The organism is Agrobacterium sp. ST15.13.013 (genome assembly GCF_027956525.1).
GTDB classification, from domain to species: Bacteria; Pseudomonadota; Alphaproteobacteria; order Rhizobiales; family Rhizobiaceae; genus Agrobacterium; species Agrobacterium salinitolerans.
Genome location: NZ_JAQKGP010000009.1, coordinates 57672 through 115111, shown reverse-complemented (window position 1 = coordinate 115111; position 57440 = coordinate 57672). Strand labels below are relative to the sequence as shown.

The following is a 57440-nucleotide window of genomic DNA, read 5'->3' as shown; positions in this document are numbered from 1 at the left end:
GCATTTTCATCTGATGGTCCTTTCCCTCTTTTTCTGAGTTCCTGCGGCCCCGTCCGGGGGCCTACCTCTTCTGGTCAGCAGCGACGCGGGAGCCCCATGTCGCCGTTCGGTCCTTTGCCTCCCAACCAATTACCCGGCGACCGGCTGAAACAACCGGTCGAGGTTCTTCTCCGGCGGGCAGAACCAGCGCGGTCCCGCCTCCGTCATATAGGCTATGTCTTCGAGACGGACGCCGCATTCGCCATAAACGCACAGCATCGGCTCGATGGAAAAACACATGCCCGGCTTAAGCGCCGTGGTGTTTCCTGCAACGATATAGGGTTCTTCGTGAATATCCAGCCCAAGCCCGTGGCCGGTGCGGTGCGGCAGGCCGGGAAGCTGATAATCCGGGCCGAAACCGGCCGCTTTCAGGCTCTCGCGCGCGGCCCTGTCCACATCCGAACAGGCAGCGCCGACTTGGGCTGCGGCAAATGCCGCCGCCTGCGCGTCGCGCTCGGCGTTCCAGAGGAAACGCTGCCGTTCCGTCGGTTTGCCGAAGACATAGGTGCGGGTGATATCGGAACGATAACCGTGAAGAATGCCGCCGAGATCGACCAGCACCATATCGCCTTCGCTGAGCGTCTGCGCATGGGGCACGCCATGCGGATAGGCCGTCGCCTCGCCGAACTGGACGGCCACGAATAGCGGCTTCAGGCCAAGGGCAATATGCGCCGCGTTGACGAAATCGGCGACTTCCGTGGTGGAAACGCCGGGACGCAGCCCTTCGAAAACGGCCTTCTGCACGCGGTAGCTCGCGTCCATCGCCGTCTGGATGATGGCGATCTCGGCTGCGGATTTGACCTGCCGCTGGGCGACGATCATCGGCTGGGCGGAAATGATGCGGCCTTCCAGACGTTGCATGAGGGCCGATGCGAAGACAAAGGGGGTGGCGGGATCGATGGCAACAAGATGACCGGGACAGGCCAGCGCCTCAATGCGCCTTGCCATCAGGTCGAAGGGGCTTTCATCCTCTTCCCAGACGGCAACCTCACCCGGAATGCGGATGAGCGTCTGAAGCTTCGGCTCCTCGAAGGTCGGACTGACATAGACCGGAGGGCCTTCCGCCGGCACCAGGGCGCCATGAATGCGCTCGGAAAGACCAAGCGACAGGCCGGTATAATAGGTCAGCGACGATGATGCATCGAGCCAGACCGCCTTGATATTTTGCTGGATCATTCGCGCCTGCAGGCCGCGTAGCCGCAACCCGAGCTCGTCTTCAGCGATCGATGAAACCGCGATCAGCTGAAACCGCTTCAGCGTCTCTTGAAAGTCTGCCATTCTCTCCCCGCCGCTTTCGGGCCGCAGACACAGGCGTGCCGGCAACCTCCCAAGCGTTCTTTTGCACATGCTTAAACACAGGGCGGGGGCTAAGCAATGGCCCGGCCGGGCGCACCACGACAAAACTGTGCAAATTTATCTAGACATAACGGAAATGTGATCGACGCACGCCTGATTTCAACACGCGTTGCCTTGACGGAGAAACTCAAAATCCCCTGGAAATCCAAGGGCGATCACGGCTCGCCCTCGGCACTGAGCCAGCGCGCAGGAAGCCGTCAGCCAAAAATATTCAAGGAAAACACGCCCAAAAAGGAAAAAGCCTGCCGCGGGAGGAGGTGCGGCAGGCTTCAAACTTGATCGGCGATTGGGAGGAGGAGTACCACCGATCCACATCGAGCGACGCTGGGAGGAGGAGTGCGTCGCTTCGATGATTTGAATATAGCGGTATCCGTGATTTTTAACAGAGCAAGTCTCGCAATGCAGCATTGCATTTCTGCATAGCTCGACAATTCCTGCCCGGTTTTTCAGCACTCCCCGGAATCGTGGGAAAATCAGCTTTCCCGATAGACCTGGAAACCGGCGAAGGACTGGTTGACCGGCATGAGTTCGAGGCTGTTGATGTTGATGTGCTTGGGCTGCGAGGCGACCCAGTGAATGGTGTTGGCAATATCGTCCGCCGTGATCGGATTGACGCCTTTGTAGAGATTGTCCGAGGCTTCCTGATTGCCGCCGGTGCGCACCAGCGTAAATTCCGTTTCGCACATGCCGGGCTCGATGGACGTCACCCGCACGCCCTTGCCATGCAGGTCGGAACGCAGGCCAAGCGAAAACTGCCGCAGGAACGCTTTGGTGCCGCCATACACATTGCCGCCCGTATAGGGGTAATGTGCCGCCACTGACGAGAGGTTGACGACAATACCCTTGCGCCCGATCAGCGTCGGCAACAGATGATGGGTGATGTTGAGGAGACCGGTGATGTTGGTGTCCACCATGGTCTGCCAGTCTTTCAAGGGCACCTGCGGTGCGGGCGCGGTGCCGAGTGCCAGACCGGCGTTGTTGACGAGAACGTCGATATCCCGAAAGCCCTCCGGCAACCCGGACAGCGCCTTTCCAGTCGCCTCCTCGTCGGTGATATCGAAGGCGAGGCCATGAAAGGCGGAGCCGAGTTCAGCGGAAAGCGCCTCCAGCCGCTCCGCCCGCCGACCCGTACCGATGACCTTCCAGCCCTCCTTGACGAAGCGCCGCGCCGTGGCCTGTCCGAAGCCGGATGTCGCGCCGGTGATGAGGATGGTTCCGCTCATGATGATGCCTCCACTCTATTCGTTTTTTCAGGGTCAATCGGTGTTAGTAACTTTTCGGCCGCCGCCGCGAGACAGCGCCTGTAGGCCTCGAGATCCGTATACAAGGCCTCTTCGGGAGCATCGCCAATGATGATGACGCCGCCGCGCCGCAAAATCCCGCCATGCAGCATGAGATTGTCGACCATGTCGAAATTCTCGATCGACAGCCCGTCCGGCCCGCGATAACGGCCCGTTTCATCCAGGGTGGCGACGCCGCCATAATGCGCTTTGATGCGGGTGAAGTGATTGGCCGCAACATTGGTATAGGCAAAGACCGGCTTGCCCAGCGCGCACATGAAGCCCAGTTCATAGCTGGTTCCCGTATCGGCCGCGATGCCGCGAAACGGCGTGAGATTGGCGATCACCGCATCCGCCTCCAGCATCATCCGCTCATCGACGGCATTGATGTTGCAGCCGTGACCGACCCTGGTATCCGCCGGCGGAATTTGCAGATCGCCCGGCGAAAGCGGCGTGAAACCGGCTTCCCGCGCCAGCGAGGCCTTGAGATCGAGCATTTCGCGCGCGTTCGGCAGGAAGACTTCCGGTCCGGCGAGATAGATTTTCTTTGTCATCAGGAATTCATGCGATTTGTCAGGAAAGAATGTCTGACCCTAACCCGGGGACTTTCGCAAAGGCAAGTACCAAGGGCGGTGGAGCGCGATGCGCTGGGCGAGCCGATAAAACGGTATCGTCCCGCCGCTCTTTCCGTTATAGCCGGAGCAGGAAACTGGAATTTCTGGAGCAGGACATGGCAGCACCCATCCGTTACCACGAAGGCGATATTTCCGCCGAAGATGCCGCGCGTTACAACGGCGCCATCGCAATCGATACGGAAACGCTGGGACTGGTGCCGCGCCGCGACCGCCTCTGCGTCGTTCAGCTTTCGCCGGGCGACGGCACCGCGGACGTCATTCGCATCGCCGCCGGCCAGAGGCAAGCGCCAAACCTCGTGCGGATGCTTGCCGACCCCGCCCGCCAGAAGATCTTTCACTATGGCCGTTTCGATATCGCTGTTTTGTTCCACACCTTCGGCGTGACGACCACGCCGGTCTTCTGCACCAAGATCGCCTCGCGGCTGACCCGCACCTATACCGACCGGCACGGGCTGAAGGATAATCTCAAGGAAATGCTGGAAGTCGATATTTCGAAGGCCCAGCAATCTTCCGACTGGGCTGCCGAGACCCTGTCGCCGGCCCAGCTCGAATATGCAGCCTCCGACGTGCTGCACCTGCACGCGCTGCGCGACAAACTGACGGGGCGTCTCGTGCGTGACGGCCGCCTCGACCATGCCGACGCCTGTTTCGCCTTTCTGCCGACCCGTGCGAAGCTCGATCTCCTCGGCTGGGAAGAAACCGATATTTTCGCCCATAGCTGAGCCTTCTGCCGCTTCGTTTAAGCACTGATTTACCAGAATTGCCTATTCTCGGCCGCAACTTTGGGCGGCCGGGGATTTTCCAGATGATTACTCCGTTACAGCGGACGGCGGGCATTGCAGTCAGCGACCTCATGCGCTCGATGGTTGAAACCATCGAAGAACGCCAGCGCGAAGAGCAGGAAAAGGCCAACGGCACCAAAAAGAACGATGCGGTCAAGACAAACCCGCTCCCGGACGAAAGCCAGCGCGCCGCCAACGAGAAGATAAGCGCCTATCTCTTCGGCGCCATGAAACTCGATCCTGACGCTTTCTTGTCCCTCATCTCCCGGTTTGTTTCTGCGCTTGGCGTCACGCAGGAAGCAAACGAATCGAGCTTTGCCTTCGCAAGCCGGCTCCAGGACGCGCTTACGCTGACCCAGTTCGAAAAATCCGACGCACTGGGAAATGCCAGGAAAATTTCCCTGATATCCTTTGGCGTTTCGGAAGCGCAGGTCGTGGATGTGCTGAACAACGGCGCCAACGCCAAGACCGCCCCCATGGCCGCGCTTGCCGCCCGCATTGCGAAGGGCGCAGGCCTGACCGGCACGGAAGAGGATTTCGGCGAGCAGATGTCGAATGCCATCATGGCGGCGCGCGCGACCCTGCCGAAAAACGTCGACGATCTGGAAGAATCGACCGGCATCAAACAACTCGGCGTCTCCGCCCGGCAGATGATCGCCGCCATCGCCAACCCCTATGGCGATGAGGCGCGCGCCGTTAAGGACGCGCTGAACCACCAGACGCAGAGCGCCAGTTTCATGACGCGTGAAACCCTGAAGGTCATCCAGCGTCTGGAAGACGTCGCCGATCCCAAAACCAAGGAAGAGTTGCAGGCCGAACGTGGTGAAGAACGCATCGGCGAAATCAACGATGCCGAAGTGAAGGCCGAAAGGAAACAGGATATTCAGGCCCGCGATGCGCAGGGCAAGCTTGACGACGTTAAAGAGCTCCAGGACGTCGTGAAGGAGCATATCGATGCTTCCGGCGACGAAAAAACGGCAGGCGACGACCCGCAGGCGCCGGCCGACACGTCATCGGAAACGACACTGATCTCCGTACTTGCAGCTGCGCCCGCTGAGCAGGCCGCCCCGGCGGAAACCGAAAATGTGCCCGCGGAGACAGACACCGGCCGCAATCGGGCCGAGACGGAAACGGACGGCCAAAAACTGCTCGATGCGCAGGCGCTTGTCGAAGACGCCCGCAGAGCCATTTTGCCGATCTCGATCGACGACAATGGCCTTTATGAACTGCTGAAGAAGAAGGCGGCATGATTGCCGCTCCCGATCATTCCCTTGAACAAAACATGATGTGAGTTCAGACATGACCGATATTTCCGGCCTGGCTGGGAGCGCCGCTTACGACACAGAACCCAATGCCGCGCAGGCGCTGCTATCCATGGCCGCCCCGCCGCTCGTCCCCGATGATGCGGCCTTCACCGCGCCCGCTGAGGAAGCCAGCCCCATCGACCCCGCGAACGCTCAACCCGAAAGAAGACTTCCCAAGGCAAGCTGGCTCGACGCCATGCCGCCGGAAGCTTTTGAGACGGCACCCAGCGATCCCGACCATATTTCCTCGGTCAATTCCGACGATAACGGCCTTTACCGGATGTTCATCGGCGTTTCTCCCTAACGGACGCCAATCCGTTGGTTAGCCAAATCTTAATATCTGCAAGCCAAGATTGAGCTTGATGATTCTGTATGCGCTGCAACCGGCATTGCGGCCAGAGGCGTATACGGCGCTCCCGCATGAGCGGGCGAGATGACACCTGTCCATCACCGGCGCGGCGATTTTTTCAACATTCAAGCCAGATGCGGATCACAGAGCCAATGGGGATTGGCCCTTTCGCCGCCAGCGGCGGTCACCGATAGAAACGGAGCGCAGCATGTTACCGCCTGTCGCGAAAATTGCGGCAACCGACGCCGCCTATGGAGCCACGGTTTCACTGACACCGCGCGAGCAGGTGAAAGAGATCGCACCGCCATTGCCGAGCACCCCCGCCCCTGAAAACAGCAGCCTTTTTGCCCGTGCGGCAATCGCCTCCCTTACCAGTGAGTTTCAGCTCTCGCGCAGCACCGCGATTCTCGCGGAAGCACTCGGCAAGCTGATGAACCTGCCCCGGCGGGATGGCGAGGCCATAGAGACCTATGTGACGCGGCTGACGGAAGCGCTCCGCACCCTGCCGGCGTCACAACGCCTGGCGTTGGAACAGCAGGTCGGCAAGGCCCTGCAGGGTCTGACCCTTTCGATGCTCGCCGAAATCCTGAAACAGCCGACCGGACCGGATGCCGCCCGCCTCGCGCTACTGGTCGAGCTTTCCCGTTACAGGGGAATGGATCTTGCGGCGAAGGCGGTGATTTCCTCCTATCAGCAGAACAATTCCTCCAATCCCGCGCCCGCGCAATCGGCCCAGCCGAAACAGCAGAACGCGCAGAGCCAGAATGCGGAAGCTCGCCCGTCTCCGGCCGCGACAGCGCAGGCGGCAAATTCCGCCACCGTCAGCCGGCTCCTGCCGCTGCTCATCGGGCCGCTCGCCCTCAGCGGCGCAGCAATGAAAGCAACGGTGGCGGCGCTAACGGCGCAACTGGACCCCCGGCCTGCGCCTTCCACTCCGCCTGCCGACACACTTGAGATGCCGACCAATGCCGCAAAGCCGGATGGAAGAGCCGAAAACGCGGCACCTCCGCTTCCGCCACAAACCGGCAGCGTGACGAAGGAAGTATCGGCCGAGGTCCGCCCGGCAAATCCGCCCCGCGCCGAAACGGGCGAAGCCCGCCCCGCCCTTCCGCATCGGGAGACGATGAAGCCGGAGCAGAAAGAAATCCGCACGGGATTTTCCCCGCCATCCGGTCCGCTCGCGGACGACGCTGAGACCGTGAACACCCTGCTGCTTGCCGCCACAGCCGGCAAGCTTCCTGCCAAGGCAGCCGGTACACAGCAGCCTCTGCCCACGCCGCAAAGTGGCGCACAGCAACCGCCCGACGACCAGGCCGCTGAAAAAACCACCGTCGCAACGGCCGCCGCCCGCCCCTCGGGTGAAGAAACGGAGACGGCGACTCATCGTCCAGAAGCCCAGCCCCTGCCGCGCGCCACACTGGACCCGGAAGCGAGAATGGCGATGCTGGAGCAATCGGCTTCGCAGTCATTGATCGCCGCCGCCCTGGTAAAAGACGGCACGCCGCTGCCGCTCATCGCCTATCCGCCGGCGGACGAAGACTATGAATCGGAAACACCGCCACGCGGAGGCGGTCCCTTTTCCGAGGATGAGGCGGAAGGTGAGGCCGAGACCGAGGCTGAAAATTCCGATGGTCAGGATGATACGGAAGAACGCATTGCTGCCAATGACCCGACCGAAGAGCAGGAAAGCACGCCTGCAGCGGCTTCCGACGACAACGCGGAAAATTATTATCTCAAGATGAGCGGCATGCTCTGACAAGCGGGGGCCATTGCCCGCCCACCGGCGCGACCTGGAAGCAACAAAAAACCCGCCGGAAAATTCCGGCGGGTTCTTCATTTCAAAGATCGGAGCGATTATTCGCCGCGGTTCTTCAGAGCCGCGCCGAGGATGTCGCCGAGCGAAGCGCCCGAGTCGGAAGAACCGAACTGTGCGACGGCTTCCTTCTCTTCAGCGATTTCCAGAGCCTTGATCGAAAGCATGACCTTGCGGTCCTTCTTCGAGAAGTTGACAACGCGGGCGTCGACAACCTGGCCAACCGAGAAGCGCTCAGGGCGCTGCTCGTCACGATCACGGGAAAGGTCCGCGCGACGGATGAACGAGGTGAGGTCTTCGTGGTTGACGAGCTTCACTTCGATGCCGCCATCGTTGACCGCGGTCACTTCAGCGGAAACGACTGCGTTCTTGCGCAGGTCGCCGGAAGAAGCGGCTTCGCCAACAGCGTCCTTGCCGAGCTGCTTGATGCCGAGCGAGATGCGTTCCTTCTCAACGTCAACGTCGAGAACGACAGCCTTAACGACGTCACCCTTGTTGTACTCTTCGATGACCTGCTCGCCCGGACGGTTCCAGTCGAGGTCCGACAGGTGAACCATGCCGTCGACATCGCCTTCGAGGCCAATGAACAGGCCGAATTCGGTCTTGTTCTTGACTTCGCCTTCGACTTCCGTGCCAGCCGGATGGCTGTAAGCGAATGCCTGCCACGGGTTTTCAAGCGTCTGCTTGAGACCGAGCGAGATACGGCGCTTGGACGGATCGACTTCGAGAACGACAACGTCAACTTCCTGGCTCGTGGACAGGATCTTGCCGGGGTGTACGTTCTTCTTGGTCCAGGACATTTCGGAAATGTGGATCAGGCCTTCGATGCCCGGCTCCAGCTCAACGAATGCACCGTAGTCGGTGATGTTCGTGACCGTACCGGAGATCTTCTTGCCAACCGGGTACTTGGCGGAGATGCCATCCCACGGATCGGACTCGAGCTGCTTCATGCCGAGCGAGATACGGTGGGTTTCCTGGTTGATGCGGATGATCTGAACCTTGACCTGCTGGCCAATGTTGAGGATTTCCGAAGGATGGTTGACGCGGCGCCATGCCATGTCGGTAACGTGCAGCAGGCCGTCGATGCCGCCGAGGTCAACGAACGCACCGTAATCGGTGATGTTCTTGACGACGCCGTCAACAACCTGGCCTTCTTCGAGGTTCTGAACGATTTCAGAACGCTGCTCGGCGCGCGACTCTTCGAGAACCGTACGACGCGAAACAACGATGTTGCCGCGACGCTTGTCCATCTTGAGGATTTCGAAGGGCTGCGGGTTGTGCATCAGCGGGGTAACGTCGCGGATCGGACGAATGTCGACCTGCGAACGCGGCAGGAACGCAACAGCGCCGTCCAGATCGACGGTGAAACCACCCTTGACCTGGTTGAAGATGACGCCTTCGACGCGCTCGCCAGCTTCGAACTTGGCTTCGAGCTTGACCCAGCTTTCTTCGCGGCGAGCCTTCTCACGCGACAGAACAGCTTCGCCGAGAGCGTTTTCGATGCGCTCGACGTAAACTTCGACTTCGTCGCCGACCTTCAGCGTGCCGTCCTTGGACTTCGCGCCGAATTCCTTGAGCGGAACGCGACCTTCGACCTTGAGACCGACGTCAACGATCGCGACGTCCTTCTCGATTGCCGTTACGATACCCTTGGCAACATAGCCTTCGGCAAGATCGTTCGAGGCAAAGGATTCTTCGAGAAGCGCTGCGAAATCGTCGCGCGTGGGGGTAGATACTGACATGAAATCTCCTGAATGCATCCGCGTGAGCGCGAATACAAAGCGCCGGTGGGCTAGTGTTGTTGATACCCGAACCCATGCCCGCCTTTTCAAAAGGCTTTCCGGCGCAAGGACATGTCTTCAGGCAATTCCGGACTAAACGCAGAGGGCGGCAAGCCGTTCCGCGAAAAACCTATCTCTTCAGGGCGGCGTCGATAATCGTGCGCGCGGCCTGAAACGCCGCCTCTATACTCATTTCCGACGTATCTAGCAAGTGCGCGTCTTCAGCCGGCTTCAACGGGCTGTCGGCGCGGCCCATATCGCGCTCGTCGCGCTGTTTCACCTCGGCGAAAATGGCATCATAATTGCCATTGCCGCCATTGGCCAGAATTTCGTCATAACGGCGCCGCGCCCGTACATCGGCAGAGGCCGTGACATAGAGCTTCACCGGCGCGTCAGGGCAGACAACCGTGCCGATATCGCGGCCGTCAAGCACCGTGCCCGGCTCTCTCAAGGCAAAAAGCTGCTGGGCCTTGACGAGCGCCCGCCTCACCGGCGTCATGACAGCGATTTTCGACGCCGCCTCGCCAATCTCGTGCCGGGAAAGAACGGCGCGGTCTAGCCCGGCAAGATCGAGTTCCAGCGCCATTTTTTCTGCGACCGCTTCATTATCGAGCGGCAGGCCGGCATCCAGAAGCGCTTTGGCCGTTGCCCTGTATGTCAGCCCGGTATCGAGATGATGAAAGCCATAGGTCTCCGCGATCTTCCGCGAAAGCGTTCCTTTGCCCGCCGCAGCCGGCCCGTCTATGGCAATCGTAAAGGTCATGAAGCGTTCCGTCCGTGCATTCGTCGTCATTATAATAAAGTGTGCAAAGCCTCTCCTATTACATCAGCATTGACGCATAGGGCTTGCGCCAGCGGAGGCCGCACCCGAAGTTTGTCTTTGACACGAAAGAGCGCAACGATTAAGGGGACCGGCTATAAATTTTACCGTCTATGCCGGTTTTACGGCGTACACACCGAAACTCATTCGACAATTTGAGGCTTAGACAGTGGCAAAAGCGGAACTTGGTACCAAGCGCACAGACCCCGATACCGGCAAGAAGTTCTACGATCTGAACCGCGATCCGGTCGTTTCTCCCTACACCGGCAAGTCCTGGCCGCTCTCCTTCTTCGAGGAAAGCACCGCCCAGGCCAAGATGGAACAGGCTGAAGAAGAGGAAGTGGCGGAAGTCGATACCGAAAACACGGAAGTCGAACTCGTCTCGCTGGAAGATGCCGACGGCGACAACAGCGGCGACGATATCCCTGATCTCGGCGATGACGACGACGTCGAAATCGATGACGACGACGACACCTTCCTCGAAACCGACGACGAAGATGATGACGACGATATGTCCGGGATCATCGGCGTACCCGGCGACGACGAAGAAGCTTGATTTTACTTGATAATTCGGCCCGACGACAAAAAAATGACGCCGGGCCGTTTTTTATGCTTGCACTCGCCGGAAAGCCGCAGTAGTAAGCCGCCACCGAACGGAACAACAACCGCTTCGGTTCCCGGAACCGGAAGAAATGCCGGAACCCTTATGGGGCTATAGCTCAGCTGGGAGAGCGCTTGCATGGCATGCAAGAGGTCAGCGGTTCGATCCCGCTTAGCTCCACCAAATCTCCAAGACGAAAATATCTCGCATTCGGCTAACCAGTTTATCGTTGTGCGGCACCGCCTGAAGCAATCGTTATTGCAACAACGCCCGCACATCCTGGCCGTTGATCCGGCACTCCACAGACCGGGGCGCACTGCCCTGCTCACCCACCTCGCGACATTCCAGATAGCGGCCGTGCAGACGCTTCTGCAGCGCCTTGAAGGCATTGAGGCCGCAGGCGTAACGGCGACCGTCGGGGCCGGTGCAGACGCGGTCGCGTTCGACCTCCTCCACACCAGCGAACTGGAATTCCTGGCCGTTGAAGGTGAAGCGGCTGCTGGAGATGACACGCAGGCGCTGGTCCGCGTGCATTTTCAGCGGATAAAGATCGGGAGGCGGCGGAATGCGCTCGTAATTTTGGCTACGCGGATCGACCCGCACCGGCGAGGTTGTCCATAGCAGTTCCGTATTGGCCGCAAGGCCCGCTGGCGCCGACGTCGCCTCACCATTGATAAGGGAGGCGATGCGGATGCCGGCTATGCCGAGGCCAATGGCCAAGACGATCTGAAACAGCAAAATTGCGATCTGCCGGACCATTCCACCGCAACATCAAAACGATGAACGAACTAAAATCGATCGGCCGCCGCCTCGCGAGGAGGTTCGCCGCTTATCACATCAATAAAACCTTGCTGGCACTGACATCCCGCACTGTGCCCATGGCCATGATCGGGATCCGATCGCCATCCAGGATCACTCTTCCCGTTGTCCGCAGCCAGCGGAAACCGCCGGATTTAAGCATAATGCGGTATTCCTGATCATAAAACACGCCGTTTGTCAGCGAATTATAAACCGCCTTGGCGACACGCTCCCGCGAGCCGCTTTCGATCTGCGCGATGAAATCTTCGACCGGGATGCCGCAGGCGGCATCTTCCGGCGAAAATTCCCGCAGGCGGGCGGCCACGGCATCAAGGTAAACCAGATTTTGCCCGACATTCCAGGTGTAGTAACCCACAAGTGTCTCTTCGAGAGATATGTTTTTCAGCATCGGCCTTCTACAGTCTGAAATGCTCGTGCGGCTCTGTACCATATCAGACGACGGACGACTAACTACAAGAATTCATCTTTTTGTCTGATGGCGTCCCGTTTTCAGTAAGGCTACTTATCGACAGCCCTTTTTGGCCGTCATGTTGGCGAAGCAACCTTCTTGTGCCAAAGAAGATTGATCTTGCGCCAACGACCAGAGGAGCCGCCGTGACCATCGGCCTTGCCCATGCCGAACTCATCGCCGTCGTCACCGCCATCACCACGGATGAGCCGCGGGTCATGACCGTTCGGGAAGGTGCAGCGCTTCCGTCGGGACCGTTCGAATTCGGGCACAGAACCCTCCAGAGCGGACTGCGGGAATGGATCCACGAACAGACCCATCACCCCGTGGGCTACCTCGAGCAGCTCTATACTTTCGCCGATCGCGACCGCAATAACGACATTTTAGGCGGCAGAACCATCTCCATCGGTTATCTCGGGCTGGTTCGCGAACAGGAAGCCTCCGGCGGCAAACGCCCGCTCTGGCACGGCTGGTACGAATATTTCCCCTGGGAGGATCACCGTCAGGGACGCCCGGACGTTCTGGAAAGCATCATCGACAAGCTGCGCGCCTGGGCGGATTCCGATCCCGCCGCGAAAAACCAGCGCCATTTGCGGGCCGATTTCACCTTCGGGCTGGATGGCGGCGGCTGGAACGAGGAATTGACCCTGCAACGTTATGAGCTGCTTTATGAGGCCGGGCTGGTCGCGGAAGCGCAGGGCGAACCGCGGATCAATTTCGGCAGGCCGATGTTTGCCGATCACCGCCGTATCCTTGCCACCGGCATCGCCCGTCTGCGGGCCAAGATCAAATATCGCCCCGTGGTGTTCGAACTGATGGCCGACGCCTTCACGCTCCTCCAGCTGCAGCGCGCCGTCGAGGCGCTGGCCGGCCTGACGCTGCACAAACAGAATTTCCGCCGGCTGATCGAACAGCAGCAGCTGGTGGAAGAAACCGGTGAGATAGCGACCGAAACCGGCGGCCGCCCGGCAAAGCTCTTCCGCTTCCGCCAGACTGTTCTCGATGAACGCGCCCTTTCCGGAACGAAACTACCACTCTCCCGCAATTGACATATGCTCACAATGAGAATATGTCTTTGCTCTAGATATACTCAATAAGAGTATAAATGGGAGAGCACCGTGAACGAGCAGATTTCCGCCGCCAGCCTTTATGATCGCGTCGCCCGCGTCATTCCCAAGGCCGAATGGATGGGCTTTCAGGAGGATGTGGAGGCGATCCTGGCGCTAAAGCGCCAGCGCAACGCCGTCATCCTCGCCCATAATTACCAGACACCGGAAATCTTCCACGGCGTCGCCGATATCGTCGGGGACAGCCTCGCCCTTGCCCGCAAGGCAATGGAGGCGGAAGCGGATGTCATCGTTCTGGCCGGCGTGCATTTCATGGCCGAGACGGCAAAGCTGCTCAATCCGGAAAAAACCGTGCTCATTCCGGATATGGCAGCCGGCTGCTCGCTCGCCGATTCCATCACGCCCGAAGACATCGCACTTCTCCGCAAGGCCTACCCCGGCGTTCCCGTCGTCACCTATGTAAACACATCAGCGGCGGTGAAGGCCGCTTCGGATATCTGCTGCACGTCGGGCAATGCCCGCCAGGTGGTGGAATCGCTCGGCGTGCCGCGCGTGCTGATGTTGCCGGATGAATATCTGGCGAAGAACGTGGCCAAGGAAACCAATGTCGAGCTGATTGCCTGGCGCGGCCATTGCGAGGTGCACGAGCTTTTCACCGCCGATGACATCAGGGAATTGAGAGAAAGCCATCCCGGCGTCGTGGTGCTGGCGCATCCGGAATGTCCGCCCGATGTCGTCGAGGCTGCGGATTTTTCCGGCTCCACCGCCGTCATGTCGGATTACGTCGGCCGCGAGCGCCCCGCCCGCGTGGTGCTTCTGACGGAATGCTCGATGAGCGACAATGTCGCCGTGCATCACCCGGATGTCGAATTTATCCGCCCCTGCAATCTCTGCCCGCATATGAAGCGCATCACGCTTGGCAATATCCGCGCGGCCCTTGAGGAAAACCGCCACGAAGTGACGGTCGATCCGGCCATCGCTGCCGCCGCCCGCCGCGCTGTGGAAAGGATGTTGGAAGTATGAGCGCATTTTCGCCGCAGCGGGACTGGACAGTCATCGTCGGCAGCGGCATTGCGGGCCTGATGGCGGCGCTAACGCTTGCGCCGCAGCCCGTGCTGCTTCTGACACGCGGCGTGCTCGGCGGCGAGACCTCCAGCGCCTGGGCTCAGGGCGGCATCGCGGCAAGTCTCGGCCCTGATGACCGCGCGACCCTGCATCTTGCCGATACGCTCGCTGCGGGCGATGGCCTTTGCGATGAAGATCTGGCCGTTGAGATTATATCCGCGGCCCCCGCCGTCATCGATGCACTGGAGGGGGCGGGCGTCAGGTTCGACCGGGACGCCTCAGGCAACTATGTCTTCGGGCTGGAAGCCGCCCATAGCCGGCGGCGCATTCTCCATGCAGAAGGCGACGGGTCGGGTGCGACGATCGTCAGGGCGCTTGCAGCCGCCGTTCTTCGCACGCCGTCCATCACCATGCTGGAAGGCACGGAAGTGCGCCGCCTGCTGACCGAGGACGGCGTCATCGTCGGTCTCGCCTGCATTGGGCCAAAGGGCTGCTTCACTTTACCGGCTACACAGGTCGTTCTCGCCACCGGAGGCCTCGGCGGGCTTTATGAGGCGACGACCAATCCCTCCGGCAACTTCGGGCAGGGCATCATGCTCGCCGCCTGCGCCGGCGCCATCCTCGCCGACATGGAATTCGTGCAATTCCACCCAACCGCGCTTTCCTCGCCCCGACGGCCGCTGGCGCTGGTGAGCGAGGCGGTGCGGGGCGAAGGCGCGCTGCTTCTCAACGAAAACGGCGAACGTTTCATGGCGGGAGTTCCGGGTGCGGAACTTGCCTCGCGCGATATTGTCGCCCGCGCCATCGACCGCGAAATATTGCGTGGCGGCAGGGTTTTTCTTGATGCCCGCAAGGCGCTCGGCACGGGCTTTTCCACCCGCTTCCCCTCCATCGACCTGCTCTGCCGCGAAGCCGGGATAGACCCCGCCCGAGAGCTCGTTCCGGTGCGCCCGGCGGTGCATTACCATATGGGTGGCGTCGCCACCGATGGCAAAGGCCGAAGCTCGGTGCCGGGTCTTTGGGTTGCCGGCGAAACCGCCTGCACGGGGCTGCATGGCGCAAACAGGCTTGCCAGCAATTCCCTGCTGGAAGCGGCCGCCATGGGCATGCACGCGGCAGAAGATATTGCTGGCAGGCGCACTTATCCTGGAAAAAAGCCAGCTGAAATCGCAACACTCCCCGCACCTGACTTCCCGGCAGTCGACCTCTCTTCCGTGCGGCCCATCGTTTCCCGCCATCTCGGCATCGTAAGACAGGCGGAAGGGCTGACGGGCGCAATCCGCGATCTTCTCCCACTGACCGAGCGGAACGGCCCGGCATCCGATCCCGCCCTTGTTGCCCTTGCCATCGCCGTCTTCGCGGCGCTGCGCACGGAATCGCGCGGCGCACATTTCCGCGATGATTTTCCCGAAAAGGATGCGACGACCACTAGGCGCAGACTGAGCCTCAGCGACGTCCTCGCCATCGCCCACGAATTTTCCTCCTCCAGCCATTCTTCGGCCAGCCTTGCGCGGAGCGCCTGACATGACCCTTTCTCCCCTGCCACGCCTCATCATCGAACCGCTCGTGCGCAACGCCCTTCTGGAAGACCTCGGCCTGGCGGGCGACATCACGTCCGCCGCCGTCATTCCCGCCGATCATCGCTCGGTCGTCGTCATGGCCGCGCGCGAACCGGGCGTTATTGCCGGTCTCGACGCGGCGGAACTGGCTTTCCAGCTCGTGGAGCCGGCCATCGTGGTGAAACGGCATGTGCAGGACGGAGCCACCGTGGCGCCCGGCGATATCATCGCAACAATCGAAGGCCCCTCGCGCGGCCTTCTGACGGCGGAGCGCACGGCGCTGAATTTCCTCGGCCATCTGTCGGGCATCGCTTCCGTCACCGCAAAAATCGTTGCCGCCATTGCCGGCACAAAAGCGTCGGTCGCCTGCACCCGCAAGACGACGCCAGGGCTACGGGCACTGGAAAAATATGCCGTGCGCGCCGGCGGCGGCATGAACCACCGTTTTGCGCTTTATGACGCGGTTCTCATCAAGGACAACCATGTCGCGGTTGCCGGCAGCGTGCGTGAAGCCATACGTCGTGCAAGGCAGGGTGTCGGACATCTCGTCAAGATCGAGGTGGAAGTCGATACGCTCATCCAGCTGCACGGGGCCATGGAAGAGGGCGTGGATGCGGTTCTTCTCGATAATATGATACCGGAACAGCTGCGTGAGGCGGTGGAGATCGTTGCCGGTCGCGCCATCACCGAAGCCTCGGGCCGTATCAATCCGCAGACAGCGGCAGCCATCGCCGCCACCGGCGTCGATCTCATCTCCATCGGCTGGATCACCCATAGTGCGCCTGTCCTCGATATCGGGCTGGACTTTGAGAGCCAAGGTTGAATTTGCGATAACGCACACGTCTTGCGGAACAAAACTTCCGCCTCTTCGTTAATAATCGCCTGGGGTCAATTCAAGGCGGGGGGACGTGCGCAAAAAATGCGGGTCCATATGCCTCTGACCTCTCTCTAGAAAGGAAAGGCCTGTTATGGAAGACGCACAAGTTGGCTGGATTGCAGCAATCATCATCGGCGGCGTAGCCGGTTGGCTCGCCGAACAGTTCATGAAAAGCAATATGGGTGTTTTCATGAACATTATCCTCGGCATTGTTGGCGCTATCGTCGCCAATTTCCTTCTGGGGCTCATCGGCGTCTCGCTCGGAGGCTGGATTGGCTATCTCATCGCCGGTTTCATCGGTGCCTGCATTCTCATCGCCGTCGGGCGCGCATTTCGCAGATAAGGGGAGGACAGAATGAGCTTTTTCAACAAGATCAAGAACGCGATTTTCGGCAAGGCTGAGGCCGCGCCGCAGACATCCGCTCCGGCCGGAACACCGCCGACTACGGCCAGCCCGACCGCAGCAAGCCCGGCAGCACCAGCCCCGACAACGGCGGCTCCGGCGCCGACCGGCAATGTCGATGTCGCGTCCATTCTGGATGAGGCTGTCAAGAAAAACGGGCAGAAGCTCGACTGGAAACATTCCATCGTCGATCTTCTCAAGGCTCTCGACCTCGACAGCAGCCTGAGCGCCAGAAAGGAGCTCGCCAGCGAGCTCGGCTATACCGGCGATACCTCGGATTCGGCGACGATGAACATCTGGCTGCACAAGGCCGTCATCAAGAAACTTTCCGAAAACGGCGGCAAGGTTCCGGCCGACCTTCTGGATTGAGATAAACGGGAGCGCCGCGATGGACGACTATTCCAGCCTTCGAGAGCAGATCGGCCAAGACCTCGACACCCTGCACCGGACCGAGAATCCGAAGTCGATCTTCGAGATCGCCGACGACTATCTTCTGGGAAATCCAAATCTCAAGAGGGCCATCGTCGAAGACATCATCAAGGAAGAAGCGGACAAGCGCGGCATCGCGATCCACTGAAGCCGCGCATCGCAGGCACGGCTGCTGTCCACAAAGGGGCGTCATCCCAACCGGATGCCGCCCCCTTTTTATGCCACGGACCTCGAAGCTTTATTTATCCAGCTTCGCTTGCGCCTTTTTCGCGTTTTCTTCCATCAGCTCATACCACATCGCGTTCATGACGGCGAAGATGGCGGCGAGAGGCAGGCCGAGCAGCCAGGCGAAATACCACATGTTCGATCTCCTTCTTTCTTGTGTCTCAATAGGCATGACCGCTGTCGTCGCGGATCGCCTTTTCATCCACCTTGCCCCACAGCACGCGATAGACCCATGATGTATAGGCGACGATGATCGGGATGAAGATGAGGGCGACGACCAGCATGATGAACAGCGTCATATGGCTGGAAGATGCATCCCACACTGTCAGGCTCGATTTCGGATCGACCGAAGACGGCAGGATGAAGGGAAACATCGTCAGCCCCACCGTTGAGATGACGCCGAAAATGGCAAGCGAGCTGGAAAGCAGCGCCAGCACTTCCCTGCGGGCCCGGAGCAAGACGAAAGCGACGAGCGGGAAGACAAGACCGAGCGCTGGCGCCAGCATCATCCAGGGATGCGCCGCATAATTGGCGAACCAGACACCGCCCGCAACCTCGACCGTCTTCGACAGGGGATTGGACGGACCGTCGGTCACGACCTCCGAGGTAAAGCGATAGCCATCGATACCGAGCCACAGAAAGACGCCGCCGAGCGCGAAAAGAACGGTGGTGGCAAGCGCCGCGATGCTGCCGAAACCGCGAGCGCGAGCGGCTACCGGACCATCCGTTTTCAGTACCAGCCATGCGGCACCGTGCATGACGAGCATGGCGACGGAAACGAGGCCGCAAAGGATGGCGTAGGGGTTCAGAAGCTCGAACAGCGTCGTGCCATCATAGAAAATCCTGAGGTCGTCATTGAGGTGGAAGGGAACGCCCTGCAGCACATTGCCGATCGCCACGCCGAAGATCAGCGCGGGAACGAAGCCGCCGATGAAGAGCGCCCAATCCCAGGCGCTGCGCCACGCGGTGCTTTCACGCTTGGAGCGATATTTGAAACCGACCGGCCGCAGGATCAGCGCAAACAGGGTGGCGAACATCGCCAGGTAAAACCCTGAAAACGACACCGCATAAAGCGGCGGCCAGGCGGCGAAGATCGCACCGCCGCCAAGGATGAGCCACACCTGATTGCCTTCCCAGACGGGGCCGATGGAATTGATGACGACACGCCGCTCGATGTCCGTTTTCGCCACGAAGGGCAGGAGCGCGCCGGTGCCGAGATCGAAACCGCCGGTCACGGCAAAACCGATCAGCACCACGCCGAGCAGCAGCCACCAGATAACGCGGAGGATTTCATAGTCGATGAGTTGGTGCAATATCATGATCGTTTACTCCGCAGCGACGAGTTTTTCAGGAACGAGCGGCGCTTCCGGCTCATGGTCAGGCTCGGGGCCCTTGCGGATCGCCTTCAGCATCAGCCCCATTTCGACGATGAACAGCACCGTGTAGATGGCGATGAAACACAGGAGCGTGATGAGGACGGTGGAGGCGCTGAGGCTGGAGACGGCGGCAGCCGTGGGCAGCACGCCCTCGATGATCCATGGCTGGCGGCCGAATTCGGCCACGATCCAGCCCATTTCCGCAGCGATCCACGGCAGCGGAATGGCAAAGACCGCCACTTTCAGCAGCAGTGGATAATGATCCAGCCGCCGGCGGGCCGAGAGATAAAAGAACGTCGCCGTCAGCAGAATGAAGAACATACCGAGGCCGACCATGATGCGGAACGACCAGAACAGCGTCGGCACATGGGGGATCGTATCGGCAGCCGCCTTGGCGATCTGCTCTTCGCTCGCCTGACGCGGATCGTCGACATAGCGTTTCAGCAGCAGGGCATAACCAAGCTCATGGCCGAGTTCCGCAAAGGTGCCGCGCACCTCTTCCGGCAGTTGCGCACCTTTGCCGGTGGCGCGTATCTGCATCAGCGCATCATAGGCCTTGATGCCGTCGCGGATGCGGCTCTTCGCCTGCTCCACCAGATCGTTGATGCCCGGAATTTGCGTGTCGAGCGAGCGGGTGCCGATGAGGCCCATCACCCACGGGATCTTCACCGCGAAATGCGTTTCGCGTGCTTCCTGATCAGGAAAACCGATGGCCGTGAAGGGGGCAGGCGCCGGCTCCGTTTCCCACATGGCCTCGATGGAGGCGAGCTTCATCTTCTGGTGTTCGGTGGAGAGATAACCGCTTTCATCCCCCAGCACGACGACCGACAGCGCGGACGCCAGACCGAAGGAAGCGGCAACCGTCATCGAACGCTTGGCGAGATCGACATGGCGGCCTTTCAGCACATACCAGGCCGAAACGCCGAGCACGAAGATGGAGGCCGTCACGTAACCCGCAGAAACCGTGTGAACGAACTTCGCCTGCGCCACCGGGTTGAACAGAACCTCGAAGAAGTCAGTCACCTCCATCCGCATGGTCTGGGGGTTGAAGGCGGAGCCCGTCGGGTTCTGCATCCAGCCATTTGCGATCAATATCCACAGCGCCGAAAAATTCGAACCGAGCGCCACGCACCATGTCGCGACGAGATGGCCGAGTTTCGACAACTTGTCCCAGCCGAAAAAGAACAGGCCGACGAAGGTGGCTTCCAGGAAGAAGGCCATCATACCCTCGATGGCCAGCGGCGCACCGAAGATATCGCCGACATAATGGCTGTAATAACTCCAGTTCATACCGAACTGGAATTCCATCACGATGCCGGTGGAAACACCCAGCACGAAATTGATGCCGAACAGCGTGCCCCAGAATTTCGTCATCTGCCGCCAGACCGTGCGGCCGGTCATGACATAGACCGTTTCCATGATGGCGATCACCACCGACAGCCCAATCGTCAGGGGAACGAACAGAAAGTGATATAAAGCCGTCACTGCAAATTGCAGGCGCGACAGCGCCACTATGTCGAGTTCCATAGTCTTACCCACCTTTTCCGGAAGACCGGCCTTCCATTTCAAAGACGACGCCGGCTCTCAAAAATCTCAGTCCGGGCGTAGTGTATCAAGCACTACGCCGTATTCCGGGGTGCCGCTTTGACATTGATCAAGTTGACGCCCGTCTTTCAGCACGATGATGCGATCGGCAAATTCCGCCTCGCGGCGATTATGGGTGATCATCACGACAGTCTTTCCCTCCGCCCTCGCAAACAGCCGGGTGAGCACGTCGCGGGCTGTCTCGCCGTCCAGCCCTTCCGTCACCTCGTCGAGAAGCCAGAGCGGCCGGTCGGCGAGCAGGAAACGGGCGAGCGCCAGCCGGCGCGACTGGCCGCCGGAAAGCCCTTGGCCCGCCTCGCCAAGCCTTGTCTCCAGCCCGGCGGCCAAGGTTTTGACGTGTTCGGCAAGGCCTGCCGCCTCAAGCGCGTCCCATAGCTCGGTCCCGGTTGCGGCGGGTTTCGCGAGCCGCAGATTGTCTGCGATACTGTCGCGGAAAAGCTGGCTTCGCTGCGTCATAAGAGTGGACGGCAGGGCGCTGACCGTGCCTGCAACCGGCTGCAATTCACCCCCCAGAAGCTGGATGAGACTTGTCTTGCCCGCGCCGCTCGGGCCGACGATCGCAACCCGTTCCCCGGCAGCGATTGCAAGGTTGATATCCGTCAGGACAGGATTGTCGTTCCCCTCTCGCTCCAGATGCACATCTTCGAGTTTTGCCGCCATCCCGCTGGCCGGCAAGACGGGACAGCGACCCTCAACCGTTGCCGAGAGACGCGGCGCGATGCGCCTTGCGGAAAACAGCGTGCGCCCAAGCTCCATCGCCCCGCGGCGCAGCGCCGTGAAAGGCTCCAGCGCGGCAAAACAGACCAGCAGCCCGAGCGCCGCCGTCGGCGCGGTGACCGCCCCCCGTTCGGCAAGCCAGGCCATGCCGAGAAGGGCCGCGCTCAAAAGAACGGCCGCTGAAACCCCGAAGGAAAAACCGGCACCGGTCTCGATGCGGTTCAGGGTATCATCGCAGGCAGAGAGGTAATCATCCGCCCGTTTCACCGCCGCGACCTGCGCGGAGAGGCGGCCGGCGGTCAAGAACTCCGTCTGCCCGTTCACGAGATCGGCCGTGCGGGCGCGAAGGGCTTCCAGCCCGATTGCCCGGCGGCGCGAGAATGTTTCCGCCCGCAAGGCGGCGCGCACCGAAATTCCAAGCCCCGCCGCGATGAGGAAAACCGCCACCAGAATGCCCGCCAGAGGATGGAGAAAAGCAAGCCCGAGGCCTGTCGCGATTGCGGCAAGGATCGCCACGGCGGCGGGAACCAGCACACGCAGATAAAGCGAATCCAGCGCGTCGATATCCGCCGTCAGCCGGTTCAGCAGGCGCGCAGGCCTCGCCTCCAGGGATTTCGCAGCCTGCGGAGCGGCAAAGCCACGAAACAGCTTTTCCCGAAGGGCTGCAAGCACGGAAAGCGTGGCGTCATGGGTCGTCATGCGTTCGCCGTAACGGGCGGCGGTGCGCGCCAGCGCCAGAAGACGAATGGCGGCCGAAGGCGCAAAGACATCGAAAGCATAGGCCGTTGCCGGCAGAAGGCCGGCAATCGCCGTAGCGGTGATGAACCAGCCGGAAACGCCGAGAAGGCCGATGCCCGCCAGCACCGTCGTTACCGCCAGAGCCGCACCCGCCAGCAGCATGCCGCGCCGCGTCGACCAGAACAGGCCAATAATGGGTCTCAATATCGCAAAATGCGCGATCATGGCTGCCCCCTCGAATGGATCGCCGTCATATCCACGATCCTGTCCATGCGCGCCGCAAGCACCGGATCATGGGTCGCGACGATCAATGTCCTGCCATTTGCCAGTTGCAGCAGGTTATCCGTGACGAGAGCAGCCGTTTCCCGGTCGAGATGGGCTGTCGGCTCGTCGGCCAGAACTAGCTGCGTTGCGGGGTCTGCGAAAGCACGCGCAATGGCAAGCCGCACCGCCTCCCCGCCCGAGATTCCATATCCGCCATCGCCGATCTGCAGGCGCCGGCGTGCATGCGACAAGCCGTCGAGCCCGGTGCGGCGCAGCGTCTCTTCCACCATGCCGTCACTGACAGCCGAACGGCCGAAGCGAATATTCGCCTTCAGCGAACCGGCAAAATAGAACGGCTTCTGGCCGACCCAGCCGATCGTCCTGCGCAGCCCATCCGCCGTCGCATTATCGAGCTTGACGCCGCCGACCCTGATCGAGCCCTCTCCAGCCTCGGCCAACCCGGCAATCAAGGAGAGTACAGTGGATTTGCCACAACCGGAAGGCCCAAGGATCGCAACTCTCTCACCCCACTGAACCGTCAGGTTGAGATTTTGGATGACAGGTGGGGCGCTCGGATAAGCGAAAGAGAGATTATTGATCTCCACCAGGCCGGGCATCGAGGATGGGACAGACGCCACATCCGCGCCCTCGCCCGTAATAGCCGCGCCGCCGGCCGTCAATTTGCCGAGCGCATCAAGCGCCGCTTCGCCGGCTGCGCGGTCGTGCCAGACGGCGGAGAGTTCCCGCAGCGGCTCGAAAAAGGCCGGCGCCAGAAGCAGGATGAAAAGACCTTCGGCGAGTGTCAACTTGTGGCCCCAGGCGCCGAAATTGAGAAAACCGAGCAGATGAAAACCGATATAGACGGCGGTCATGGCAACGCCGAGCGCTGCGAAAAGCTCCAGCACCGCCGAGGAGAGAAAGGCGATCCTGAGCACTGCCATCGTCCGCTTCTTCAGGTTCTGCGCATCGGCGCTAAGACGCTTTGCAGTCAGATCGACGGCTTTAAGCGTGCGGATCGTTTCCAGCCCGCGCAGGCGATCAAGCAGGAAGGCATTCATATTGCCCGTCTCAACAAGCTGCTTTTCACTGGCGGCCTTCGCCTGCCAGCCGATGAGCGCCATGAAAAGCGGGATGGTTGGCATGGCGAGCAGCAGCACCAGCGCCGCAATCCAGGTGAATGGCAGGATCGCCAGCACGAAAACCAGCGGCACGAAGGTCGCCTTCATCCGCGCCGGCTGGAAACGGGAAAGATAGGGCACCAGCGCTTCCGCCGCCTCGGCCACGACGCCTGCCGCCTCACCGGAGGCGGTGCGTGACAGATCGAGCGGGGAAACCTTCGCCACGGCCTTCAGCGCTTCCAGCCGCCGTTGCGACAGCGCCGCACGGGCGGCACGAAACGACAGACGCGCCGCCATCTTTTCCAGCCATGCCTTGATGAGGCCGAGGATGAGAACCGCAGCCGCGGCGGGCACGATCGCCGTCATCGGCGCGCCATCGGCAATTCTTCCGACTGAAAAGGCAAGCAAACCTGCCTGCGGCAACCAGAGCAGCGCCGCCAGCACATGCGGCAGGGCAACGAATTTCCCCACCACCGGCGCGCCTGTCATTTTCGCCCGCCCGTCAGCTCTGTCGCGAAAGGTTTTGCGGTTGGCTTTGCGCCGCCCCATCGTATCGGGCGAGACTGCAGCCGGAACGGGACAGACTGCCCCGTCACCATCGGACCCCTGGCGAATTTCCACTGATATGCTCACGGCCGATCTCCTCACCCGTCCTTCTTCGCGCCGCGGGGTCTGGCGAGGGAGACGATCTTGTCCTTGGCCTCCAGAAACTTCGTGACCTTCGAACCGAGCGCGAGAAGCGAAGCCAGCCGTTCCGTCTCCAGCCGCTTCACATCGTCATACCAGCCGGTCAGCTGCTCGATCAGCGTTTTCATCTCATCGATGCGCTGTTGCGCATGCCGCTCGTCTTCGTTTTCGGGCGTTTCCATCAGAATTTCGCGCAGCACGCTGAGCGTGGGATCGATCTCGCGTTTCTTGCGCTCTTCGGCAAGGGTGCGGAGAATTTGCCAGACCTCGTCAGGCGTTGTGAAAAAATCGCGCCGGTCGCCGGGAAAATGCTTGAGAATTGCAAGATTCCACGCCTGTAACTCCTTCAGGCTCATCGACACGTTGGAACGGGAAATACCGAGGGCCTCCACAATATCGTCCGCACACAGCGGCTGCGGCGAGATATAGAGCAAAGCATAGACTTGGCCGACCGTGCGGTTGATGCCCCAGCGGCTGCCCATCTCACCGAAATGCAGCACGAAGGACTGAACGAGCGGCGAGAGGTTGGTCGGCATTTCTTCGTTTCCTGAATTTTCAGTAATTTCTGAAATTTCGATAACGCAAATAGCGGCAGGTGGCAAATCACCTTTTTGACCTGCGTCAAAATGTGCAAACCAGCCGTATAATGAGGCGAGGAAGCATCGAGCGAACGCCCATGATATCGATAACATACAGGGCGGAATGACGCGATCCACGATGGCAAATAAGAAATTGGTGGCGGAGGCTCCGCCACCGACTCAATAAGCCAGCCCGCTATTTCGGGGAAACGCGCTTACGAAAAAGCGATCTGCACCTTCATGGCGCGGCTTCGATCCGAGGCGAATTCGAAAGCCGAGATGGCGTCGGCGAGATCGACGGTCTGGGTGATGAACGGTTTGACGTCGATCAGGCCCTTGCGCATCAATTCAACGCCGGTGGCGAATTCTTCGTGGAAGCGGAAAGAGCCGCGCAGATCCAGTTCCTTGGCGGTGATCGCCATCATCGGCAGACTCATATCGCCGCCAAGCCCGAGCTGGACGATGATGCCGCGCGGACGAAGCGCGGTAATGCCGCCGGAAAGTGCGACGGCGGCGCCAGAGCATTCATAGAGAACATCGAAAGTTCCCTTGTTCGCACCATAAGCGGCAAGTGCGTCGGGCTCATCCTTGCTATTGATGACACGATCCGCACCCGCCTCACGCGCCTTGGCAAGCGTGAAATCGGAAAGGTCGGTGGCGACGATTTCCGCCGCACCCGCCCGGCGCGCAGCCAGAATGGACAGGATGCCGATGGGGCCACAACCCGTGACAAGCACGCATTTCCCCAGCAAATCGCCGGCGCGGCGCGTGGCGTGAAGCGTCACCGCCAGCGGCTCCGCCATGGCGGCCTCGCCAGCGCTCAGGCCATCGGCCGGCACGCATTGCAGGGCGTCGGCCACCAGAACCTCACGGAAAGCGCCCTGAATATGCGGAAAAGGCATGGCGCTGCCATAAAACCGCATGTTGAGGCACTGGTTGTGCAGGCCTTCCTGGCAAAAGCGGCAGGTTCGGCACGGGCGGGACGGCGAAACGGCGACCAGACCGCCGACCTTCAGCCCTTCCACGCCCTCGCCCAGTTCTTCGACGACAGCGGAGACCTCATGGCCGAGCACCATGGGTTCACGAAGCCGCACCGCGCCGAAGCCGCCATGGTTGTAATAATGCAGATCGCTGCCGCAAATTCCGCCCCGGACCAGACGAAGCCGCACCTCTCCCGGCCCCGGCGCTTCCTCGGGCCGCTCCTCGATGCGCACATCCTTTGCCCCATGGGCGACAATCGCTCTCATAAATATCTCCCGCTCGACATCGCGCCTGAATGGCGCGACGAATAATCCGCATCCCTGTCACCGCCGCCTGCCGCGCATTTACACGTCGTGCGGCTTCCCCACGCGCCCGACCCGTACCGAGACCGGCCGTTTAAGCCTTGACATCCACGCCCGAAAGGGATGAATGTTATCGATAACATAATTCTGTACGAATGCAATGTCGAGAGACTGGAGGAAACAGTGGGCCTTAATTTGTTCGATCTTTCCGGCCGCCGCGCCCTGATCACGGGTTCGTCCCAGGGCATTGGCTTCGCGCTGGCGCAAGGGCTTTCGGAAGCGGGCGCGGAAGTGGTGCTGAACGGGCGTGACGAGGCGAAGTTGAAAGCCGCCGCCGCCGGCATCAAGGGTGCGAAAACACTCGCCTTCGACGCCACCGATCACGAAGCGGTGCGCAAGGCCATCGACGGTTTCGAGGCGGAGGTCGGCCCCATCGATATTCTGGTCAACAATGCCGGCATGCAGCACCGCACCCCGCTGGAGGATTTTCCAGCCGATGCCTTCGAGCGCCTGCTGCAGACCAACATCGCCTCGGTGTTCCACGCCGGGCAGGCTGCCGCGCGCCACATGATCGGCCGTGGCCGTGGCAAGATCATCAACATCGCCAGCGTGCAGACCGCCCTTGCCCGCCCCGGCATCGCGCCCTACACCGCCACCAAGGGGGCCGTCGGCAACCTGACGAAAGGCATGGCGACGGACTGGGCCAAATACGGCCTGCAATGCAACGCCATCGCACCCGGCTATTTCGACACGCCGCTCAACGCGGCCCTGGTGGCGGACGAAACCTTCTCGGCATGGCTTGAAAAGCGCACGCCCGCCGGTCGCTGGGGCAAGGTCGAAGAGCTTGTCGGCGCCTGCATCTTCCTGTCGTCCGATGCCTCGTCCTTCGTGAACGGACATATTCTCTATGTCGACGGCGGCATCACCGCTTCGCTTTAAAACACCGAAACCGGACCGGCGGCTGCGGCCGCCATCCGGTTTTGAACCGACGACACCACGACACTTTGGGAGGAGGCCGTGAACACCATGACCGAGAAGAACAAAGTCGCCCTGATCGGCGCCGGCGCCATGGGCGGGGCGATCGGCACACGGCTCATCGAGACCGGAAATCAGCTGACGGTTTTCGATCTGGATGCGGAAAAGGTGGCGGCGCTGACGAGCCTTGGCGCGCAGAGCGCGGGGACGGCTGCGGAAGCGGCTTCGGTTTCCGATGTGGTCATCCTCAGCCTCAATTCGCCGAAAATCGTTCGCATCGCCGTCTTCGGCAAGGATGGCGTCGCGGCAGGGGCGAAACCCGGCACGCTGATCATCGACATGTCCTCCATCGATCCGGAAGCGACGAAGGAACTGGCGGCCGACGCTGCGGGAAAAGGCCTGCGCTGGGTGGACAGCCCCCTTTCCGGCGGTGCACCCAAGGCGCTCATCGGGCAATTGACGCTGATGGCCGGCGGCAGCGACAAGGATGTGGCCGATGCGCATCGCGTGCTGCGGCATGTGGCCAGCAACTACACCCATATGGGTCCCTGTGGCGCAGGGCAGACGACGAAACTCATCAACCAGGTTCTGTGCGGGCTGAATTTCCTTGCTGTGGCGGAAGCAACGCAGCTTGCGCTGGATGCCGGCGTCGATGCCGCCAAGATACCGCAGGCGCTGAAGGGCGGCCGCGCCGACAGCGCCATCCTGCAGGAATACATGCCGCGTTATGTGGCGAAAGATTACCGCCGCACCGGACGCATCGACAATATGGTGAAAGACCTGAACGGCGCGCAGGATCTCGCCCGGCGCACCAACACGGCCATGCCGCTGACAGCCGTTTGCGCCGAGGTGCACCGCATGCTGACGGCGGCCGGGCTGGGTGGGGAGGATCAGGCCGCGCTGATGGAATATTTCAGCGGCGCGAAACGCACTTTTCCGGACTGACTGCACGGCGGACCCGGAATGGCGGAGCCTGTTGATACAGCCCTTGCGGGCCCTTAACGGCCATTGCGAAATTGTCCGTCAGCGAAGATGATCGGGCGAATCGGCACGGCAGTCGCCCCGATGACTGCTGATGCATGTATGCAAAGGACAATTTCCCGATGACTACCCCCACGACAGGCACGGGGATTGCCGGTGTGACCGTTTCTGGAAACGGTTTCACAGCCGAAGTCGCTTATGAGGGCGCGACGCTTCTAAGCTGGCGGCCGGTCTCTACCGATGGCGGCGAAGGCGAAAATCTTGTCGACGGCTATTCGACGCCTGCCGAAATGCAATCGCACAATGGCATGAGAAACGGCATTCTCGCACCCTTCACCAATCGCATCCCGGATGGCCAGTTCAGTTTTGACGGACAAGCGCACCGCATTGAGCCGGTGCTTGCCCATGAAGACCTCGTCTTCCACGGATTTGCCAGAGCCCTGCCCTTCGCGCTTACGCAGTCTTTCGAGGAACACGGCGCTCACACTCTCGTCTTCCGCGCCGAAATAGCGCCTGCGGATTTTGAGGGTTACCCCTACCGTCTCGCCATCGAGGTGGAATATCGTTTCGCCGGCCATAAGGTCACCATCGACATACGCGGCATCAATCGCGATGACCGGCCCCTGCCTTTCGCCGCCGGGTGGCATCCCTATTTCCGCCTGCCCGGCACGACGTCTATCGACGATCTTCTCCTCACGCTGCCCTCGCGAACGGCGATTGAAACAGACGAGGACCTGATCCCCCTTCGCGGCGCACAGGGCGGGATGGTCAAACGGGACGACACCCGCTTTCTTTACGCACCGCTGTCCGGCCATGTACTCGACGTCTGCTTCACCGATCTCATCGCATCCGAAAACGGGCTTTACGAGACGAGGCTGGAAAACCGCCACGACGGTTCGAGCCTGACGGTTTGGCAGGAGCGCGGACACATGCATGTCTTCACCGGCGATACGCTTGCACGCGGCAGGCGGCAATCCATCGCGCTCGAACCGGTGGAAACGCCGACCAACGCCTTCAACCAACCGGAACTCGCGGATGCGATTACGCTGCAAGCCGGCGAGACGCGAAGCTTCCGCTTTGGCGTCCGTTTTAAGACGGCGCGCTGATCAAGGCCCGACGAACACTCAGATATGTGTCGTCGGCAGCGAAGACGACAGCTTCACCGTCTCCATGGAGATATAGGCGGACATGTCGTAAAGCTCGACGCGGCGCAGGATCTGTTTGTAGATCGTGTCGTAATATTCGACATTCGGCAGCACCAGTTTCAGAATATAGTCGAAATTGCCGGTCAGCCGGTGAACCTCGACAATTTCGGGTATGGTGCTGACGGCGGCATGGAACCGGTCCAGCCAGTCCTCCGCATGCAGGCCGGTTCTGACCAGCAGGAAAACCGTGGTCGGCAAGTTGATCTTGCGACGATCGAGCAGCGCCATCGTACCCGTCACATAACCTTCCGCCCGCAGCCGCGTAATGCGCCGCGAACAGGCGGATAGCGACAGCGCCACTTCCTCCGCAATGTCGGCGAGCGGCGTTTCTGCATTTTCCTGGAGAATCGCAAGGATTCGGCGGTCGCGATCATCAATCATCGTTAAAGAATGCACAGGTTAACGCAATAGCGCAATAAATTTGCGATTTTCATAGAAAGAACGCCCTGATTTTGCATATATATCGTGAAATCCTTGCAAAAACGCATGCCGTTTTCGCCCCGACGATGGCATTCTTATTTTCAATCAAACTCGATAAGGGAACTCTTATGAAACGGATCGGCCTGATCGGCGGCATGAGCTGGGAATCCACCGCAACCTATTACCGCATGATCAATGAGGCCGTGCGCGACAGCCGCGGCGGGCTGGTTTCGGCCGACATCGTCATGCATTCGCTCGATTTTTCCGAGGTCGTCGCCCTTCAGAAGGCCGATCGCTGGGATGAGGCAGGCGCACTTCTGGGTGCTGCCGGTGCGCGCCTTGCCAATGCGGGCGCCGATTGCGTGCTGATCTGCACCAACACCATGCATCTTGTCGCTGAAACCGTAGCGAAAATGTCCGGCGTGGCGCTTATCGATATCATAGACGAAACCGCCGCTGCTCTGAAAGCGGACGGACGCCGCAAGCCGCTTCTGCTCGCCACCCGCTACACGATGGAACATGGTTTTTACACCGAGCGCATGCGCCGCCATGGCGTCGAAGTGATCGTGCCCGATGCGGAAGACCGGGCTGCGATCCACGACATCATCTTCGGCGAACTCTGCCGGGGCGAAATCAAGTCCTGCTCGCGCGAGCGCTATCTCGCGGTCATCGAGAAGGCCCGCGCACTTGGCGTCGATTCCGTCATTCTTGGCTGCACCGAGATTTCGCTGCTGATCGATCCCGATGCCCTGCCGCTGCCGGGTTACGATTCGACCGCAATTCACGCGAAGGCCGCCGTCGGCTTCGCGCTCGGAAACAAGGCCCTGAACAGAGCCGCATGAATGTGCCGCCTCTTTGCCTATTCCGGTAAACCCGTCTGGCTCGACAGCCTGCTGATCGAGCCGGAAGCATCGCTGGTCAGCCAGTCCATGGCCGCAAGGGAAGCGAAAACCGTCGTCAATGGCGATGGTTGCGGCCTTGGCTGGTATGGCGAACGCGGAACGCCCGGCGTCTTTCGCGATACCAGACCCGCCTGGTCGGATGCCAACCTCGCGGCACTCTGTCACCAGCTTCGTTCGGGCATGTTCATGGCCCATGTCCGCTCCGCCACGTCGGGCGAAGTATCCCGCGCCAATTGCCACCCATTTGCGCATGGGCAATATCTCTTCATGCATAACGGCCAGATCGGCGGTTACGAGCAGATAAGGCGCGATATCGACTCCCTTATTCCCGATGATATCTATGCATCCCGGCGCGGCACCGGCGACAGCGAAGCTATTTTCCTCATCGCCGCCGGCCTCGGCCTTGATGCCGATCCGGTACGCGCCATTTCCACCGCGCTTCGCCTCTGTCAGGAAAAGATGATCGCAGCGGGCGTCTCCTCCGCCCTGCGCTTCAGCGCCGTGCTGATGGACGGCGATTGCGTGCATGCCTTCCGCTGGTCTAGCGATGACAAACCACCGACGCTCTACTGGCGTGGGTTGGAAGAGGGTATTGCGTTGAGTTCCGAGCCCTTTTCGTTTGATTGCACCCCATGGTGCGCCGTTCCACCCAATACCTGCGTGACGATCCGCGCCGGGGAAATGATGACGCGGCCTTTTTGCCTCGGGTGAACACGGCGATATCGCCCGGTTTCACGCCGCCGCCACCGGCAACAGGTGCGGCTGCGGCGAAGGCCTATTTATTTTCATTGAATTGTTACAGCCGCGAAGGCTAGTGTGTGATCCTAAGTATCAGACCGAACCCGCTAAGCGGTTTTCGGCCCGGTGTTTAAAACAGGATACATTGAGCGAAACAGATTTCAGGACCGGTAAACCATTTAAAAGTGTTGCAGCCTCTTTCCCTTTTTTGAACGATGCCCGGCATCGCAATGACCACGCAAACCTTTTCGGTAACGGCGGATAAAGGGCCGGCAATGCGTTGCGCGATCCTTGGGATGCGGAAGAAAAGGTCTTATTTTTCATAATCCTAAGCCGCTTAACTTTCCGCGAAAATTGCTGTTGCCACACCTCCATATCGATGCATAAACTGGCATCAGCAAAGGCAACACGGATCGACCTCTCAGACCCTCTCCTCCCACCAAGGTGCTGACCGACCAATGATCAATAACCTCAACACCGCCGATCTTCCCCGCCCCGCCCCGCGCAGTTCCAACCCGGAAATCATGGCCGCGGAAATCATCGAACGACTGACCTATCGCATCGGCAAGGACGTCAAGGTCGCCAAGCCCCATGACTGGCTGACCGCAACCATCCTCGTCGTGCGCGACCGCATCATCGACAAGTGGATGGAATCCACCCGCAAGGCCTATGCCAATAATTCCAAGCGCGTTTATTATCTGTCGCTGGAATTCCTGATCGGCCGCCTGATGCGCGACGCCATCTCCAATATCGGCCTGATGCATGAAATTCGCGATGCGCTGTCCTCGCTCGGCGTCGATCTTGACGTTATCGCCGGGCTGGAGCCGGATGCCGCACTCGGCAATGGCGGCCTTGGCCGTCTAGCCGCCTGTTTCATGGAATCCATGGCGACCGTCGACATTCCCGCCTATGGCTACGGCATCCGTTACGTGCACGGCCTCTTCCGCCAGCAGATGGCGGATGGATGGCAGGTGGAACTGCCGGAAACCTGGCTTGCGCATGGCAACCCCTGGGAATTCGAGCGACGCGAAAGCTCTTATGAAATCGGCTTCGGCGGATCGGTGGAGACCATCGGCGGTTATGAAGATCCGCAGCGTTTCGTCTGGAAACCGGCCGAACGCGTGATCGCCATGGCCTATGACACGCCGGTCGTCGGCTGGCGCGGCACCCGCGTCAATACGCTCCGCCTCTGGTCCGCGCAGCCGATCGACCCCATTTTACTGGCCGCCTTCAACGCCGGCGACCATATCGGCGCATTGCGCGAGAGCAACAAGGCGGAAAGCCTGACGCGGGTTCTCTACCCTGCCGACGCGACGCCGGCCGGTCAGGAACTGCGCCTCAGACAGGAGTTCTTCTTCTCCTCCGCCTCGCTGCAGGACATTCTGCGCCGTCACCTGCAGCAATATCCGGACTTCACTTCGCTGCCCGAGAAGGTCTCGATCCAGCTCAACGACACGCATCCGGCGATCTCCATCGCCGAAATGATGCGTCTTCTGTGCGATGTGCACGGTCTGGAATTCGAGGAGGCGTGGAAGATCACGCAGGGCACCTTCTCCTACACCAACCACACGCTTTTGCCGGAGGCGCTGGAAAGCTGGCCGGTGCCGCTGCTCGAGCGTCTTTTGCCAAGACATATGCAGATCGTCTATGCGATCAACGCCAACACGCTGCTTTTCGCCCGCAAGGAAAAGAAGATGGCGGATCAGCAGATCCGTTCGATCTCGCTGATCGACGAAGGCGGCGAGCGTCGCGTGCGCATGGGCAATCTCGCCTTTATCGGCTCACATTCCATCAACGGCGTTTCCGCCCTTCATACCGATCTGATGAAGGAAACGGTCTTTGCCGACCTGCATAGCCTTTACCCTGACCGTATCAACAACAAGACCAATGGCATTACGCCGCGCCGCTGGCTGATGCAGTGCAATCCGGGCCTCACCAGCCTGCTGCGCGAGGCGATCGGCGACGATTTCCTCGACGATGCGGAAAAGCTGACAGCACTCGACCGTTTCGCCGACGATGCCGGTTTCCGCGAAAAATTCGCCGAGGTGAAACGTCTGAATAAAGTGCGGCTTGCCAATACGGTAGCGCAGCGCATGGGCATCCGCGTCGACCCTTCCGCCATGTTCGACATCCAGATCAAACGTATCCATGAATATAAGCGCCAGCTTTTGAACCTCGTGGAGACGGTCGCGCTTTACGACCAGATCCGTTCTCACCCGGAACAGGATTGGGTGCCGCGCGTTAAGTTCTTCGCAGGCAAGGCGGCGCCGAGTTATCATAACGCGAAGCTGATCATCAAGCTTGCCAATGATATTGCCCGGGTCATCAACAACGATCCGGCCGTGCGCGGGCTTCTGAAAGTGGTGTTTATTCCGAACTACAATGTCTCGCTGGCCGAAATCATGGTTCCCGCCGCCGATCTTTCCGAACAAATATCGACGGCCGGCATGGAAGCCTCCGGCACCGGCAATATGAAATTCGCACTCAACGGCGCGCTCACCATCGGCACGCTCGATGGCGCAAATGTCGAAATGCGCGATCATGTCGGCGCGGAGAATATCGTCATCTTCGGAATGACGGCGGATGAAGTGGCCAAGGCGCGCGCCGAAGGCCACAATCCCCGCGCGATCATCGAAGGATCGGCGGAGTTGTCGCAGGCGCTGTCCTCCATCGCCTCCGGCGTCTTCTCGCCGGATGACCGCTCCCGTTTCGCCGGCCTGATCGACGGTATCTATAACAGCGACTGGTTCATGGTCGCCGCCGACTTCGACGCCTATGCCAATGCACAGCGCGAGGTGGACGCGATCTGGAGCGATCCGGACAGCTGGTATGCCAAGACAGTGCGCAACACGGCGCGTATGGGCTGGTTCTCGTCCGACAGGACGATCCGCCAATATGCCACCGAGATCTGGAGAGCCTGATGAAAAAACCGCTCAATTCGGCCGAAGAGAAAAAGACTGGCGATATCACGAAGGCTGAAATCGAGGCGATCAAGAGCGGTTTGCATTCCAATCCCTTTGCCCTTCTCGGCGTTCACGAAACGCCGGAAGGATTTTCCGCCCGCTGTTTCATTCCCGGCGCCGAGGAGGTTTCCGTCCTGACGCTGGACGGAAACTTCGTGGGCGAATTAAAGCGGCTCGATCCCGACGGCTTTTTCGAAGGCCGGATCGATCTTTCAAAGCGCCAGCCGGTGCGGTATCGCGCCAGCCGCGACGATGCCGAATGGGCGGTGACCGACCCTTACAGTTTCGGCCCGGTTCTCGGACCGATGGACGATTATTTCGTTCGCGAAGGATCGCATCTGCGGCTCTTCGACAGGATGGGCGCGCATCCGCTGAAGCTCGAGGGCGTCGAGGGTTTCCACTTCGCCGTCTGGGCGCCCAATGCGCGGCGCGTTTCCGTTGTCGGCGATTTCAACAATTGGGATGGCCGACGGCATGTCATGCGTTTCCGCAAGGATACCGGCATCTGGGAAATCTTCGCGCCTGACGTCTATGCCGGCTGCGCCTACAAGTTCGAAATCCTCGGCGCAAACGGCGAGCTCCTGCCGCTGAAGGCGGACCCCTATGCGCGGCGCGCCGAGTTGCGGCCGAAGAACGCCTCCGTTACCGCGCCTGAACTCACCCAGGAATGGGAAGACCAGGCCCATCGGGAACATTGGGCGCAGGTGGACCAGCGCCGCCAGCCTATCAGTATCTATGAGGTGCATGCCGGCTCCTGGCGGCGGCGCGAGGACGGCACGTTCCTGAGCTGGGACGAACTGGCCGCCGAGCTCATTCCCTATTGCACGGATATGGGCTTCACCCACATCGAGTTCCTGCCGATCACCGAACATCCCTATGACCCTTCCTGGGGTTATCAGACCACTGGCCTTTACGCCCCGACTGCCCGTTTCGGCGATCCGGAAGGTTTCGCCCGTTTCGTCAACGGCGCCCATAAGGTCGGCATCGGTGTTCTGCTCGATTGGGTTCCCGCGCATTTTCCGACCGACGAGCACGGGTTGCGCTGGTTCGATGGCACCGCGCTTTACGAACATGCCGATCCGCGCCAGGGTTTCCATCCCGACTGGAACACGGCCATCTACAATTTCGGCCGCGTGGAGGTGATGTCCTACCTCATCAACAACGCGCTTTATTGGGCCGAGAAATTCCATCTCGACGGCCTGCGTGTCGATGCGGTCGCCTCGATGCTCTATCTCGATTATTCCCGCAAGGAAGGCGAGTGGATCCCCAACGAATATGGCGGGCGCGAGAACCTGGAATCCGTCCGCTTCCTGCAGAAGATGAATTCCCTCGTTTATGGCACCCATCCGGGCGTCATGACCATTGCCGAGGAATCCACCTCCTGGCCGAAAGTATCGCAGCCCGTCCACGAGGGCGGCCTCGGTTTCGGTTTCAAGTGGAATATGGGCTTCATGCACGACACGCTCAGTTATTTCTCGCGTGAGCCGGTGCATCGCAAGTTCCACCATCAGGAGCTGACCTTCGGCCTGCTTTACGCCTTCACCGAAAATTTCGTGCTGCCGCTGTCCCACGACGAGGTTGTGCACGGCAAAGGATCGCTGATCGCCAAAATGTCCGGCGATGACTGGCAGAAATTCGCCAATCTGCGGTCCTATTACGGCTTCATGTGGGGTTATCCCGGCAAGAAGCTGCTGTTCATGGGGCAGGAATTCGCGCAGTGGAGCGAGTGGAGCGAGAAGGGTTCGCTCGACTGGAACCTGCGCCAATATCCGATGCATGAGGGCATGCGCCGCCTCGTGCGCGATCTCAACCTCACCTATCGATCCAAAGCCGCCCTGCACGCCCGCGATTGCGAACCCGACGGCTTCCGCTGGCTGGTGGTCGATGATCACGAGAACTCCGTCTTTGCCTGGCTGCGCACGGCGCCCGGCGAAAAACCGGTGGCGGTCATCTGCAATCTGACACCGGTCTATCGGGAAAACTATTATGTGCCGCTGCCCCAGGCGGGGCGGTGGAGGGAGATTCTCAACACCGATGCCGAAATTTATGGCGGCAGCGGCAAGGGAAATGGCGGGCGCGTTCAGGCGGTCGATGCCGGAGGAGACATCGGGACAATGCTCGTCCTGCCACCGCTCGCGACGATCATGCTCGAGCCGGAAAACTGACAGACACAGAGGGAGGACACCATGTCGGAAAAAAGAGTTCAGCCTTTGGCACGCGATGCAATGGCCTATGTCCTCGCAGGCGGCAGAGGCAGCCGTCTGAAGGAACTGACGGACCGCCGGGCAAAACCCGCCGTCTATTTCGGCGGCAAGGCGCGCATCATCGATTTCGCGCTCTCCAACGCGCTCAATTCCGGCATTCGCCGCATCGGCGTCGCCACGCAATACAAGGCGCACTCGCTCATCCGCCACCTGCAGCGCGGCTGGGACTTCTTCCGTCCCGAGCGTAACGAAAGCTTCGATATTCTGCCGGCCTCCCAGCGCGTTTCCGAAACGCAATGGTATGAAGGCACGGCCGACGCCGTCTACCAGAACATCGACATCATCGAGCCCTATGCGCCGGAATATATGGTCATTCTCGCCGGCGACCATATCTACAAAATGGATTACGAATACATGCTGCAGCAGCATGTCGATTCCGGCGCCGATGTAACGATCGGCTGCCTTGAAGTGCCGCGCATGGAAGCGACCGGCTTCGGCGTGATGCATGTGAATGAAAAAGACGAGATCATTGATTTCATCGAAAAACCGGCCGATCCGCCGGGCATTCCCGGCAATGAAGGCTTCGCGCTCGCCTCGATGGGCATCTACGTCTTTCACACGAAATTCCTGATGGAAGCGCTGCGCCGCGACGCCGCCGATCCGAGCTCCAGCCGAGACTTCGGCAAAGACATCATTCCCTATATCGTCGAGCACGGCAAAGCCGTCGCCCATCGCTTCGCGGATTCCTGCGTGCGTTCCGATTTCGAGCATGGCCCCTACTGGCGCGACGTCGGCACCATCGATGCCTATTGGCAGGCCAATATCGACCTGACGGATGTGGTGCCGGACCTCGATATATACGACAAATCCTGGCCGATCTGGACCTATGCGGAAATCACACCGCCGGCGAAATTTGTGCACGATGACGAGAACCGCCGCGGCTCGGCCGTGTCTTCGGTCGTCTCCGGCGATTGCATCATTTCCGGCGCCGCCCTCAACCGCAGCCTCCTCTTTACGGGTGTGCGGGCTAATTCATATTCCCGCCTTGAGAATGCCGTAGTACTGCCAAGTGTGAAGATCGGGCGTCACGCCCAGCTCAGCAATGTCGTCATCGACCATGGCGTGGTCATTCCGGAAGGACTGATTGTAGGAGAAGACCCAGAACTGGATGCCAAACGTTTCCGCCGCACTGAAAACGGCATTTGCCTTATCACCCAATCGATGATCGACAAGCTGGACCTGTAGAGCCCATGAATGTCCTTTCGGTTTCATCCGAAATCTATCCCCTGATCAAGACCGGAGGGCTCGCCGACGTTGTTGGCGCACTCCCCATCGCGCTGGAAGCCCATGGCGTCACGACGCGCACATTGATACCCGGATATCCGGCGGTGAAAGCCGCCGTGACGGATCCCGTCAAATGCTTCGAATTCACCGATCTGCTCGGCGAAAAAGCCGATGTGCTCGAAGTGCGGCATGAGGGACTGAACCTCCTCATTCTTGACGCGCCCGCCTATTACGAGCGCTCCGGCGGCCCCTATCTCGACCAGACCGGCAAGGACTATTCTGACAACTGGAAACGCTTCGCGGCGCTTTCCCTGGCCGCCGCCCGCATCGCCGCCGGTGCGCTTCCCAGTTGGCGGCCGGATATGGTGCATGCCCATGACTGGCAGGCCGCAATGGCGCCGGTCTATATGCGTTATGCCGAAACGCCCGAGATTCCGAGCCTTCTCACCATCCACAACATCGCCTTTCAGGGCCAGTTCGGCGCGAATATCTTCAGCAAGCTTGGCCTCCCCGCCCATGCCTTCGGCATGGAAGGCATCGAGTATTACAACGATGTGAGCTTCCTGAAGGGCGGCCTGCAGACGGCAACGGCGCTCAGCACCGTCAGCCCGTCCTATGCCGAGGAAATCCTCACCCCGCAATTCGGCATGGGCTTGCACGGCGTCATCGGCAGCCGCGCCCATGTGCTGCACGGCATCGTCAACGGCATCGATGCCGACGTCTGGAACCCGGCCACCGATCACCTGATTCACGACAATTATTCAGCCGCCAATCTCAAGAACCGTGCGCTGAACAAGAAGGCGGTCGCCGAACATTTCCGCATCGACGATGATGACAGCCCGCTTTTCTGCATCATCTCCCGCCTCACCTGGCAAAAGGGTATCGACCTCATGGCGGAAGCCGTGGACGAGATCGTTTCCCTTGGCGGTCGCCTCGTGGTGCTGGGCGCGGGGGAAGTAGCGCTGGAGGGCGCTCTTCTGGCGGCGGCGTCCCGCCACCATGGCCGCGTCGGTGTCGCTATCGGTTACAACGAGCCGCTCTCGCACCTGATGCAGGCGGGCTGCGATGCGATCATCATTCCCTCTCGTTTCGAACCCTGCGGCCTCACCCAGCTTTACGCGCTGCGTTACGGCTGCATTCCGGTCGTCGCCCGCACCGGCGGTCTTGCCGATACCGTGATCGACGCCAACCATGCCGCCATCGCCAATAAATCGGCGACCGGCGTGCAATTTTCACCCGTCACGCTCGATGGTCTGAAACAGGCGATCCGCCGGGCCGTCCGTTATTACCACGACCCGAAACTGTGGACACAAATGCAGAAACTCGGAATGAAATCCGATGTTTCCTGGGAAAAGAGCGCCGGTCTTTACGCCGCGCTTTACAGCCAGCTTATTTCGAAAGGCCATTGAACCAATGATCAAGACCGTTCAGACGAAGCCCTATCAGGATCAGAAGCCGGGCACTTCAGGCCTGCGCAAGAAGGTGCCGGTCTTCGCCCAGGAAAATTACGCCGAGAACTTCATCCAGTCGATCTTCGACGCGCTTGAAGGCTTTGAAGGACAGACGCTGGTGATCGGCGGCGACGGCCGCTATTACAACCGCGAAGTCATCCAGAAGGCGATCAAAATGGCTGCCGCCGCCGGTTTCGGCAAGGTGCTGGTCGGTCAGGGCGGCATTCTCTCCACGCCGGCCGCCTCCAACATCATCCGCAAATACAAGGCCTTCGGCGGCATCGTTCTTTCCGCCAGCCATAATCCCGGCGGCCCGAACGAAGATTTCGGCATCAAATACAATATCGGCAATGGCGGCCCCGCGCCGGAAAAGATCACGGACGCGATCTATGCCCGCTCGAAGGTCATCGACAGCTACAAGATTTCCGATGCCGCCGATATCGACCTCGACAAGATCGGCAGCTTCAAGGTGGATGAGCTGACAGTCGAGGTAATAGACCCGGTCACAGACTATGCCACCCTGATGGAAGAACTTTTCGATTTCGACGCCATCCGTGCGCTCATCGCTGGCGGCTTCAGGGTCGTCATCGACTCCATGAGCGCTGTCACCGGCCCCTATGCGGTGGAAATCCTCGAAAAGCGTCTCGGCGCGCCGAAGGGCTCCGTCCGCAATGCAACGCCGCTGCCGGATTTCGGCGGCCACCATCCAGACCCGAACCTTGTCCACGCCAAGGAGCTTTATGACGACGTCATGAGCCCGCAAGGCCCCGATTTCGGCGCGGCTTCCGATGGCGATGGCGACCGCAACATGGTTGTCGGCAAGGGCATGTTCGTCACCCCATCAGACAGTCTGGCTATCATCGCCGCCAATGCGAAACTGGCGCCCGGTTATGCCACCGGCATTTCCGGCATCGCCCGCTCCATGCCGACCAGTGCGGCAGCGGACCGTGTGGCCGAAAAACTCGGCCTTGGCATGTACGAGACACCGACCGGCTGGAAATTCTTCGGCAATCTCATGGATGCCGGCAAGGTGACGATCTGCGGTGAAGAAAGCTTCGGCACCGGCTCCAACCATGTGCGCGAGAAGGACGGCCTGTGGGCCGTGCTCTACTGGCTCAACATCGTCGCCGCGCGCAAGGAAAGTGTGAAGGACATCGTCACCAAGCACTGGGCCGAATATGGCCGCAACTATTATTCCCGCCATGACTATGAGGAAGTGGATTCGGATGCCGCGAACACGCTGGTCGCCACCCTGCGCGAAAAACTCGCCACACTTCCCGGCACCAGCTATGGCAATCTGAAGGTCGCGGCGGCGGATGATTTTGCCTATCACGATCCGGTCGATCAGTCGGTCAGCAAGAACCAGGGCATCCGCATCCTGTTCGAAGGCGGTTCGCGCATCGTGCTTCGCCTCTCCGGCACGGGTACTGCGGGCGCCACGCTTCGCCTCTATGTCGAGCGTTACGAGCCGGATGCGGCCCGCCACGGTATCGAAACGCAGGAGGCGCTTGCCGACCTGATTTCCGTTGCCGATACCATCGCCGGCATCAAGGCCCATACCGGCCGCAACGCACCGAGCGTTATTACGTAAGGGCTTGCCGCCCGCTCATGAGGGACGCACTGAAAGCGTCCCTCACTCGGCCTTGCCTCCCTGCTCCATTCTGGAAGAGAAACACCATTTCCCGGAGAGACCGACCATGCAGACACCTTCCGTTTTCCCCAAAGGCGCAATCCAGACGGAAAACGGAACGGAATTCACGGTCTACTCCCGGCACGCCTCGCAGATCGATCTCTGCCTTTTCGATACGAAGGGCGAAAAAGAAACGGCGCGTTTGCCGATGGCGCGCGGTGGAGATGACGTTCACCGGTTGACCGTCTCCGACGCGGGCCCCGGCACGCGATACGGCTTTCGCACTCACGGCATTTACGCCCCTGAACACGGCCTCTGGTTCGATCCTGCGAAACTGCTGCTCGACCCCTATGCCACGGAGATCGACCGCCCCTTCCGGCACGACCCCGCGCTTTACGCCTTTGGTGCGGAAACCGGCGCGATCATGCCGAAAGCGATCCTTTCGCAATATGAGCCGGTCAGGCGTCAACCGCCGCTTTTTGCCGAAGGCGGGCTGATTTACGAACTCGCCGTCAAATCCTTCACCCGGCTGCATCCTGAAGTGCCGGAAGAGATCAGGGGCACTGTTGCCGCACTTGCGCATCCCGCCATTGTCGCGCACCTGAAAAAAATCGGCGTCGATGCGGTGGAGTTGATGCCGATCACCGCATGGATCGATGAGCGCCACCTGCCGCCGCTCGGCCTTTCCAATGCCTGGGGTTATAATCCCGTCGGTTTCATGGCACTCGATCCGCGCCTCTGCCCTGGCGGCGTGCGGGAATTGCGCGACACGATTGCGGCACTGCATGCGCAAGGCATCGGCGTCGTTCTCGACCTGGTCTTCAACCATACCGGTGAAAGCGATATCGAAGGCTCGATCCTGTCGCTGCGGGGTCTCGATAATCTCACCGCCTTCCGCCACCCGCCGGGAAAGCCGGGCGTGCTGGTCAACGATACCGGCACCGGCAACACGGTTGCCTGCGACCACCCCTATATTCGCCAGCTCATCATCGATTCGCTGCGGCATTTCGTTCTCAATGCCGGCGTGGATGGCTTCCGTTTCGATCTTGCGCCCGTGCTCGGGAGGACGGCCGCGGGTTTCGACATGGCGAGCGAGACGCTGGCCGCGATGCATTCGGACCCGGTGCTTTACGACCGCCTGCTGATCGCCGAACCCTGGGATATCGGCCCCGGCGGTTATCAACTCGGCAATTTTCCAGAAAGTTTCCTGGAATGGAACGACCGCGCCCGCGATGACATGCGCCGTTTCTGGCGTGGAGATGCTGGCACGACGGGGGCGCTGGCCAATGCCCTGTCCGGCTCCTCGCCGATCTTTTCCCGCCATGGCCGCCTGAAAAGCCGCAGCGTCAATTTCCTTGCCGCCCATGATGGTTTCACCCTGTTCGATCTCGTCAGCCACGAACACAAGCACAATGAAAAAAACGGCGAGAACAATCGCGACGGGCATAACGACAACCATTCCTGGAACAATGGTTTCGAGGGATTGACCGACGATCCCGCCATTGTCGCCGCTCGCCTTGCGGATGTAAAAGCGCTGCTTTCCACGCTTTTTGTCAGCCGCGGCACCCTGATGTTGACGGCGGGTGACGAGGGCGGCCGCAGTCAGCAGGGCAACAACAACGCCTATTGCCAGGACAATGACATCAACTGGGTCGACTGGTCATCGCTTGTCCCTGAGTTGATTGACCATACGGCGTTTCTCGCCGCCCTGCGCAAACGTTTCGGTGTGTTTTCTGAGAGCGGCTTCTTCTCCGGCAGGGGCGATGTGACCTGGCTTGCGCCGGGTGGCGAACCGATGACGGTTGCGGACTGGGAAAGACCGGATGGGCAGGCCTTCGCCATGCTGCTTTCCACCCCGGACCGGGAGACCGGTGAAAACGCCAAACTCGCCATTCTCATCAACCGCAGCCGAGACATCGTTCCCTTCACCCTGCCGAGCGACGGCTGGCGCGCCATCGGCACGGATTTCGGCAACCCCGCATTCCTGCCGGCCCGTTCCGTCGTGTTTTATCTGCACGGTTGATCCATTCGCACCACGAGCCGTATAAGTCGCCCTAAAACAATGCGGACGAGGTAACATGACAAAAGAAATTGCGCTGGCCGACATGAAGGACCGCGTCGGCACGGAAATGGGCGTTTCCGACTGGATCACCGTCGACCAGACGATGATAAACGCCTTCGGGAAAGCGACACTGGATGAACAGTTCATCCATATGGACCCTGAGCGCGCCCGTGCTGAAAGCCCTTTTGGCGGCACCATCGCCCATGGTTTCCTGACGCTGTCGCTGCTTTCGGCGCTGAATTACGATGCCCTGCCCCGTATTCGCGAACAGACCATGGGCATCAATTACGGCTTCGATACCGTCCGTTTCGTGACGCCGGTCAAAAGCGGTGCGCGGGTGCGCGGCCGTTTCACGCTGGCGGAAGCGCGTTTTCGCGGTGCGGCCATGCTGATGACGACTTATGACGTGACGGTGGAAATCGAAAACGAAAAAAAGCCGGCGCTTACCGCCCGCTGGACCACCATCAGCCAGTTCAACCCGGAGGACAGGCCGCAAGACGCCTGAAACCACCGCAACGGAGAGACGGCATGCATGACGAAGCCGTAAGGAATGCCTTTCTTTCGCAGGCAAGAGCCTGCGACAGCCTCGGCTCGCCCTTTACCGCACGGCTCTGCCGTGCCATGGCAGCAAGGCTCGACAGGCAAACCGAGATAGGCGAGCGCATTTTATCCTGGCCCGGTGATGTCGGCCCCTCGGGCGATTCCGTTCCCCTGCGGCTGGCGGGCGCCCTGCATGCGCTCGCCATCGAGGAAAAGATCGCGCCGCTTGCCGATATTGCGCCGGAAGACGAAGAAGCGCTCTGGCAGGCCTGCGCCAGCGCCCTTCGTTTTCATTCGCCCTTCATCCTCGCAAGGTTGAAATCACCGCCGCAGACCAACGAGGTTCGCCGTTCCGCCGTTCTGCTGCCGGGCTTTCTTTCGATTGCGGCACTGACCGGCAAGCCGCTGGTGCTTTCCGAAGTTGGAGCCAGCGCCGGGCTTAACCTGCAATTCGACCGATACCGCTATCGTTTCGGTGACTTTGCATGGGGCGAACAATCCGATGTCTTCCTGTCTCCGGAATGGCGCGGCAACACCCCGCCGGATGGCCGGATCGAGGTTATCGAGCGCGCCGGCTGCGATCTCAACCCGCTCGACCCGTCATCCGCCGAAGATCGCCTGCGGCTGATGTCCTATGTCTGGGCCGATCAGACAGACAGGCTGGAGCGAACCGCCGCCGCCCTGCGGAAAGCCGTGGAACATGGTCTGCATGTCGAGAAGGCGGACGCGGTCGACTGGCTGAAACGCCGCCTTGCCAGGCAATATCCGGGTGCTGCCCATGTCGTCTATCACTCAGTCGCCTGGCAATATCTGCCCGATGCGTTGAAGGAGGCCGGCGAGGCTGTAATTAGCGAAGCTGGAACCCGCGCTACGCCGGATGCCCCGCTTGCCCGGCTGCAAATGGAGGCAGACGCGACGCCGGACAGCGCCGCCATTACCCTTCAGATCTGGCCGACCGGCGAGAAGCAGGAAATCGGCCGGGCCGATTTCCATGGGCGATGGGTGAAATGGCGAGGCTGGATGGCGGGTTAAACCGCCACGTCCTCGGCCGCCTCCTGCAACAGCCCGCCGACATATTCGGCAAAGGAACGCCAGCATTCCACCCGGAACGTATCGTCCGCCGTGCGCAGCAGCACCACTTCCGCCTTACCGAAAACCGTGCGTGAGCAGGCGCCCACCGGGAACCGTGCCGGAGACAGGTCCTGCGGGCAGCCGGCATTGAGTGCTGCTTCCGCGCCTGGGCCGGAGACGATGACGGCCGTGTTGCGGTGGGAAACATCGGTTGCGGAAAACAGCCCGGAGACGCCGGCAAGCGCAGCCATCAGGTCGCTTTCACCCTGATCGATCACCAGCCATTCATCCGGGCCAAGCCATAGAGCCGAGCGCAGACCCGACGTGACGGAGCCTTTCGGGCTGGTGGGCAGAGCAAGGCCGAGTGCCTCCGAGAGCGCCGGTACGGCACTTTCCCGCGCCCGCAGCGACAGCCGCGAGGCGGAGGCGGCGGTTTTCAGCGAAACGAAAGGCGAGCCGCCGTGAAAATCCTCAAGCACGGATCTGCGTTTTGCGTGCAGCATGTCAGCCATTGAGACGGACTCCTTCCTTGTCGAGGAAGACCATGTCGGTCACTTCGACGGCAATGGTTTTATCGGCAAGCGGAATATAAAGCGTTTCGCCCATGCGCGCCCTGCCATCCGCCACCAGCGCAAAGGCGATGGAGTGGCCGAGATTTTCCGACCAGTAGGCCGAAGTGACATGGCCGAGCATGGTCATCGGCTTCGGCTGGTTCGGATCGGCAACGATCTGTCCGCCTTCGTCAGGCACGGTCAGTCGGTCTTTCGTCTTCAGACCGACGAGCTGCTTGCGGCCGGTGCGCGTCAGGTCAATGCGTTTCAGGCCGCGAATGCCGACGAAATCCGTCTTCTTCTTGGAAACGGCCCAGGCAAGCCCGGCATCGTCAGGGGTCACCGTACCGTCCGTGTCCTGACCGACGATGATATAACCCTTTTCCGCACGCAGGATATGCATGGTCTCGGTGCCGTAAAGGCAGCCGCCCACGGCTTCCGCCCTTTCGCGGATCGCCGACCAGACAGCTGCGCCATAATCGGCGGGCACATTGATTTCGAAACCGAGTTCGCCGGTGAAGGAGACGCGGAAAAGCCGCGTCGGCACGCCGCAGAATTTGCCCTCGGCCACCGCCATATGCGGGAAGGCTTCGGGCGACAGGTCGATGCCCTCGACGAAGGGCGCGATAACCTCGCGCGCCTTCGGCCCCTGCACGGCAATCACGGCCCACTGTTCGGTGGCCGACGTGAGCCAGACATCGAGATTCGGAAATTCGGTCTGGATGTAGTCTTCCATGTGCTGGAGAACGCGCGGCGCACCGCCCGTCGTCGTCGTGACATGGAAACGGTCCTCGGCCAGACGCCCGACTACGCCGTCATCGTAAACGAAGCCGTCTTCGCGCGTCATAATACCATAACGGCACCGGCCGGGTTTCAGCGTATCCCAAGCATTGGTGTAGATGAGGTTCAGGAATTTCGCCGCATCCGGGCCGACCACCTCGATCTTGCCGAGTGTGGAGGCATCGAACACGCCCACGCTTGTCCGCACCGTCTTGCATTCGCGGTTGATCGCCTCATGCATGTCCTCACCCGCACGCGGGAAGAACCACGCGCGTTTCCAGTTGCCGACATCTTCGAACACCGCACCCGCCGCCAGCTCTTCCTCGTGCATCGGCGTCTTGCGGGTGGGGTCAAACAGCGCGCCGCGCGAATGGTTGATGAGCGTGCCGAAGGTGACCGGCGTATAGGGCTGGCGGAAGGTGGTGAGACCGACCTTGGGCAAATCCCGGCCGAGCGCTTCCGATGCGATGGCGAGGCCATGCATGTTCGACATCTTGCCCTGATCGGACGCCATGCCATTGGTGGTGAAGCGCTTGATGTGTTCGACGGAATGCATGCCCTCGCGCACGGCAAGGCGGATATCCTTGGCGCAGACATCGTGCTGGAAATCGATGAAGGCCTTGACGCCGGTGCCCTCACCCGCGCCTTCGGCCGCACCGATCATTCCGCCCGTCCATGCCCGGGCATTTTCGCCGGAGAATTCCACCGAACCGCCCCCAGCAGCTGCCGCTTCGGCAATGATCGCGGAAAGGTCGTCCGTGCCGTTGCAGGCGCCGATGGAGACGCAGTTCTGCACATGGATATCAGGCAGGAAACGCTGATTAGCCGCGTCAAACTTCAGCTTGCCGCGCGATTGCGAGAAGAGATGCACCGACGGTGTCCAGCCGGCGGAAACGACAAGCGCATCGATGGCGATCTTGCGCTTGTTGGAGCCGCCATTGCGGCCAACGGTCATGGAAGAGACGCGCAGGCGGCCGGCGGTGTTGTAGACGCTGTGGCCCGCCAGCACCTCGATGCCGAGCGCCCGGGCCTCGTCCAGCAGACGCTGGTCCGGATTTTCGCGGCAATCGACGATGGCGGCGATCTTCACGCCCGCCTTCTTCAGGTCGAAGGCCGTCTCATAGGCCGAATCATGCGCAGTGTAGACGCCGACATTGTGACCGACGGCGACGCCGTACTGGTTGAGATAGGTGCGGGCCGCCGAAGCCAGCATGATGCCGGGGCGGTCATTATTGGCGAAAACCATGTGGCGCTCGATCGCGCCTGCCGCGAGCACGACCTTCTTGGCGCGCACCTGCCACAGCCGCTCACGCGGCTGGTGTCTGGCGGGCGTGGCGAGATGATCGGTGACGCGCTGCGCCAGCGCCACGAAATTGTGGTTGTAGTAACCGAAGGCCGTCGTGCGGGTCAGAACCCGGACGTTGGGCATGGATTCCAGTTCGGCAAGAACCTTCTGCGCCCACTCGTAGCCGGGCAGGCCGTCGATCACCGCACCGGTGTCGAAGCGTAGCGCGCCGCCGACTTCAGCATTTTCATCCACCAGAATGACGCTGGCACCGGTTTTTGCCGCGGCAAGCGCCGCCGTCAGGCCGGCGACGCCGGCGCCGGCCACCAGCACGTCGCAATGGGCATAACGGCCGGAATAATGATCCGCATCCGGCTCGCTCGGCGCTTTTCCGAGACCAGCGGCGCGGCGGATCAGCGGTTCGTAAATCTTATGCCAGGCGGCCTTCGGCCACATGAAGGTCTTATAATAAAAGCCCGCTGCGAACATCGGCGAGAGAAGATCGTTGACGGCGCTCAGATCGAAGGAGAGCGACGGGAAACGGTTCTGCGAGGCGATGATCGCGCCGTCGAAGACTTCCTGCACCGTGGCGCGCACGTTGGGTTGCTTGCGCAGGCTGTCGCGGGAGACGTCGATCAGCGCATTCGGTTCCTCCGGCCCGGCGGACAGGAAACCACGCGGGCGGTGATATTTGAACGAGCGGCCGATCAGATGCACGCCATTGGCCAGCAACGCCGACGCAACGGTATCGCCTTCCAACGCCGGATAGATCTTGCCGTCGAAGGTGAAACGGGCGGTTCTGGCCGGGGTCAGCCGGCCGGCACCCTTTATACGATAATCGCCGCTCATTGCCCGGCTCCCTTTTCTGCGGAAAGGACCGTCTCAGTATCCGGTTTCGGTTCACCCGCCCTGTAGGTCATCAAGAACTTGTCGCTGACTGAATCGCGGGCGGCGTTGAAGAAGCGGCCGCAGCCGTGAATGTGACGCCAGCGCTCGAAAACAAGGCCCTTGTCATTGTCGCGAATGAAGAAATATTCCGCGAAGGCCTCATCGGAGATATCGGCAATGTTTGTCGGACGCGCGATATGGGCTTCGCCCGACCAGCGGAATTCCAGTTCGGAACGGTCTTCCCCGCAATAGGGGCAATGGATCAGAAGCATCGTCGCTCCACCTAGAGAGAGTTTTCCGGAAGTATGGTTCCGGCGGGTTGGTCACACAGCCGCTTTCCCATGGCTACGAAAGGGGAAAGCCGCTTTAAAAGCTGCTCGAAACTATCGAAGGGACGCAGCGCCGAGGCCCGGCCCATATTGACGATGGCGACCGCCATCATGTCGGTATCGATCGCGAAAGGGTAATCCTGCTCGCCATCCTCCTTCTCGCCGACAAAATAAACCATCTTGTTTGCAAGACTGGGAGCACAGAGAAGCAGGCCTTTTTCCGCCGCGAACGGCCAGTCTTTCTCGCCCTGCATCTTCGCAATCTTCTGACTGCGAAAATCCCTGGCCTCGGGAATGACGCTGCCGGCGGGCACGGCCGCAACCGCGCCTGAAATGTTGATCGCAAGCATGGCCGCCGCCAGCATCAATGCGCCACCGCGGCAGCGGCAGCCTCATCGATCAGGCGGCCGGTACGAAACCGGTCGAGCGTCAGCCCGGCAGCCAGGCGATGCGGTTCACCGCGGGCGATGAGATGCGCGAAGAGATTGGCCGAACCCGGCGTCGCCTTGAAGCCACCCGTGCCCCAACCGCAATTGACGAAGAGGTTTTGCACCGGCGTCACGCTCTGGATGGCGGAGCGGTCGGGTGTGTTGTCGGTGATGCCGCCCCATTGGCGCATCATCTTCACACGGCGGAAAATCGGGAAGAGTTCGCAGATGGCGTCGAGCGTATGGGTGATGATCTGCAAACCGCCGGTCTGCGAATAGGAATTATACTGGTCGGTGCCGGCACCAATCACCAGCTCGCCCTTGTCGGACTGCGAAATATAGGCGTGCACCGTGTTGGACATGACCACGCAGGGGAAGATCGGCTTCAGCGGCTCCGACACCAGTGCCTGTAACGGATTGGAATGCAGGGGAACGCGGACGTCAGCCATTTTCATGATGACGGAGGAGTGGCCGGCGGCGGAAACCCCGATTTTTTTCGCGCCGATGAAACCGCGATTGGTCTCCACACCCGTCACCGCTCCGTCCGGCCCACGGCGAATACCCGTGACCTCGCAGTTCTGGATGATGTGCACGCCGCGGTCGGAGGCCGCACGGGCATAACCCCAGGCCACCGCATCGTGGCGAGCCGTGCCGCCGCGGCGCTGGAGCGCTGCGCCATTGATCGGATACCGCGCATTGCCTGAGATATCGAGCGGCGGGCAATAGGCTTTCGCCTGCTCCGGCGTCAGCCATTCATTGTCGATGCCATAAAGACGGTTGGCATTGATATGGCGGCTGAAGGACTGCCGGTCGTGAATATTGTGCGACAGCATCATCACGCCGCGCGCCGAATACATGACGTTGTAATTGAGATCCTGGCTCAGGCCTTCCCACAGTTTCAGGGAATGCTCGTAAATATCCATGCTCTCTTCATAGAGATAGTTGGAGCGGATGATGGTGGTGTTGCGGCCGGTATTGCCGCCGCCAAGCCAGCCTTTTTCCAAAACTGCGACATTGGTAATGCCGTGTTCCTTGGCAAGGTAATAGGCCGCTCCGAGACCATGTCCGCCACCACCGATGATGATGACATCATAGTCCTTGCGCGGTTCGGGCGAGGCCCATTGCGCATCCCACCCTTTGTGACCCCTGAGCGCCTCACGCGCCACGGCAAAAACGGAATATTTGCGCATTCGCAATCTGCTCCTCAAGAACCAGCCAGAGGCCGTAAAGATAGTCCCGGCCCATATCATACACATGGCAAATCGGGAGGGGAGGCAATATTCATTTTGCGACGTCGCAATGATTTTGTTTCGACATTGCGGGACGAACGCGGGACAGCCCGTATTTTGCAGGCGGATTATGCGCTACCGGCTGGACTTGGCGCAAATGATCTGTTATTGCACGTCACCAATCGCCCAGCTGGACAGCCGGACGAACCATTTTTCGTTTGCGTGCGAATGCCTTTATTCTCACAGCAAGATAACCAAACTAAAGGAACGGGTTTAACGTGCAGGTACTAGTCCGCGACAATAACGTTGATCAGGCGCTTCGCGCCCTCAAGAAAAAGATGCAGCGCGAAGGCATTTTCCGTGAAATGAAAATGCGCGATTATTACGAAAAGCCCTCCCAGAAGCGCGCCCGCGAAAAGGCTGAAGCCGTTCGCCGCGTTCGCAAGCTGGCACGCAAGCGTGCACAGCGCGAAGGTCTGGTTGCAGGCCCCCGCGCAGGCCGTTAATAGGCCGTCTTTTGGACGTTTTTGAATGCTTGTTGGGCGGGGGCGATCAATTCGCCGCCGCTTTTTGTGTTTGTGGCCGGAGAATGTTCTTGAGAACGATCGTGAGACCGGCCTGCGAGGGAACCCACACCGAATGATCGCTGTCGACGCCTGTGTTGTGAAAAACGCCGATGCCTCTGCGCGCCGGTTGCCACTGAAAAACAACAGAGGGTTCCGCGCTTCTCTGGTCGTCTGCACCATCCTTGCCGGTCTTTCCGGCTGTGCGACATCCAACCAGACGGAAGATGTGTTCCGGATCGACCGCGCCCAGGGCTCGCAGGAAAACATCGCCTCGCTCACCTCGGTCATCAACGCCAATCCGCAGGACCCTGAAGGTTACAATGTTCGCGGTTCGGCCTACGGCCGCGCCGGCGATTCGCGCCGCGCCATCGAGGATTTCAACAAGGCGCTGCAGCTGAACCCGCGCTTTTACCAGGCCTATGCCAACCGCGCGCTGGTTTACCGCAATAGCGGCCAGCAGCAACAGGCCCTTCAGGACTACAACGCTGCCCTGCAGATCAATCCGAGCTACGATGTGGCGCTCATCGGCCGTGGCAATCTTTACCGCCAGTCCGGCCGCGTGAACGAAGCCTTCAACGATTTCTCCCGCGCCATCGAGCTGGAAACAACCGACGGGCGCGCCTGGCACAATCGTGGCCTGATCTACCAGCTGCGCAACCAGCATGCCCAGGCCATCGAGGACTTCTCCAAGGCGATCTCGCTGTCATCGACGTCGCCCGAGCCCTATAATGGCCGCGGCCTTTCTTATGTCGCGCTGAACGACGATGAAAACGCCTTCGCCGATTTCAACCACGCGATTTCGCTTGATGGTAATGTGGCGGAATCCTGGGCCAACCAGGCGCTGGTCTATGAGCGCCGCGGTGAGATGGCCAAGGCTGCCAAGTCCTATGCGCATGCGGCGCGACTCGATCCTAAATACAAGCCCGCACTGGATGGCGTTGCCCGCACGCGCGGCGCCGCTAGCGCCTCCTGAGGCGTACGGAACCAACAAAAAGCCGGCTGGTTTATAACCCGCCGGCTTTTTTATTGAAGAAAAAGAACCATCAATGGCTGTCGCGGCGTGCCTCGGGCGTGGCGTCCCCCGCCCACAATTCAGCCTGCACGGCGTTTTGAAATTCCATGACCTCGCGCCGCATGGCGGCGTCCTCATAGCCAAGCGCCGTCAAACGGGCGGCCAGTTCACGGCACTCCCTGCGCCAGAAATCATTCGCCTCCACACCATGCAGCCGGTCGAGCATGGTTGCACATCGTTTTACGTCGGCAATGCGGTTCTTTGCCGGAAAGGCGATTACTTCTGAACTCGTCGTCACGCGGGCACCCTGCTCTTCGAGGAATCAATACCGACTTTTTAAAGGCGAGATGGTTAACGAAGTCTGCAGAGCGTGACAGACAACCCGCAAGGGCCGCCCGCAGCACAGTTCTGGCGCTTCCAGACGCAGGAGCCGGTGTCGTCAGGCAGGCCTGATCGGCGCGAATCGGCAGTTATGGAGGAATTTACCAATCCAGATTACCGAAATTTCATGCCGCAACCGTTAGAAGAACTATATATGTGTGTTGAAACAGCACCGGTCTCATCGTATATTTCTTGCAAAGAAAAAAAATGCCGCAGCGCAGTCAAAAATGGAGAAATCGTTCTCGGGAGGAGAGCACCATGTATGCACCTCGTGTCTTTTTCAGCATGATCGGTGCATTGCTTGCCTTTGCGGTTGGCACGTATTTCATCCACGGATCATTCTATACCGCATTCATCCAGACGCTCATCTGTGCAGTCATTCTGCAAATCGGCTATTTTATTGGAATTCTGGTTCTCGTCGCCCGAGAAAAACGGCGGATGCGGGAAACCTTTTCGCGTGATCGCAGCGCCGAGACCATGGCGGCGGAACCGGCAAAAAGCGCCCCGCCGCACGGCGCCAAACTCACCGATATGTAAGCTTTTACGCAGCTTCTTTTATTGCGCCGCAAAAAATCGCTTGCATCCATACGCCTGACACTTTCTGCTGGCCAAATCCTGACGGTTGATCAAAGCAGAAGGACACCACATGGTGAGCGGTTCACAGCCCATTTGCGTCATCATCGCTGCGAAAAACGCATCTGAAACCATCGATATCGCCATTCGCTCCGCCCTTGCGGAGCCCGAGGTCGGGGAAGTCGTGGTTATCGACGATGGCTCCACCGACACGACAAGCGACGTGGCGCATGCGGCGGATGATGGCACAGGCCGTTTGCGGGTCGTGCGGTTCGATGTGAATCGCGGTCCTTCGGCCGCGCGCAACCACGCGATTTCGATTTCATCTGCCCCGCTCATCAGCATTCTCGATGCGGACGACTTCTTCTTCAGGGGTCGCTTCACTGCCATGCTGACCGATGACGACTGGGATCTCGTAGCTGACAATATCGCTTTCATCCAGCAATCGGTTTCCGGCGCTTCCTCCATGCAGCCGGCCCGTTTCGAGCCGCAGGCGCGGTTTTTATCGCTCACGGAATTCGTCGAGGGCAATATTTCCAGGCCCGGCGTGGAGCGCGGAGAAACCGGATTTCTGAAACCGGTGATACGCCGCTCTTTTCTCGACAAACATGCGCTGCGTTATGACGAGGCTCTGAGGCTTGGCGAAGATTACGAGCTTTACGTGCGGGCGCTGGCCGCCGGCGCGCGCTACAAGGTCATCCACCATTGCGGTTACGGCGCGATCGTGCGCGGCAACTCGCTGAGCGGCCGCCATCGCACCGAAGATCTTCGCCGCTTATACGAGGCGGACAAAGCCATTCTCGCTGGTTGCCGGCTTTCGGCAGAGGAAACAGCGATCCTGCGCGAACATGAAAAACATATCCGCGCCAAATTCGAGCTTCGCCATTTTCTCGATACGAAAAAGCAGAAAGGCATGGGCGGCGCGTTAAGCCACGCCCTTGCGCGCCTCCCCGCCCTGCCCGCCATCACGCGCGGCATCTGGAGCGACAAGACTGCCCGCTTCCGCAAATCGCCACCGGTGCGTGATGTGCGTTATCTGCTGGACGGCACGCCGGTTTCGTAAGGGAAAAGGCGACCTCCGCCAATTTCTCGCCGTCATCCTCGGGCTTGCCCCGAGGATCTACTCACGTATCGTATGATCGGTCGGTTGCAGATGCTCGGGACAGGACCGAGCATGACGATAGAGACCCTAGAGGATGGCATCCTCATGCGAAGGCGGCAGAAAACTCCCTGCCGCATCCACTCTTCGCCCTCAGAGATAATCCCGCTTCACCGTTTCCAGAACGGCGGCGAAACGCTCCTTGCGCTCTTCCAGCCGGCCATCCGGGCTGAGACGCGGCTCCGCGCGGCTTGCCTGCCAGAGCGCCAGCGTGGAAGGCGCGGCCAGCACCTGCTTGGCCAATTTGCGCAATGACCGGGACTGCGTTTCCTGCGGCCGGACCAGCACGTCACCCTCATGCGCCGGACCTTCATGCACCGGAACGGAACCGGCCTCGGCAATGACGGGGCCGGGCGGCGGCGGGAAGCTCATACCCCAGAAGCGCGAGCCCTTTTTCGCCGCCTCGGCGCGGGTCGAAACCGGCACATAGCGCGGCTGATAGTCGACACCGACGCTGCCGGCCCAATCGCTCCATTTGAAGCTGTTGATCGACGGCGAGGTGCTGACCGCGACCCACGGCACGCGGAAGGCATCGGCAAGGATTGCACCATGCATGGATTCAGCCACGATGAATTCCGACTGGGCAATGGCGCGGATGACCGCTTTCGCCTCGCCGCGCGGGTCGAGATAGGTGAGGCCTGCCGGCTCGCAGACCGTTTCCCACATGCCGAATTCCGCCGATTCCCAGTGCGGAACAAAGGTCTTCTTGTAGAGTTTCGGCAGGTCTTTGAAATCGGGCATCTCGGTGACCATGACGGCGGGATCGACAATGCCTTTTTCGGGCGCGAGCCCGAGCTTGGCGGCAGTTTTTTCGCCGCGCACGCAGCGAATGTCCCAGAATTCGGTGCTGGTATCCGGCACCGCGCCGTAACCATAACCGCTGCCGATCACCAGCTTGCGCTGTTTTCCCGGCAAAAGAACATCGTTCAGGACAGTGCCGACTCCGACGAGCATGACATCGTCATGCACATCGCGCAGGCCCGGAAGCAAAAAGTCCCACAGCCACAGATTGAGATCGTCACCGAAATTTCCGTGATGAGATTCCCAGTGGTAAGGTTTCATGAGGTCACTCCTGGGTGAAAAACATATAAATTCTTGCGGGCGAGAATTCGCTCATCGCGGGCGGACGATTTTTCCGGCGCCGAGTTCGAAAGCAGCACGCAGCAGTGCCGGATCACGCATCGCCCACTTCAACAACAGTCCGAATTCGGGCGCCTTTCGCCGTTTCAAGTTGCCCGCCTGGCTCCACAGCGCCTGTTTGCGCGCCGTGTTTTTATAGGACGCAATGGAGGCGACATCGTCCGGCCGGCGTGAAAAACGCCCCTCCAGCGTATCGAGCGCCACCCAGGTATTGAACTGCTGGCGCAGGAATTCCGGCGAGGTATTGTCGATGCTGTGGAAGATATTGACGCCCATTCCGCGCATCGCACCGGCATCGTCACAGAGCAGCGTCCGCTTCGATGCGAGGATGGAATCGCAGAAAAACAGCACGTCTTCCGCCGCCAGTCTGAGCGCCGGATCGAAGCGGATTTTCTCAAAAAGAGGACGGCCAATCACCATGCAGGAGAGATGCAGGAAGCTCCAGTTGCGCAGCATCACACTTGCCAGATCCGGCAGTTCGATCACCAGCGGTTTCTCGGAAAGCCGTGCCGCGCCCTCATTTTTCTCCAACTCGGAAATGGCAAAATGATAATAAAATTCGTCACTTGCCTGCATCGATGCCCAGTAGCAATCGCCGTCGTAAGTCTCTAGTGCGAAGGCCGCATTCTGCAGATGATCTGGCGTCCAGATATCGTCGGAATCGAGAAAGGCAACGTAGTCGGTGCCGCCAGGCACATGGTCGAGACCGGTGTTACGCGCGCCGCCCGGGCCGGCATTGGCCTGCTTAATGACAAGAATCCGGTCTTTCTCACCCTGCGAAAGTTCCGCAAGTTCCTGATCGATCGGGTATGGCGATTCGTCATCGACGATGACAAGATCGAAGTCCTGGTAGGTCTGCGCAAAAACCGATGCGAGTGCACGTCCCAAGACCCCGTGCTGCTTTTGGTAGTAGGGAATGACGACAGTAAACCTTGCCATTGTTTCGCCCCTTGCGTTGATCAAGAAGTGTCGGGCCCGATCCTAAAAGCGGCCCCGATGGTATCGGCAACTCCCAACCGGCTTCCTCCCGCCGGCCTCCAGAAACAGGATGCTTGTATGCCCCCAGCGCCAAATGTAAAGACCATCACCACGAATGTCGGCTGGAGCGTTTTATCAAAAACAGGGACATTCGGGCTTAAATTTGTCACGGTCCCAATTCTCGCTCGTCTCCTCACGCCGGAGGAATTCGGGGTGGTGGCGGTAGGACTTACGGTTGTACAGTTCCTGACCATGATCGCCGGGGCGGGCCTGACGTCCGCCCTTATCGTCGAGAAGGAAGAGGATATGGAAACGATCCATACCGTCTTCTGGGCCAATCTCGCCATCTCCTGCACCATGGCCGCCGTCCTCTACATCTTCGCGGAATTTTTCGGCGAACTGCTGGGTGCGGTGGAAAGCGCCTATCTGCTGCGCATCATGGCATTTCTCATCCCGCTGCAGCTTGCCGGTGATGTCGCCTATTCGCTGCTGGCGCGACGGATGAATTTCAGCAAGGACGCGCTGTGGAGCATGGCATCGGAAAGCATCGCGGCCATTGTCGCGGTCGCACTTGCTTTCATGGGTTTCGGCGTCTGGGCGCTGATCATCCAGCTTTTTGCCGCAGCCCTCATCCGGCTTGTCGGGCTTTATGCCGTTTCCCGCTATTGCCCGCGCTTCGTCATGAAACCGCGCCGACTGGTGCCGCTTCTCGGCTTCAGTTCGGGGCTGATGGGCTCGGAAATCGCCAATTTCGTTACTTTCCAGTCACCGATGGTGGTCATTGCCCGGCATCTTGGGCTGGCGGATGCCGGCGCCTATTCCGCCTCCAACCGCTTTGCCAGCATTCCCAACCAGGTGGTTCTGTCGGCTGTCATGGGTGTCCTGTTTCCCGCCTTCAGCCGCATGATGGACGATCCGCAGCGCCGGCGCGATGCGCTGATGTTCAGTACGCAGGTGCTGACCGTGCTTTTGGCACCGATGATGTTCGGCCTCTGGGCCGTGGCGGAGCCGGCCATGCTTGTCATCTTCGGGCAGAACTGGGCCTATGCCTGGCCCGTTCTCGGCCTGCTCGCCCTGTCGAAGGCCATTCTGACGCCGTGCAGCACCTTCATCCCGTATTTGAAGGGAGCAGGTTACGGCCGCGTGCTGTTCTGGTCGGCGACGATCCGCGCCATCGTCACCACCGTCGCGGTCTGGCTTGCCGCGCTTTATGGCACCCTGATCGACGCGATGGTTTGGCTCTGCATCGTCAATGCGGTAACGCTGGTCGCCTATTCCTGGGCGGTGTTCAAGGCAAGCGATACACCCTTCTTCCGCGGCCTTTATGTCAGCAGCCGGCCGATGATCGCGGCGCTGATCATGGCCGGTGCGGTGCGTTATCTGCTTCACGTTCTGGCTGAGCGCGTTCCCAATGCCACGCTTCAGGTTCTCATCGGCGCTGCCGTGGGTGGCGTCATCTATGCGGTGCTGATCCTGCTGACTGAACGGGCGCTGCTCGGGAAAATTCTCGAAATGGTCAAATCGCGGCGCGTGCAGAGCGATGCAACCCAAGGTTAGTTCAATCACAGAAAAACGCGCCTCATTTCCGCCGTTAACCGGCCTTTTCCGCGGTGATTTCCCTCACCGCGGCAGGGGCGTATGGCGGTTCTTTTTGCAGCGCAATATCACGACAAATGACAATTTCACACGCTAGGGCG

Annotated in this window: 54 protein-coding genes and 1 tRNA gene (1 of these 55 only partly in view); 31 read left to right on the top strand and 24 right to left on the bottom strand. The window is 60.3% G+C overall.

Features of this window, described 5'->3' with window-relative positions:
* From PL597_RS11620 to PL597_RS11605, 4 genes are all read right to left on the bottom strand, one after another.
* Positions 1–10, bottom strand: partial view of an ABC transporter substrate-binding protein gene (locus PL597_RS11620; RefSeq protein WP_191218057.1) — the 5' end (the start) only. The gene continues 1595 nt to the left of window position 1, outside the view; 10 of the gene's 1605 nt are visible here — the first part of the coding sequence; the start codon lies at positions 8–10; the stop codon falls past the left edge of the window.
* Positions 11–129: 119 nt separating this feature from the next.
* Positions 130–1317 carry a M24 family metallopeptidase gene (locus tag PL597_RS11615; RefSeq protein ID WP_137412478.1) on the bottom strand — a complete coding sequence of 396 codons (1188 nt, stop codon included), beginning with the start codon at positions 1315–1317 and terminating at the stop codon, positions 130–132.
* 551 nt (positions 1318–1868) lie between these two features.
* Positions 1869–2618, bottom strand: a complete 750-nt coding sequence (locus PL597_RS11610) for an SDR family oxidoreductase (RefSeq protein ID WP_003522480.1) — start codon at positions 2616–2618, stop codon at positions 1869–1871.
* Entirely contained in the window at positions 2615–3229 is a 615-nt protein-coding gene (locus PL597_RS11605; RefSeq protein WP_077984818.1) for a nucleoside 2-deoxyribosyltransferase, read from the bottom strand. The genes PL597_RS11610 and PL597_RS11605 overlap by 4 nt, the downstream gene beginning before the upstream one ends.
* 176 nt (positions 3230–3405) lie before the next feature.
* Here PL597_RS11605 and PL597_RS11600 point away from each other — a divergent pair, with 176 nt between their 5' ends.
* The 4 genes from PL597_RS11600 to PL597_RS11585 all read left to right on the top strand — a co-directional run bounded on the left by PL597_RS11600 (position 3406) and on the right by PL597_RS11585 (position 7501).
* Positions 3406–4032, top strand: coding sequence for a ribonuclease D (locus tag PL597_RS11600; protein ID WP_077984817.1), 627 nt, complete (start codon positions 3406–3408; stop codon positions 4030–4032).
* An 83-nt stretch (positions 4033–4115) separates the two neighbouring features.
* Positions 4116–5342, top strand: a complete 1227-nt coding sequence (locus PL597_RS11595) for a hypothetical protein (RefSeq protein WP_191218056.1) — start codon at positions 4116–4118, stop codon at positions 5340–5342.
* Between the two features lie 49 nt (positions 5343–5391).
* Positions 5392–5700, top strand: coding sequence for a hypothetical protein (locus PL597_RS11590; RefSeq protein WP_137412480.1), 309 nt, complete (start codon positions 5392–5394; stop codon positions 5698–5700).
* A gap of 253 nt (positions 5701–5953) precedes the next feature.
* Positions 5954–7501 (top strand): hypothetical protein, encoded by a 1548-nt coding sequence (locus PL597_RS11585; RefSeq protein ID WP_191218055.1) that lies wholly within the window; start codon positions 5954–5956, stop codon positions 7499–7501.
* Positions 7502–7599: 98 nt separating this feature from the next.
* Here PL597_RS11585 and rpsA read toward each other — a convergent pair whose 3' ends face one another.
* On the bottom strand, positions 7600–9300 hold the full coding sequence (gene rpsA / locus PL597_RS11580) for a 30S ribosomal protein S1 (protein WP_063947182.1): 1701 nt from the start codon (positions 9298–9300) through the stop codon (positions 7600–7602).
* A 169-nt stretch (positions 9301–9469) separates the two neighbouring features.
* The gene (gene cmk / locus PL597_RS11575) at positions 9470–10102 is read right to left on the bottom strand and encodes a (d)CMP kinase (RefSeq protein WP_191218054.1); all 633 of its coding nucleotides are present in this window, start codon (positions 10100–10102) and stop codon (positions 9470–9472) included.
* Between the two features lie 226 nt (positions 10103–10328).
* On the opposite strand from cmk, the gene PL597_RS11570 reads away from it, so the two are divergent.
* A complete protein-coding gene (locus PL597_RS11570; RefSeq protein WP_063947181.1) occupies positions 10329–10715 on the top strand; it encodes a TIGR02300 family protein in 387 nt (128 codons plus the stop codon).
* A gap of 152 nt (positions 10716–10867) precedes the next feature.
* Positions 10868–10943 (top strand) — tRNA-Ala (locus tag PL597_RS11565).
* Between the two features lie 72 nt (positions 10944–11015).
* On the opposite strand, the gene PL597_RS11560 is transcribed toward PL597_RS11565, so the two are convergent.
* On the bottom strand, positions 11016–11519 hold the full coding sequence (locus PL597_RS11560; protein ID WP_191218053.1) for a thermonuclease family protein: 504 nt from the start codon (positions 11517–11519) through the stop codon (positions 11016–11018).
* 73 nt (positions 11520–11592) lie between these two features.
* A complete protein-coding gene (locus tag PL597_RS11555; protein ID WP_077984811.1) occupies positions 11593–11967 on the bottom strand; it encodes a PAS domain-containing protein in 375 nt (124 codons plus the stop codon).
* Between the two features lie 206 nt (positions 11968–12173).
* Between PL597_RS11555 and PL597_RS11550 the strand changes: the two genes are divergently transcribed.
* From PL597_RS11550 to PL597_RS11520, 7 genes are all read left to right on the top strand, one after another.
* A complete protein-coding gene (locus PL597_RS11550; protein WP_191218052.1) occupies positions 12174–13076 on the top strand; it encodes an NUDIX hydrolase in 903 nt (300 codons plus the stop codon).
* A gap of 69 nt (positions 13077–13145) precedes the next feature.
* Positions 13146–14117 carry a quinolinate synthase NadA gene (gene nadA / locus PL597_RS11545; protein WP_191218051.1) on the top strand — a complete coding sequence of 324 codons (972 nt, stop codon included), beginning with the start codon at positions 13146–13148 and terminating at the stop codon, positions 14115–14117.
* Positions 14114–15682, top strand: coding sequence for an L-aspartate oxidase (locus tag PL597_RS11540; protein ID WP_191218050.1), 1569 nt, complete (start codon positions 14114–14116; stop codon positions 15680–15682). Before nadA ends, PL597_RS11540 begins: the two co-directional genes overlap by 4 nt.
* 1 nt (position 15683) lies before the next feature.
* Positions 15684–16541, top strand: coding sequence for a carboxylating nicotinate-nucleotide diphosphorylase (gene nadC, locus PL597_RS11535; RefSeq protein ID WP_137412486.1), 858 nt, complete (start codon positions 15684–15686; stop codon positions 16539–16541).
* 145 nt (positions 16542–16686) lie between these two features.
* On the top strand, positions 16687–16938 hold the full coding sequence (locus PL597_RS11530; RefSeq protein WP_046801707.1) for a GlsB/YeaQ/YmgE family stress response membrane protein: 252 nt from the start codon (positions 16687–16689) through the stop codon (positions 16936–16938).
* 12 nt (positions 16939–16950) lie between these two features.
* Positions 16951–17367: a DUF3597 domain-containing protein gene (locus PL597_RS11525; RefSeq protein ID WP_077984807.1), complete on the top strand. Its 417-nt coding sequence runs from the start codon at positions 16951–16953 to the stop codon at positions 17365–17367.
* 19 nt (positions 17368–17386) lie between these two features.
* Entirely contained in the window at positions 17387–17575 is a 189-nt protein-coding gene (locus tag PL597_RS11520) for a hypothetical protein (protein ID WP_003522463.1), read from the top strand.
* 90 nt (positions 17576–17665) lie between these two features.
* Here the strand turns inward: PL597_RS11520 and cydX are convergent, their stop codons facing one another.
* From cydX to PL597_RS11485, 7 genes are all read right to left on the bottom strand, one after another.
* Entirely contained in the window at positions 17666–17788 is a 123-nt protein-coding gene (cydX, locus tag PL597_RS11515; RefSeq protein WP_077984806.1) for a cytochrome bd-I oxidase subunit CydX, read from the bottom strand.
* 25 nt (positions 17789–17813) lie between these two features.
* Entirely contained in the window at positions 17814–18971 is a 1158-nt protein-coding gene (gene cydB / locus PL597_RS11510; protein ID WP_077984805.1) for a cytochrome d ubiquinol oxidase subunit II, read from the bottom strand.
* A 6-nt stretch (positions 18972–18977) separates the two neighbouring features.
* Positions 18978–20555, bottom strand: coding sequence for a cytochrome ubiquinol oxidase subunit I (locus tag PL597_RS11505; protein ID WP_077984862.1), 1578 nt, complete (start codon positions 20553–20555; stop codon positions 18978–18980).
* Positions 20556–20621: 66 nt separating this feature from the next.
* Positions 20622–22313 (bottom strand): thiol reductant ABC exporter subunit CydC, encoded by a 1692-nt coding sequence (gene cydC / locus PL597_RS11500; RefSeq protein WP_080794391.1) that lies wholly within the window; start codon positions 22311–22313, stop codon positions 20622–20624.
* Positions 22310–23959 (bottom strand): thiol reductant ABC exporter subunit CydD, encoded by a 1650-nt coding sequence (gene cydD / locus PL597_RS11495; protein ID WP_202048334.1) that lies wholly within the window; start codon positions 23957–23959, stop codon positions 22310–22312. Before cydD ends, cydC begins: the two co-directional genes overlap by 4 nt.
* 155 nt (positions 23960–24114) lie before the next feature.
* Entirely contained in the window at positions 24115–24693 is a 579-nt protein-coding gene (locus tag PL597_RS11490) for a GbsR/MarR family transcriptional regulator (RefSeq protein ID WP_191218049.1), read from the bottom strand.
* Positions 24694–24950: 257 nt separating this feature from the next.
* Positions 24951–25982, bottom strand: a complete 1032-nt coding sequence (locus PL597_RS11485) for an L-idonate 5-dehydrogenase (protein ID WP_191218048.1) — start codon at positions 25980–25982, stop codon at positions 24951–24953.
* Positions 25983–26201: 219 nt separating this feature from the next.
* Here PL597_RS11485 and PL597_RS11480 point away from each other — a divergent pair, with 219 nt between their 5' ends.
* From PL597_RS11480 to PL597_RS11470, 3 genes are all read left to right on the top strand, one after another.
* The gene (locus PL597_RS11480) at positions 26202–26957 is read left to right on the top strand and encodes an SDR family oxidoreductase (RefSeq protein ID WP_077984860.1); all 756 of its coding nucleotides are present in this window, start codon (positions 26202–26204) and stop codon (positions 26955–26957) included.
* Between the two features lie 87 nt (positions 26958–27044).
* A complete protein-coding gene (locus tag PL597_RS11475) occupies positions 27045–27938 on the top strand; it encodes an NAD(P)-dependent oxidoreductase (protein ID WP_077984801.1) in 894 nt (297 codons plus the stop codon).
* Between the two features lie 158 nt (positions 27939–28096).
* The gene (locus PL597_RS11470) at positions 28097–29080 is read left to right on the top strand and encodes an aldose 1-epimerase (protein WP_271365213.1); all 984 of its coding nucleotides are present in this window, start codon (positions 28097–28099) and stop codon (positions 29078–29080) included.
* Between the two features lie 18 nt (positions 29081–29098).
* On the opposite strand, the gene PL597_RS11465 is transcribed toward PL597_RS11470, so the two are convergent.
* Positions 29099–29560, bottom strand: coding sequence for an Lrp/AsnC family transcriptional regulator (locus tag PL597_RS11465; RefSeq protein ID WP_077984799.1), 462 nt, complete (start codon positions 29558–29560; stop codon positions 29099–29101).
* A gap of 167 nt (positions 29561–29727) precedes the next feature.
* Between PL597_RS11465 and PL597_RS11460 the strand changes: the two genes are divergently transcribed.
* The 10 genes from PL597_RS11460 to PL597_RS11415 all read left to right on the top strand — a co-directional run bounded on the left by PL597_RS11460 (position 29728) and on the right by PL597_RS11415 (position 44405).
* Positions 29728–30441 (top strand): aspartate/glutamate racemase family protein, encoded by a 714-nt coding sequence (locus tag PL597_RS11460; RefSeq protein ID WP_077984859.1) that lies wholly within the window; start codon positions 29728–29730, stop codon positions 30439–30441.
* The gene (locus PL597_RS11455; RefSeq protein WP_077984798.1) at positions 30442–31212 is read left to right on the top strand and encodes a class II glutamine amidotransferase; all 771 of its coding nucleotides are present in this window, start codon (positions 30442–30444) and stop codon (positions 31210–31212) included.
* A gap of 485 nt (positions 31213–31697) precedes the next feature.
* Positions 31698–34160, top strand: coding sequence for a glycogen/starch/alpha-glucan phosphorylase (locus PL597_RS11450; protein WP_191218046.1), 2463 nt, complete (start codon positions 31698–31700; stop codon positions 34158–34160).
* Positions 34160–36367, top strand: a complete 2208-nt coding sequence (gene glgB / locus PL597_RS11445; RefSeq protein WP_077984796.1) for a 1,4-alpha-glucan branching protein GlgB — start codon at positions 34160–34162, stop codon at positions 36365–36367. The genes PL597_RS11450 and glgB overlap by 1 nt, the downstream gene beginning before the upstream one ends.
* A gap of 21 nt (positions 36368–36388) precedes the next feature.
* Positions 36389–37651, top strand: coding sequence for a glucose-1-phosphate adenylyltransferase (glgC, locus tag PL597_RS11440; protein WP_077984795.1), 1263 nt, complete (start codon positions 36389–36391; stop codon positions 37649–37651).
* 5 nt (positions 37652–37656) lie between these two features.
* The gene (glgA, locus tag PL597_RS11435; protein ID WP_191218045.1) at positions 37657–39099 is read left to right on the top strand and encodes a glycogen synthase GlgA; all 1443 of its coding nucleotides are present in this window, start codon (positions 37657–37659) and stop codon (positions 39097–39099) included.
* 4 nt (positions 39100–39103) lie between these two features.
* A complete protein-coding gene (locus PL597_RS11430) occupies positions 39104–40732 on the top strand; it encodes an alpha-D-glucose phosphate-specific phosphoglucomutase (protein WP_191218044.1) in 1629 nt (542 codons plus the stop codon).
* A gap of 106 nt (positions 40733–40838) precedes the next feature.
* Positions 40839–42794, top strand: a complete 1956-nt coding sequence (glgX, locus tag PL597_RS11425; RefSeq protein ID WP_191218043.1) for a glycogen debranching protein GlgX — start codon at positions 40839–40841, stop codon at positions 42792–42794.
* Positions 42795–42849: 55 nt separating this feature from the next.
* Positions 42850–43338 carry a MaoC family dehydratase gene (locus PL597_RS11420; RefSeq protein WP_191218042.1) on the top strand — a complete coding sequence of 163 codons (489 nt, stop codon included), beginning with the start codon at positions 42850–42852 and terminating at the stop codon, positions 43336–43338.
* A 23-nt stretch (positions 43339–43361) separates the two neighbouring features.
* Positions 43362–44405: a DUF2332 domain-containing protein gene (locus PL597_RS11415; protein ID WP_191218041.1), complete on the top strand. Its 1044-nt coding sequence runs from the start codon at positions 43362–43364 to the stop codon at positions 44403–44405.
* Here PL597_RS11415 and PL597_RS11410 read toward each other — a convergent pair.
* The 5 genes from PL597_RS11410 to PL597_RS11390 are packed head-to-tail and all read right to left on the bottom strand — an operon-like array spanning position 44402 to position 49895.
* A complete protein-coding gene (locus PL597_RS11410; protein ID WP_173991367.1) occupies positions 44402–44956 on the bottom strand; it encodes a sarcosine oxidase subunit gamma in 555 nt (184 codons plus the stop codon). The two genes, PL597_RS11415 and PL597_RS11410, sit on opposite strands and share 4 nt — an antisense overlap.
* Positions 44949–47909, bottom strand: coding sequence for a sarcosine oxidase subunit alpha (locus PL597_RS11405; protein WP_191218040.1), 2961 nt, complete (start codon positions 47907–47909; stop codon positions 44949–44951). Before PL597_RS11405 ends, PL597_RS11410 begins: the two co-directional genes overlap by 8 nt.
* Positions 47906–48220: a sarcosine oxidase subunit delta gene (locus tag PL597_RS11400; protein WP_137412503.1), complete on the bottom strand. Its 315-nt coding sequence runs from the start codon at positions 48218–48220 to the stop codon at positions 47906–47908. The genes PL597_RS11405 and PL597_RS11400 overlap by 4 nt, the downstream gene beginning before the upstream one ends.
* A gap of 11 nt (positions 48221–48231) precedes the next feature.
* Entirely contained in the window at positions 48232–48642 is a 411-nt protein-coding gene (locus PL597_RS11395; RefSeq protein WP_191218039.1) for a hypothetical protein, read from the bottom strand.
* Positions 48642–49895, bottom strand: a complete 1254-nt coding sequence (locus tag PL597_RS11390) for a sarcosine oxidase subunit beta family protein (protein ID WP_059756984.1) — start codon at positions 49893–49895, stop codon at positions 48642–48644. Before PL597_RS11390 ends, PL597_RS11395 begins: the two co-directional genes overlap by 1 nt.
* A gap of 317 nt (positions 49896–50212) precedes the next feature.
* On the opposite strand from PL597_RS11390, the gene rpsU reads away from it, so the two are divergent.
* Positions 50213–50440: a 30S ribosomal protein S21 gene (rpsU, locus tag PL597_RS11385; RefSeq protein ID WP_003508541.1), complete on the top strand. Its 228-nt coding sequence runs from the start codon at positions 50213–50215 to the stop codon at positions 50438–50440.
* A gap of 133 nt (positions 50441–50573) precedes the next feature.
* Positions 50574–51473 (top strand): tetratricopeptide repeat protein, encoded by a 900-nt coding sequence (locus PL597_RS11380; protein WP_077984786.1) that lies wholly within the window; start codon positions 50574–50576, stop codon positions 51471–51473.
* Positions 51474–51543: 70 nt separating this feature from the next.
* Here the strand turns inward: PL597_RS11380 and PL597_RS11375 are convergent, their stop codons facing one another.
* Positions 51544–51810, bottom strand: coding sequence for a DUF6074 family protein (locus PL597_RS11375; protein WP_077984785.1), 267 nt, complete (start codon positions 51808–51810; stop codon positions 51544–51546).
* 341 nt (positions 51811–52151) lie between these two features.
* On the opposite strand from PL597_RS11375, the gene PL597_RS11370 reads away from it, so the two are divergent.
* Together PL597_RS11370 and PL597_RS11365 are read left to right on the top strand one after the other, a co-directional pair.
* Positions 52152–52430 carry an exopolysaccharide production repressor protein gene (locus PL597_RS11370; protein WP_077984784.1) on the top strand — a complete coding sequence of 93 codons (279 nt, stop codon included), beginning with the start codon at positions 52152–52154 and terminating at the stop codon, positions 52428–52430.
* A 109-nt stretch (positions 52431–52539) separates the two neighbouring features.
* Complete coding sequence (locus tag PL597_RS11365; RefSeq protein WP_077984783.1) at positions 52540–53529, top strand: glycosyltransferase family 2 protein; 990 nt, start codon at positions 52540–52542, stop codon at positions 53527–53529.
* Positions 53530–53718: 189 nt separating this feature from the next.
* Here PL597_RS11365 and PL597_RS11360 read toward each other — a convergent pair whose 3' ends face one another.
* A complete protein-coding gene (locus PL597_RS11360) occupies positions 53719–54687 on the bottom strand; it encodes a polysaccharide pyruvyl transferase family protein (protein ID WP_191218037.1) in 969 nt (322 codons plus the stop codon).
* Between the two features lie 51 nt (positions 54688–54738).
* The gene (locus PL597_RS11355; protein WP_077984781.1) at positions 54739–55704 is read right to left on the bottom strand and encodes a glycosyltransferase family 2 protein; all 966 of its coding nucleotides are present in this window, start codon (positions 55702–55704) and stop codon (positions 54739–54741) included.
* Between the two features lie 117 nt (positions 55705–55821).
* On the opposite strand from PL597_RS11355, the gene PL597_RS11350 reads away from it, so the two are divergent.
* Positions 55822–57300 (top strand): lipopolysaccharide biosynthesis protein, encoded by a 1479-nt coding sequence (locus PL597_RS11350; RefSeq protein ID WP_191218036.1) that lies wholly within the window; start codon positions 55822–55824, stop codon positions 57298–57300.
* Positions 57301–57440: the final 140 nt, after the last annotated feature.

Coding starts and splice junctions, on each gene's coding strand:
- PL597_RS11615 (WP_137412478.1), bottom strand. CDS start 1,317: ATGGCAGACTTTCAAGAGACGCTGAAGCGGTTTCAGCTGATCGCGGTT.
- PL597_RS11610 (WP_003522480.1), bottom strand. CDS start 2,618: ATGAGCGGAACCATCCTCATCACCGGCGCGACATCCGGCTTCGGACAG.
- PL597_RS11605 (WP_077984818.1), bottom strand. CDS start 3,229: ATGACAAAGAAAATCTATCTCGCCGGACCGGAAGTCTTCCTGCCGAAC.
- PL597_RS11600 (WP_077984817.1), top strand. CDS start 3,406: ATGGCAGCACCCATCCGTTACCACGAAGGCGATATTTCCGCCGAAGAT.
- PL597_RS11595 (WP_191218056.1), top strand. CDS start 4,116: ATGATTACTCCGTTACAGCGGACGGCGGGCATTGCAGTCAGCGACCTC.
- PL597_RS11590 (WP_137412480.1), top strand. CDS start 5,392: ATGACCGATATTTCCGGCCTGGCTGGGAGCGCCGCTTACGACACAGAA.
- PL597_RS11585 (WP_191218055.1), top strand. CDS start 5,954: ATGTTACCGCCTGTCGCGAAAATTGCGGCAACCGACGCCGCCTATGGA.
- rpsA (WP_063947182.1), bottom strand. CDS start 9,300: ATGTCAGTATCTACCCCCACGCGCGACGATTTCGCAGCGCTTCTCGAA.
- cmk (WP_191218054.1), bottom strand. CDS start 10,102: ATGACCTTTACGATTGCCATAGACGGGCCGGCTGCGGCGGGCAAAGGA.
- PL597_RS11560 (WP_191218053.1), bottom strand. CDS start 11,519: ATGGTCCGGCAGATCGCAATTTTGCTGTTTCAGATCGTCTTGGCCATT.
- PL597_RS11555 (WP_077984811.1), bottom strand. CDS start 11,967: ATGCTGAAAAACATATCTCTCGAAGAGACACTTGTGGGTTACTACACC.
- PL597_RS11540 (WP_191218050.1), top strand. CDS start 14,114: ATGAGCGCATTTTCGCCGCAGCGGGACTGGACAGTCATCGTCGGCAGC.
- nadC (WP_137412486.1), top strand. CDS start 15,684: ATGACCCTTTCTCCCCTGCCACGCCTCATCATCGAACCGCTCGTGCGC.
- PL597_RS11530 (WP_046801707.1), top strand. CDS start 16,687: ATGGAAGACGCACAAGTTGGCTGGATTGCAGCAATCATCATCGGCGGC.
- PL597_RS11525 (WP_077984807.1), top strand. CDS start 16,951: ATGAGCTTTTTCAACAAGATCAAGAACGCGATTTTCGGCAAGGCTGAG.
- PL597_RS11520 (WP_003522463.1), top strand. CDS start 17,387: ATGGACGACTATTCCAGCCTTCGAGAGCAGATCGGCCAAGACCTCGAC.
- cydX (WP_077984806.1), bottom strand. CDS start 17,788: ATGTGGTATTTCGCCTGGCTGCTCGGCCTGCCTCTCGCCGCCATCTTC.
- cydB (WP_077984805.1), bottom strand. CDS start 18,971: ATGATATTGCACCAACTCATCGACTATGAAATCCTCCGCGTTATCTGG.
- PL597_RS11505 (WP_077984862.1), bottom strand. CDS start 20,555: ATGGAACTCGACATAGTGGCGCTGTCGCGCCTGCAATTTGCAGTGACG.
- cydC (WP_080794391.1), bottom strand. CDS start 22,313: ATGATCGCGCATTTTGCGATATTGAGACCCATTATTGGCCTGTTCTGG.
- cydD (WP_202048334.1), bottom strand. CDS start 23,959: ATGACAGGCGCGCCGGTGGTGGGGAAATTCGTTGCCCTGCCGCATGTG.
- PL597_RS11490 (WP_191218049.1), bottom strand. CDS start 24,693: ATGCCGACCAACCTCTCGCCGCTCGTTCAGTCCTTCGTGCTGCATTTC.
- PL597_RS11485 (WP_191218048.1), bottom strand. CDS start 25,982: ATGAGAGCGATTGTCGCCCATGGGGCAAAGGATGTGCGCATCGAGGAG.
- PL597_RS11475 (WP_077984801.1), top strand. CDS start 27,045: ATGACCGAGAAGAACAAAGTCGCCCTGATCGGCGCCGGCGCCATGGGC.
- PL597_RS11470 (WP_271365213.1), top strand. CDS start 28,097: ATGACTACCCCCACGACAGGCACGGGGATTGCCGGTGTGACCGTTTCT.
- PL597_RS11465 (WP_077984799.1), bottom strand. CDS start 29,560: ATGATTGATGATCGCGACCGCCGAATCCTTGCGATTCTCCAGGAAAAT.
- PL597_RS11460 (WP_077984859.1), top strand. CDS start 29,728: ATGAAACGGATCGGCCTGATCGGCGGCATGAGCTGGGAATCCACCGCA.
- PL597_RS11455 (WP_077984798.1), top strand. CDS start 30,442: ATGTGCCGCCTCTTTGCCTATTCCGGTAAACCCGTCTGGCTCGACAGC.
- PL597_RS11450 (WP_191218046.1), top strand. CDS start 31,698: ATGATCAATAACCTCAACACCGCCGATCTTCCCCGCCCCGCCCCGCGC.
- glgB (WP_077984796.1), top strand. CDS start 34,160: ATGAAAAAACCGCTCAATTCGGCCGAAGAGAAAAAGACTGGCGATATC.
- glgC (WP_077984795.1), top strand. CDS start 36,389: ATGTCGGAAAAAAGAGTTCAGCCTTTGGCACGCGATGCAATGGCCTAT.
- glgA (WP_191218045.1), top strand. CDS start 37,657: ATGAATGTCCTTTCGGTTTCATCCGAAATCTATCCCCTGATCAAGACC.
- PL597_RS11430 (WP_191218044.1), top strand. CDS start 39,104: ATGATCAAGACCGTTCAGACGAAGCCCTATCAGGATCAGAAGCCGGGC.
- glgX (WP_191218043.1), top strand. CDS start 40,839: ATGCAGACACCTTCCGTTTTCCCCAAAGGCGCAATCCAGACGGAAAAC.
- PL597_RS11420 (WP_191218042.1), top strand. CDS start 42,850: ATGACAAAAGAAATTGCGCTGGCCGACATGAAGGACCGCGTCGGCACG.
- PL597_RS11415 (WP_191218041.1), top strand. CDS start 43,362: ATGCATGACGAAGCCGTAAGGAATGCCTTTCTTTCGCAGGCAAGAGCC.
- PL597_RS11410 (WP_173991367.1), bottom strand. CDS start 44,956: ATGGCTGACATGCTGCACGCAAAACGCAGATCCGTGCTTGAGGATTTT.
- PL597_RS11405 (WP_191218040.1), bottom strand. CDS start 47,909: ATGAGCGGCGATTATCGTATAAAGGGTGCCGGCCGGCTGACCCCGGCC.
- PL597_RS11400 (WP_137412503.1), bottom strand. CDS start 48,220: ATGCTTCTGATCCATTGCCCCTATTGCGGGGAAGACCGTTCCGAACTG.
- PL597_RS11395 (WP_191218039.1), bottom strand. CDS start 48,642: ATGCTGGCGGCGGCCATGCTTGCGATCAACATTTCAGGCGCGGTTGCG.
- PL597_RS11390 (WP_059756984.1), bottom strand. CDS start 49,895: ATGCGCAAATATTCCGTTTTTGCCGTGGCGCGTGAGGCGCTCAGGGGT.
- PL597_RS11380 (WP_077984786.1), top strand. CDS start 50,574: ATGATCGCTGTCGACGCCTGTGTTGTGAAAAACGCCGATGCCTCTGCG.
- PL597_RS11370 (WP_077984784.1), top strand. CDS start 52,152: ATGTATGCACCTCGTGTCTTTTTCAGCATGATCGGTGCATTGCTTGCC.
- PL597_RS11365 (WP_077984783.1), top strand. CDS start 52,540: ATGGTGAGCGGTTCACAGCCCATTTGCGTCATCATCGCTGCGAAAAAC.
- PL597_RS11360 (WP_191218037.1), bottom strand. CDS start 54,687: ATGAAACCTTACCACTGGGAATCTCATCACGGAAATTTCGGTGACGAT.
- PL597_RS11355 (WP_077984781.1), bottom strand. CDS start 55,704: ATGGCAAGGTTTACTGTCGTCATTCCCTACTACCAAAAGCAGCACGGG.
- PL597_RS11350 (WP_191218036.1), top strand. CDS start 55,822: ATGCCCCCAGCGCCAAATGTAAAGACCATCACCACGAATGTCGGCTGG.